The 57,671-nt window shown below is 58.3% G+C and carries 53 protein-coding genes (2 of these 53 cut by a window edge); 25 read left to right on the top strand and 28 right to left on the bottom strand.

Going from position 1 to position 57,671, the window contains the following annotated elements:
• Together GFER_RS07755 and GFER_RS07760 are read left to right on the top strand one after the other, a co-directional pair.
• On the top strand, positions 1-482 hold the end of the coding sequence (locus GFER_RS07755) for a cation:proton antiporter domain-containing protein (RefSeq protein WP_052446161.1). 1,675 nt of this gene lie to the left of the window's left edge; the window shows 482 of its 2,157 coding nt (coding positions 1,676-2,157); its start codon lies beyond the left edge, outside the window; it ends in the stop codon at positions 480-482.
• 47 nt (positions 483-529) lie between these two features.
• Positions 530-1,453: a L,D-transpeptidase gene (locus GFER_RS07760; protein ID WP_074669484.1), complete on the top strand. Its 924-nt coding sequence runs from the start codon at positions 530-532 to the stop codon at positions 1,451-1,453.
• Positions 1,454-1,463: 10 nt separating this feature from the next.
• Here the strand turns inward: GFER_RS07760 and GFER_RS07765 are convergent, their stop codons facing one another.
• From GFER_RS07765 to GFER_RS07815, 11 genes are all read right to left on the bottom strand, one after another.
• Positions 1,464-1,943: an SRPBCC family protein gene (locus GFER_RS07765; protein ID WP_040098132.1), complete on the bottom strand. Its 480-nt coding sequence runs from the start codon at positions 1,941-1,943 to the stop codon at positions 1,464-1,466.
• A 238-nt stretch (positions 1,944-2,181) separates the two neighbouring features.
• Complete coding sequence (locus tag GFER_RS07770) at positions 2,182-2,493, bottom strand: hypothetical protein (protein ID WP_052446162.1); 312 nt, start codon at positions 2,491-2,493, stop codon at positions 2,182-2,184.
• 262 nt (positions 2,494-2,755) lie between these two features.
• Positions 2,756-3,349: an XTP/dITP diphosphatase gene (locus tag GFER_RS07775; protein WP_279615511.1), complete on the bottom strand. Its 594-nt coding sequence runs from the start codon at positions 3,347-3,349 to the stop codon at positions 2,756-2,758.
• Positions 3,350-3,353: 4 nt separating this feature from the next.
• A complete protein-coding gene (gene rph / locus GFER_RS07780; protein WP_040098136.1) occupies positions 3,354-4,085 on the bottom strand; it encodes a ribonuclease PH in 732 nt (243 codons plus the stop codon).
• Complete coding sequence (locus GFER_RS07785) at positions 4,085-5,158, bottom strand: N-acetylmuramoyl-L-alanine amidase (protein ID WP_161807397.1); 1,074 nt, start codon at positions 5,156-5,158, stop codon at positions 4,085-4,087. Before GFER_RS07785 ends, rph begins: the two co-directional genes overlap by 1 nt.
• A gap of 97 nt (positions 5,159-5,255) precedes the next feature.
• The gene (locus GFER_RS07790; RefSeq protein ID WP_074669461.1) at positions 5,256-6,317 is read right to left on the bottom strand and encodes a DHH family phosphoesterase; all 1,062 of its coding nucleotides are present in this window, start codon (positions 6,315-6,317) and stop codon (positions 5,256-5,258) included.
• Between the two features lie 21 nt (positions 6,318-6,338).
• Positions 6,339-6,809 carry a TIGR00725 family protein gene (locus GFER_RS07795; protein WP_040098140.1) on the bottom strand — a complete coding sequence of 157 codons (471 nt, stop codon included), beginning with the start codon at positions 6,807-6,809 and terminating at the stop codon, positions 6,339-6,341.
• Positions 6,810-6,815: 6 nt separating this feature from the next.
• Positions 6,816-8,093: a tetratricopeptide repeat protein gene (locus GFER_RS17625; RefSeq protein ID WP_052446164.1), complete on the bottom strand. Its 1,278-nt coding sequence runs from the start codon at positions 8,091-8,093 to the stop codon at positions 6,816-6,818.
• 111 nt (positions 8,094-8,204) lie between these two features.
• Positions 8,205-8,447, bottom strand: a complete 243-nt coding sequence (locus tag GFER_RS07805; protein WP_139171956.1) for a hypothetical protein — start codon at positions 8,445-8,447, stop codon at positions 8,205-8,207.
• Positions 8,448-8,633: 186 nt separating this feature from the next.
• Positions 8,634-9,227 carry a superoxide dismutase gene (locus tag GFER_RS07810; protein ID WP_040098145.1) on the bottom strand — a complete coding sequence of 198 codons (594 nt, stop codon included), beginning with the start codon at positions 9,225-9,227 and terminating at the stop codon, positions 8,634-8,636.
• A 107-nt stretch (positions 9,228-9,334) separates the two neighbouring features.
• The gene (locus tag GFER_RS07815) at positions 9,335-9,742 is read right to left on the bottom strand and encodes a CoA-binding protein (RefSeq protein WP_040098147.1); all 408 of its coding nucleotides are present in this window, start codon (positions 9,740-9,742) and stop codon (positions 9,335-9,337) included.
• Between the two features lie 146 nt (positions 9,743-9,888).
• Between GFER_RS07815 and GFER_RS07820 the strand changes: the two genes are divergently transcribed.
• Positions 9,889-10,602 (top strand): UDP-2,3-diacylglucosamine diphosphatase, encoded by a 714-nt coding sequence (locus GFER_RS07820; protein WP_040098150.1) that lies wholly within the window; start codon positions 9,889-9,891, stop codon positions 10,600-10,602.
• Here the strand turns inward: GFER_RS07820 and GFER_RS07825 are convergent.
• The 13 genes from GFER_RS07825 to lon form a co-directional block, all read right to left on the bottom strand.
• Positions 10,589-11,938: a YihY/virulence factor BrkB family protein gene (locus GFER_RS07825; RefSeq protein ID WP_052446166.1), complete on the bottom strand. Its 1,350-nt coding sequence runs from the start codon at positions 11,936-11,938 to the stop codon at positions 10,589-10,591. The genes GFER_RS07820 and GFER_RS07825 overlap by 14 nt on opposite strands.
• Before the next feature lie 120 nt (positions 11,939-12,058).
• The gene (locus GFER_RS07830; RefSeq protein ID WP_040098152.1) at positions 12,059-12,376 is read right to left on the bottom strand and encodes a YtxH domain-containing protein; all 318 of its coding nucleotides are present in this window, start codon (positions 12,374-12,376) and stop codon (positions 12,059-12,061) included.
• Positions 12,377-12,380: 4 nt separating this feature from the next.
• Positions 12,381-12,761: a DUF948 domain-containing protein gene (locus GFER_RS07835; RefSeq protein WP_040098155.1), complete on the bottom strand. Its 381-nt coding sequence runs from the start codon at positions 12,759-12,761 to the stop codon at positions 12,381-12,383.
• 191 nt (positions 12,762-12,952) lie between these two features.
• Positions 12,953-13,513 carry a YkgJ family cysteine cluster protein gene (locus tag GFER_RS07840; protein ID WP_052446168.1) on the bottom strand — a complete coding sequence of 187 codons (561 nt, stop codon included), beginning with the start codon at positions 13,511-13,513 and terminating at the stop codon, positions 12,953-12,955.
• Between the two features lie 167 nt (positions 13,514-13,680).
• Positions 13,681-14,328 carry a hypothetical protein gene (locus tag GFER_RS17630; RefSeq protein WP_052446170.1) on the bottom strand — a complete coding sequence of 216 codons (648 nt, stop codon included), beginning with the start codon at positions 14,326-14,328 and terminating at the stop codon, positions 13,681-13,683.
• 93 nt (positions 14,329-14,421) lie between these two features.
• Complete coding sequence (locus tag GFER_RS07850; RefSeq protein WP_235264032.1) at positions 14,422-15,756, bottom strand: CDP-alcohol phosphatidyltransferase family protein; 1,335 nt, start codon at positions 15,754-15,756, stop codon at positions 14,422-14,424.
• A gap of 219 nt (positions 15,757-15,975) precedes the next feature.
• The gene (locus GFER_RS07855) at positions 15,976-16,221 is read right to left on the bottom strand and encodes a DUF3820 family protein (protein WP_052446171.1); all 246 of its coding nucleotides are present in this window, start codon (positions 16,219-16,221) and stop codon (positions 15,976-15,978) included.
• Between the two features lie 6 nt (positions 16,222-16,227).
• Complete coding sequence (gene recQ / locus GFER_RS07860; RefSeq protein ID WP_040098666.1) at positions 16,228-18,027, bottom strand: DNA helicase RecQ; 1,800 nt, start codon at positions 18,025-18,027, stop codon at positions 16,228-16,230.
• A 401-nt stretch (positions 18,028-18,428) separates the two neighbouring features.
• Positions 18,429-18,857 carry a hypothetical protein gene (locus GFER_RS07865; protein ID WP_040098157.1) on the bottom strand — a complete coding sequence of 143 codons (429 nt, stop codon included), beginning with the start codon at positions 18,855-18,857 and terminating at the stop codon, positions 18,429-18,431.
• A gap of 86 nt (positions 18,858-18,943) precedes the next feature.
• Entirely contained in the window at positions 18,944-20,164 is a 1,221-nt protein-coding gene (locus tag GFER_RS07870) for a mechanosensitive ion channel family protein (protein WP_040098159.1), read from the bottom strand.
• Positions 20,165-20,268: 104 nt separating this feature from the next.
• A complete protein-coding gene (locus GFER_RS07875) occupies positions 20,269-21,690 on the bottom strand; it encodes a M16 family metallopeptidase (protein ID WP_040098160.1) in 1,422 nt (473 codons plus the stop codon).
• Positions 21,687-23,186 (bottom strand): M16 family metallopeptidase, encoded by a 1,500-nt coding sequence (locus tag GFER_RS07880; RefSeq protein ID WP_082047967.1) that lies wholly within the window; start codon positions 23,184-23,186, stop codon positions 21,687-21,689. Before GFER_RS07880 ends, GFER_RS07875 begins: the two co-directional genes overlap by 4 nt.
• Before the next feature lie 90 nt (positions 23,187-23,276).
• A complete protein-coding gene (lon, locus tag GFER_RS07885; RefSeq protein WP_074669459.1) occupies positions 23,277-25,661 on the bottom strand; it encodes an endopeptidase La in 2,385 nt (794 codons plus the stop codon).
• A 314-nt stretch (positions 25,662-25,975) separates the two neighbouring features.
• Here lon and pfkA point away from each other — a divergent pair, with 314 nt between their 5' ends.
• The 4 genes from pfkA (at position 25,976) to GFER_RS07910 (ending at position 34,681) form a co-directional block, all read left to right on the top strand.
• Positions 25,976-26,938: a 6-phosphofructokinase gene (pfkA, locus tag GFER_RS07895; RefSeq protein WP_040098162.1), complete on the top strand. Its 963-nt coding sequence runs from the start codon at positions 25,976-25,978 to the stop codon at positions 26,936-26,938.
• A 138-nt stretch (positions 26,939-27,076) separates the two neighbouring features.
• Positions 27,077-32,656 (top strand): excinuclease ABC subunit UvrA, encoded by a 5,580-nt coding sequence (gene uvrA / locus GFER_RS19590; protein WP_040098163.1) that lies wholly within the window; start codon positions 27,077-27,079, stop codon positions 32,654-32,656.
• A gap of 102 nt (positions 32,657-32,758) precedes the next feature.
• The gene (locus GFER_RS07905; protein WP_040098164.1) at positions 32,759-34,078 is read left to right on the top strand and encodes a DUF3422 family protein; all 1,320 of its coding nucleotides are present in this window, start codon (positions 32,759-32,761) and stop codon (positions 34,076-34,078) included.
• 372 nt (positions 34,079-34,450) lie between these two features.
• Positions 34,451-34,681, top strand: a complete 231-nt coding sequence (locus tag GFER_RS07910; protein ID WP_040098165.1) for a hypothetical protein — start codon at positions 34,451-34,453, stop codon at positions 34,679-34,681.
• A 10-nt stretch (positions 34,682-34,691) separates the two neighbouring features.
• Here the strand turns inward: GFER_RS07910 and hypF are convergent, their stop codons facing one another.
• Positions 34,692-36,950, bottom strand: coding sequence for a carbamoyltransferase HypF (hypF, locus tag GFER_RS07915; RefSeq protein ID WP_040098167.1), 2,259 nt, complete (start codon positions 36,948-36,950; stop codon positions 34,692-34,694).
• A gap of 239 nt (positions 36,951-37,189) precedes the next feature.
• Here hypF and GFER_RS07920 point away from each other — a divergent pair, with 239 nt between their 5' ends.
• The 9 genes from GFER_RS07920 to GFER_RS07960 all read left to right on the top strand — a co-directional run bounded on the left by GFER_RS07920 (position 37,190) and on the right by GFER_RS07960 (position 44,962).
• On the top strand, positions 37,190-39,829 hold the full coding sequence (locus tag GFER_RS07920; protein WP_040098169.1) for a chemotaxis protein CheB: 2,640 nt from the start codon (positions 37,190-37,192) through the stop codon (positions 39,827-39,829).
• Positions 39,830-39,831: 2 nt separating this feature from the next.
• Positions 39,832-41,553 (top strand): sigma-54 interaction domain-containing protein, encoded by a 1,722-nt coding sequence (locus GFER_RS07925; RefSeq protein ID WP_040098171.1) that lies wholly within the window; start codon positions 39,832-39,834, stop codon positions 41,551-41,553.
• Between the two features lie 240 nt (positions 41,554-41,793).
• On the top strand, positions 41,794-42,036 hold the full coding sequence (locus GFER_RS07930) for a helix-hairpin-helix domain-containing protein (protein ID WP_052446175.1): 243 nt from the start codon (positions 41,794-41,796) through the stop codon (positions 42,034-42,036).
• Positions 42,037-42,128: 92 nt separating this feature from the next.
• A complete protein-coding gene (locus tag GFER_RS07935) occupies positions 42,129-42,506 on the top strand; it encodes an HPF/RaiA family ribosome-associated protein (protein ID WP_040098174.1) in 378 nt (125 codons plus the stop codon).
• Positions 42,507-42,824: 318 nt separating this feature from the next.
• A complete protein-coding gene (locus GFER_RS19595) occupies positions 42,825-43,106 on the top strand; it encodes a CsbD family protein (protein WP_279615510.1) in 282 nt (93 codons plus the stop codon).
• An 88-nt stretch (positions 43,107-43,194) separates the two neighbouring features.
• Entirely contained in the window at positions 43,195-44,034 is an 840-nt protein-coding gene (locus GFER_RS07945; protein ID WP_040098176.1) for a BON domain-containing protein, read from the top strand.
• Between the two features lie 140 nt (positions 44,035-44,174).
• Complete coding sequence (locus tag GFER_RS07950) at positions 44,175-44,396, top strand: hypothetical protein (protein WP_040098178.1); 222 nt, start codon at positions 44,175-44,177, stop codon at positions 44,394-44,396.
• 35 nt (positions 44,397-44,431) lie between these two features.
• A complete protein-coding gene (locus tag GFER_RS07955; protein ID WP_040098180.1) occupies positions 44,432-44,620 on the top strand; it encodes a Thivi_2564 family membrane protein in 189 nt (62 codons plus the stop codon).
• 30 nt (positions 44,621-44,650) lie between these two features.
• On the top strand, positions 44,651-44,962 hold the full coding sequence (locus tag GFER_RS07960) for a putative quinol monooxygenase (RefSeq protein WP_040098183.1): 312 nt from the start codon (positions 44,651-44,653) through the stop codon (positions 44,960-44,962).
• 17 nt (positions 44,963-44,979) lie between these two features.
• Here the strand turns inward: GFER_RS07960 and GFER_RS07965 are convergent, their stop codons facing one another.
• Entirely contained in the window at positions 44,980-46,413 is a 1,434-nt protein-coding gene (locus GFER_RS07965) for an AsmA family protein (protein WP_040098184.1), read from the bottom strand.
• A gap of 397 nt (positions 46,414-46,810) precedes the next feature.
• Here GFER_RS07965 and GFER_RS07970 point away from each other — a divergent pair, with 397 nt between their 5' ends.
• The 9 genes from GFER_RS07970 (at position 46,811) to GFER_RS08005 (ending at position 53,956) form a co-directional block, all read left to right on the top strand.
• Positions 46,811-46,990, top strand: a complete 180-nt coding sequence (locus GFER_RS07970) for a CsbD family protein (RefSeq protein ID WP_040098186.1) — start codon at positions 46,811-46,813, stop codon at positions 46,988-46,990.
• 92 nt (positions 46,991-47,082) lie between these two features.
• A complete protein-coding gene (locus GFER_RS18640) occupies positions 47,083-47,232 on the top strand; it encodes a lmo0937 family membrane protein (protein ID WP_139171954.1) in 150 nt (49 codons plus the stop codon).
• Positions 47,233-47,261: 29 nt separating this feature from the next.
• Entirely contained in the window at positions 47,262-47,417 is a 156-nt protein-coding gene (locus GFER_RS18210) for a DUF3309 family protein (protein WP_040098188.1), read from the top strand.
• A gap of 65 nt (positions 47,418-47,482) precedes the next feature.
• The gene (locus GFER_RS07980; RefSeq protein WP_082047991.1) at positions 47,483-47,878 is read left to right on the top strand and encodes a putative quinol monooxygenase; all 396 of its coding nucleotides are present in this window, start codon (positions 47,483-47,485) and stop codon (positions 47,876-47,878) included.
• A 63-nt stretch (positions 47,879-47,941) separates the two neighbouring features.
• Entirely contained in the window at positions 47,942-48,256 is a 315-nt protein-coding gene (locus GFER_RS07985) for a BON domain-containing protein (protein ID WP_040098190.1), read from the top strand.
• Positions 48,257-48,487: 231 nt separating this feature from the next.
• Positions 48,488-49,699 carry a cardiolipin synthase gene (cls, locus tag GFER_RS07990; protein ID WP_235264034.1) on the top strand — a complete coding sequence of 404 codons (1,212 nt, stop codon included), beginning with the start codon at positions 48,488-48,490 and terminating at the stop codon, positions 49,697-49,699.
• Between the two features lie 36 nt (positions 49,700-49,735).
• Positions 49,736-50,611, top strand: a complete 876-nt coding sequence (locus GFER_RS07995; protein WP_052446177.1) for a sensor histidine kinase — start codon at positions 49,736-49,738, stop codon at positions 50,609-50,611.
• A 34-nt stretch (positions 50,612-50,645) separates the two neighbouring features.
• On the top strand, positions 50,646-52,430 hold the full coding sequence (locus GFER_RS08000; protein WP_052446179.1) for an alpha-amylase family glycosyl hydrolase: 1,785 nt from the start codon (positions 50,646-50,648) through the stop codon (positions 52,428-52,430).
• Between the two features lie 29 nt (positions 52,431-52,459).
• Positions 52,460-53,956, top strand: coding sequence for a B12-binding domain-containing radical SAM protein (locus tag GFER_RS08005; protein ID WP_040098194.1), 1,497 nt, complete (start codon positions 52,460-52,462; stop codon positions 53,954-53,956).
• A gap of 132 nt (positions 53,957-54,088) precedes the next feature.
• Here the strand turns inward: GFER_RS08005 and GFER_RS08010 are convergent, their stop codons facing one another.
• Entirely contained in the window at positions 54,089-55,843 is a 1,755-nt protein-coding gene (locus GFER_RS08010) for an SLC13 family permease (RefSeq protein ID WP_040098196.1), read from the bottom strand.
• A gap of 493 nt (positions 55,844-56,336) precedes the next feature.
• Positions 56,337-57,671 carry the 3' portion of a sigma-54-dependent transcriptional regulator gene (locus tag GFER_RS08015; RefSeq protein WP_040098198.1) on the bottom strand. The gene runs 48 nt beyond the window's last position, so the window shows 1,335 of its 1,383 coding nt (coding positions 49-1,383); the start codon falls outside the window, past its right edge; the stop codon is at positions 56,337-56,339.

A 57,671-nucleotide genomic window follows, 5' to 3' on the forward strand; every position in this document is an offset into this window, starting at 1 on the left:
CCCTGGGCGAGGTGCGTCTGCGCCCGGGATCCCAGGCGGTCGGCAAACACATTCGCGACCTCGACCTGCGCGCCCGCACCGGAGTCAGCATCATCGCCGTAGATCGGGCCGGACAAAGCTACTTTGACCCGGGATCGGACTTTCTGCTCATGGCCGCCGATCGCCTGGTGCTGCTCGGATCGCATGAGAGCCTCGACAAAGCAGCGCGCATTCTCGAAGAAAGCAAGGCCCAGGATTCCAAGCGCAGCGGCAGCACCTTTCGCATTGAGGAAGTACCGCTCATCCCCGACTCTCCCTGGGAAGGCCGCTCCCTGGCGGAACTCGACCTGCGTGGCCGCTGCGGGATAACCGTCATCGGCATTCGTCGGGGCGATGAAAAAATCACCTCGCCCTCCCCTAATGAAACCCTGCGCACTGGAGACATCCTGGTCGTGGTCGGCAGTCTTGAAGCTATTGGGAATGCCTGTCGCCAACAACCGTGAACGAAATCCAGACAACCTTCGGCCAAATCATGAAGAAAGACCAGCACATGCCTTGGAGCAAATCCGTCAAGTTCCTGCCTTGCCTACTGCTGCTTCTAGCCCTTAGCTGGGCCTGCGAAGCTTACGCCTGGCAACCGCGTAATCGCGAGGAATCCCTCATCAGCCACCGGGAACCGGGTCCCGTAGTCGGCAGCCCCCGCACCTACATCCTCGGCCTCGATGAAGATCTAAACAACCTCGCTTGGCGCGCGGGGGTTGGTTACCGGGCGCTGGTGCGCGCCAACCCGGATATCGACCCCTGGTTGCCGCCGACCGGGGCACAGGTCGTGCTGCCGCAGGCGGCCGTGGTGCCTTTCTCGGCCCAGCCTGGCATCACCATCAATCTGGCCGAATTGCGCCTTTACCTGATCTGGCGGGAAGGCGCAGAAACCCTGGTACGGTTTTATCCCATCGGTATCGGTCGCGAAGGCCGCGAAACCCCTCTGGGCAAATTCAGCGTCGCCAATCGCGCCAAAAACCCCTCCTGGACTCCACCACCCTCGGTGCGCACGGAGCGCCCCTATCTACCCGGCACTGTAGTCCCCGGCCCGGACAACCCCCTGGGGGATTACTGGATAGGACTCAATGACCATCGCATCGGCCTTCACGGCACCAACCAACCCTACGGCGTCGGTCGCGAAGTAAGCAGCGGCTGCATCCGCCTGTACCCGGAGCACATCGGGGATCTTTTTTATCGCGTGGAGACCGGAACACCGGTCGCCATAATTTACCAACCGATCAAACTCGGACAACGCGATGAAAAACTCTATCTGGAAGTCCACCCCGACCAGCGCGGCATGATCGCCGACCCCATGGCCGAAGTATTACGCCAGAAAGCGCTCCTGGGGGGCGGCAGCCGACTCGATCTGGATCGCGTACGGCAGGCACTGGCCGACAAAAGCGGTCTGCCCGTCGCCGTTTCAGCCCAATGAGACAAGGCGTTCAGCCTTTTGTTTCTTCGGGCATAAAACCGAACCGTTGCTCCAGAACCGCGCGCCGATAGCTGAAAATATGCCGCAGTTGGCGCTCCACAAACAAGCGGTTCATGGCCCGTCCCAACCACCCCAGCGGCAGGGCATAGTGAACTTCGTCGTCCATCTCCACGCCTCCGGAAATCGCGCGGAAATGATGTTGATGATGCCAGAAGCGATAGGGTCCGAAACGCTGCTCGTCAACGAAAAAGAAAGGCTCGCGCACCTGGGTGATTTCTGTGATCCAGGTCAGGTCGAATGCGACCAGAGGACGGATACGGTAACAGATGATCATCCCGGCATACATGCGCGGTGGCAAACTTGAGGTGACGCGAAAATTCAGAGTCGGCGGGGTGATGTCCCGCAGGTTGGCGGGGTCGGAAAAAAATGCCCAGCATCGATCCGGATCAACGGGCAGACGCTGGCGAAAAAAAAGCCGATGGATTTGCATGCTTCTCTCCGCAGGCGAAGGTCTACAGCGGCTGGTCGAAACACAGGTCCGCGTCCCCGGCCTGGTGCCGACCCTGCAGCCGCCATCAAGAAGGCGCGGAATCACGCGCCCATCGGTCTAGCCCGCTCCGGGGACCAGAAGCGCGGCAGCATTTACCGCCCGCGGCTCCATCACGAAATATCCTCCAAGCAAGAAAAGCCCCGTTTCCGGGGCTTTTCTACTGCCAAGCAGAGGTGCTTTATTTCTGGAGCGTCATCTCGAAAGCCTTGGTCGCCTTCTGCGCTGCGCTATCAGCCTGAGCAGCGCTATTGGCCGCCGCCCTGGCAGAGCCATCCGCACGAGTGGCGGCGCTTTCGGCACGGGTTGCAGCAGCTTCGGCACGGGCCGCGGCATCATTCGCCTGCTGGTTGGCGGCCTTGGCTTCCTGAGCGGCCGCTATGGCCTGCCGCAGCAGGTTCTCATCATCCGTCTCAATGGCGAGATATTGGGAGCAGCCCCCAAGCCCGAAAAGAAACACACCAGCGACCAGAGCCATTCCGATTTTTTTCATAATATTCCTCCTGATCCAAGTTGTCGCATTTACGACGACCGCAAGACACCATGTCGTTGCAGAATCATCAATTCGAGTCCTTTATTCCTTGCCGCAGAGAGCCCTATTCCGCGAGCAAGGAGCCCCTCCAGACAAACTGAAAAATATCTGCGAAGGGTATGGATTCTCGCACTTTGTGCTAATTATTCCACAAATTTAGAATACTTCAACTGAAATTTAAAAAGTCGCGGCGGTCGCGAAGGCGGGGACGTGGAGAACCGCGCTAGGGCAGGCGCTCTTGCAGATAGGCAAGGAATTTACGCAGGGATTGGCCGCGGTGGCTGATGCGGTTTTTTACCTCGATGGGTAACTCGGCCAAGGTTTTTCCATACTCCGGCACGAGAAACAAAGGATCGTAACCGAAGCCTTCATTGCCGCGGGCCGCGCCAACGATCAGACCGGGCAAGCGTCCTTCAAACAACCGACAATCGCCCTGCGGGGAGCAGTAGGCCAGGACGCAGCGAAACGCCGCGTGGCGTTGATTCGCGGGCACTCCTGTCAGAGCGGCAAGCAGTTTACGGTTGTTTTCGGCATCGCTCGCGCCAAGGCCCGCATAGCGTGCGGAATATATCCCGGGGGCGCCTCCCAGAGCATCAACCTCGAGACCGGAATCGTCGGCCAGGGTCATGCGCCCGGTCAGTTGGGCAATGGTGCAGGCTTTTTTCTCGGCGTTGGCGGCAAAACTATTGCCATCCTCCTCGACTTCGGCAAGATCCGGAAAACTGTCCAATCCCAGCACCGCGACACCGGCTTCGCTGAGCAGACGGCGGATCTCGCGTAACTTTCCCGCATTGCGCGTAGCGACGACAAGTTCCATCAACTTACCTCTCCAGCACCTGTTGCTGCAGGCGGCTCAAATCCAGGCAGCCGGCCATAGCCAGGTCCCGCAGAGCATCCAGCTCGGCCTGGGTAAAGGGGTGCTCTTCTGCCGTTCCCTGCACTTCGACAAAGCGTCCGGAACTGGTGATCACAAAATTCATATCAACGGCGGCCCGAAAATCTTCCTCGTAGTTCAGATCAAGCAGGGCGTTGCCCTCGACCAACCCGACACTGACCGCCGCAACCCCTTCACGCAAAGGCGAGGCACTGATCAAACCACGGTCCCTAAGTCCGCAAACCGCATCGACCAGTGCAACGTAGGCACCGGTGACGGAGGCGGTGCGCGTGCCGCCGTCGGCCTGAAGCACATCGCAATCGATCTGGATGGTGCGCTCGCCCAGCGCGGCAAGATCAACCACGGCGCGCAGAGAACGACCGATAAGACGCTGGATCTCATGGGTGCGGCCACCGATTTTGCCACGGGTCGCTTCACGGGGACTGCGGCTTTGAGTGGCGCGGGGCAACATGCTGTATTCGGCCGTTACCCAGCCGCGCCCTTCACCACGCATGAACGAGGGGACTTTCTCCTCCACCGTGGCATTGCACAGGACCCGGGTTTCACCAAAGGAAACCAGCACCGAGCCCTCGGCGTAGCGGGTAAAATTGCGTTGAAAATCAATCGGTCGCAATTGATCGGCGCGGCGACCGTCGGGACGGGTAAACAGCGATGTCATCAGCGTGTCCTCTCACTTCGTTCGTCGGCAAAACTACTCAGGCCCGCGAACAGTGCCTGAGCCAAAGCCTCCTGGCCGGCGGGATCGGTCAACCGGGCCAGATTTTCGGGGTGGGATAGATAACCCAGCTCCACCAACACCGTCGGCAGGTTACCCCGCCCCAAAGGCAGCAGCGGCGCCTGGTAGATGCCGGACACTCTGAACCCGGCACTCTCCAGGCTACGGCCGAGATGCTGCGCCAGCTTCATGCTGCCACCCTGAGTCGCATCCAGGCTCAGTCCCTCATATTCCTCGCGTGGCCGTACCACCAGGGCAACTCCTTGAGGTTCGGCGCGAAAGGAGGATTGGGCGTGCAAGGAGATAAAAGCGTCCACCTCCGATTGGGCTGCCGGCTCCAGGCGTTGCTGGGGGGTGAGGGTGTAATCGCCCTCACGGCTCAAATAAACAGGAATGCCCAGACGCATTTTGAGTATGCGCTCCAGGTGGCGGGCCACATCGAGCGCCACCTCTTTTTCTCGCGTCCCGTCGGTGCTGATGCTGCCCATATCCTGGCCGCCATGACCGGGATCGATGGCCACGGCCCGCAACCCGCCCGCCTCCTGCGGGTTCTGTTTCTGCGTCAAGAAGGCAAATAGGCGATCGAGGGTGGTGTCCTCATCCACGGGCACGGGCGCGCGAGGCGTCAGGTTACGGTAATACACCGCCGTGTTGAGCAGGTCGGGCAACTGCTGGGTGATGAAATCTTCAGGAACCCGCAAGCGGTTGTCGATGAAGCGCGGGCGCTGACTCAAAGGCAGGAATCGACCACCAATCCGCAGGAAATGGCTACCGGGAGAGATGGTCGCCGTACCGCGCGGCGTGGAGAAGCTGTAAATATGCTCAACCGAATTCCAGCCGCCGCGCATATCCAAGGCCGCAAGAATATCGTCAATGGCGATAAAATAGGTCCCATCCTGCCAATAAACCTCGGATACCGTCACCGGCGGCTTTCCCCGCGGGGCGATTTCCACAGCGGCGGCGGCAGGCAGAGACAGCATCAGAAGAAAAACCAGGAGCACCCACAATCGGATCATTCCCACGCACCTCCAGCGAAGGCGATCCTTATAACTCAGCCTCTCTGCACCTGTCAATTTCACCTTTTCGAAAAACACCTTTCCAATGCGGGAAAAATCAGGCATCCGCGAGCCCTTCGGCGTCATCCGCCGACAAGCGGATGCCGTTAGCGGCCGAACGGCCCAGGCGAGCGAGCAACCTTTGCGTGAGCGTCAGCGCCAACTGCTCCTGCACCTGCTCTCCCGTTGCGATTCCCGCAATCTGCCCGCCGGCGATCATGCCATGCCCGCCAGCGGTGCCCAGGCCATCCACAACCGCCCGCATGACGTGCCCGGCCTTGATATCGTGAGACAGGGTGCGAAAGGATAGGACCTCGTCACCCTCGTAACAGCCCATGCCCATCACCACGTCGACCCCCTCGGCACGCAGTAAAAAATCGGCCATTTCAGCGACGATATCCGGATTGTGAATATCGAGAAGATTGAAAACCAGCACCCCGTCGTAAATCACGGCACTGCTGATGGCCTTTTTAAAAGCACGGAAGTATTCGAGGGGCACTTCAGATTGAATGATGTTGAACAGGATGTGGTTATTGACCAGGGGCAGAAGCTGAAGATAAGCTTCGCGGTCGGCGCGGCACCATTCGCGTCCCAGATCCTGAGTTTCGGATTTGATGGCATAAAACAAAATAGTGGCCAGTTTGGTGCTGATGCTTACTTTCTGGGCCACCAGGTATTCGTAAAGAATCGTCGCAGAGGCACCGTAATCTTCGCGGATATCGACCCAGCGGCAAGTCGCGCAGGTCTCGCGCGGCGGATGATGATCGATGACCAGATGCACGGGACGATCGGCGGGATAGGAATTGTTGCCGGTGCCCGGCTGGCTGTCGACCATGCACACAACATTGAACTGGTTGAGATCCAGAGCGTGGAGGGGAAAGGCCTTGATTTCCAGCTCCTTAACCATTTGCCGGTTTTCGACACGTCCGATGACCCCGCCGAAGGCCACCGTCGCCTCATTGCCGGTGGTCATCTGCAACAGGTGCCGCAGAGCGGTGGCGGAGGCCAGAGAATCGGGATCGGGGTTATCGTGAGCCATGATCAACACCCGCCCCTTGCCGCGAACCCAATCGATAATTTGATCGGAAAATTCTCGTGAGCGCTTCAAATCCATGGGCATGACAACAAAACTCCCTCCACCTTATTTTTCATTTTCGGCGAGCCGCTGAAAAACCAGATCGACCGCAGCCCGTGGTGAATCCACATAAAACACGCCGGGGATTCCCGGCCAGGCCCCCAGGGCGGCGACTGTACGGCCCAACTTCAAGGAAACGGCAATTTCCGAAAGCGTACCGTATTCACCGTCGACGGCAATGAGAGCTTGGGCCGTGTGGGCAATGATCACGTTACGCGCATGGCCCATGTTGGTCACAATCGGGTAAGTCACCCAAGGGTTCGCGGCCTGGGCTTCGCTGCCGGGCAGAATGCCCAGGGTTTCCCCGCCGGCCTCGGCACAGCCGCGACAGGCCGCGCGCATCACGCCATCAAGCCCGCCGCACACCAGCACGGCGCCGCGCTCGGCGATCAATCGCCCGATCTCGTAGGCCCACGCCTCTGCCTGGGGTGAGGCGCTGCCGGCACCGATAACGCCGATGATGGCTCGCACCTGCATCACGGATCAACCCCCGCTTTCCTGGCTCTGGCGCCGCAGCAGCAGTTTCTGAAAGGATGAGCGATGGCGAATGTTATCGAAATCCGAGTCTTCGGCCGCATCCTGGAGAAAATGCGGTTCCAGGCGCGAGGCCTGCGACAAGGCACGCACGGCATCCGCCGTTTTACCTTGCAGAGCAAAAATACAGGCGCGATTATAATGGGCCAGAGGATAGATGTCGGTGCGTTCAAGAATCGCCTCGAAGCAGCCCAGCGCCTCATCGAGGCGCCCCATGTCCATCAGCACACTGCCCTTGTTGTTGAGGGTATGGATGGAATCGGGATCGCGCGCGAGACTTTCCTCCAACGCCCCCAAAGCGCCCTCATGATCTCCTTCGCGCTCGCAGATCAAGGCCAGATAAAAAGGCGGCTCGGGGCTGGCGGGGTCGCGCTGTTCGGCTTCGAGAAGCAGCGTTCGTGCTTCTTCGAGGCGGCCAAGATCGGCCAGCACGTTGGCTTTTTCCATCAGCGCATCGAAAAAATCCGGATCCAGCGCCAGGACCGCGTCATAATCATTCAGTGCTTCTTCGAAACGTCCAAGCCGCATCAGGGACAGGCCGCGATTGAAGAAAAAATGGGGGTTTCCGCTGTCGCGGGCGATGGCGCGGCCATAGTGGCGCACCGCCTCCTCGTCGCGCCCCAGCCCCGCAAGCGCATACCCGGCACCGTTGAGGCAACTGGCATCATGCGGCTCCATGCGCAAGGCAGCGGAAAAGCACGCCAGGGCATCCTCAAAACGACCAAGGCGGTTGAGGGCATGCCCTTTATTAAAATATGCGTCGGTCGAATCCGGACGACGCTTTAGCGCCTCGTCGTACATGGCCAGCGCCTCATCCGTTTCACCCAACTCATCGAGAACATTGCCGAGATTGACGTAAGCCTCGGGAAAATCAGGCTGAAATTCCAAAGCCTTGCGCAGGTGAATCTGGGCCTCGCCGCGGCGCTCCAGACGGTCAAGGAGCACCCCGTAATTGTGATGAATGGCGCCGTTTTTCGGGTCCAGGCGTAACGCTTTCTGGTAGAGGGCCAGGGCCTTGATCTCATCATCCAGATTGGTGGCGGCCACGGCGCAGACATTGAGCGCCTCCACATCAAAGGGATGATCTTCCAGGTATTCCTCAACCAGATCCAGAGCCGTTTCACTCTCACCCCGGTCCAGAGCCATCTGGGCCAGTTCGAGACGCTCATCGTCCTCTTCATCTTCAAAATATTCGTAATCGTCAAAATCGTCGTATTCTTCTTCCATGCCAACTCCGACTGCCCGACTCCGAAGAGCGCGCGGGCGTATAAATACATGAGACTCACAAAAGGAAAACTATAGCAGAAGGCCCAAGGCAAAGGCCAGCCCAGGAATGCGTCAGCGGCGCGGCGGCACCAACCCGCTCACCATCAACACCAGTCCGACCAGAGCACCGGTGCTGCCGCCGGCCATCTCCGGTACGCCGGGCTGACTCCAGAAAGGGCGTGAAATTCCCAACCGTTCGCTAATGTAGCGCGACATGCGCGCGCTTTCGCCGGTGAAGTCGCGCCAGCCGAGAAATAAAACATACAGGCTTAAAGTCAGCAACAGCCATCCGCAGACCACCTGCACCAAGCGCATGGAAAAAAACCTCTGGGCCGGCCGGATTGACGAAACCCCAATGATGGCGCCGCTCCCATCACTTTGCCGAGGCATGATACCTGCGACGCCCTCTCTTGTCCACCTCGCAGCAGGCACGAAAAAACCCCCTGCGGTCGGTATCGACGGCAGGGGGCTCAGAGTGTCCCAAGGAAAAGAAAACGGCTCCTACCCGAGGTTGGCGTTGACGAAATCCCAGTTGACCAACTTGTCGATGAAAGTGGCGATATAATCAGGACGCCGGTTCTGGTAATCAAGATAGTAAGCATGTTCCCAGACATCCATGGTCAACAGAGGTGTCATGCCTTGTGTCAGGGGACATTCAGCGTTGGCGGTTTTGGTCACCTTGAGTTTGCCGCCGTCGAGTACCAGCCAGGCCCAACCGCTGCCGAACTGGGTGGCGCCTGCGGCCTTGAATTCTTCGACGAATTTGTCGAAGCCGCCGAAGTCGGCTTTGATCTTTTCAGCGATTTTTCCACTGGGCTGCCCTCCTCCACCGGGTTTCATGCACTTCCAGTAGAAGGCGTGGTTCCACACCTGCGCAACGTTGTTGAAGATGCCGGCCTTGGCGGAATCACCGGCCGTCTTTTTCATGATTTCTTCCATGGACAGACCCTTGAGATCACTGCCCTCCAGAAGTTTGTTGCCATTGTCGACATAGGCCTTGTGGTGCTTGCCGTGATGAAATTCAAAGGTCCGGGCGCTGATGTGGGGCTCCAGAGCATTGGGGGCAAAGGGCAGTTCGGGCAAAACGAGAGTCATGATAGGTCCTCCTTCACGGGTTGCGGTTGGAATACGGGGGCAAAATCGGGGGGGCAAAAATCGGGTCAAGATAAGACAACTTGCGCCCCGCGACAAATCGATACGGGTCAGTGACCGCTGAATCCCAGAACCACCAGGATGCAACTGCCGTCGGCAATGACGTTAAGCCCGGCCTTTTCGGCTTTAGCCACTGCAGGCGGGCTTTCCGCGCCGGGCTGCATCCAGATGTTTTCAACGCCGCGGGCAATTGCCGCATCCACCACCTTGTCCGTCACCTGGGGCGGCGTGATCACAGAGATGCTTTTTACCTCATCGGGCAATTCGCTCACATTCGCTACGCAGTCGATGCCCTCGATCTGCTTTTCCACCGGGTTGACCGGGATGACGTTGCGGCCGTTTTGCAGGTAGCAGCGCAGCACCTTGTTGCCGTATTTATAAGTTTTGGAAGAGGCCCCGACCACGCCGAATACGTCGGCTGCGAGAAACTGATCGATTTTTTGCGAAATGGTTTTCATGACAAATCCTGGCGTTGAGGTTTAAGATGGCCATGCCGTCAATTTGAGAGCATACCCGACCGCGACGATATCGCAAGCGCCGCCGCCACATTCACCACACTCAGCCGCCTTGACATTACAAAGGGCTCGATGGTCAAATGCCACCCATGAATCGCGACATTTTCCTTGCCGACGCCCACCTCTTGCACCCGCGAGACATCAACTATCAAAGGCTGCTCGCTTTTCTCGGCGAACAGCAGGGACGCCTGCGCACTCTTTACATCCTGGGTGACCTGTTTGAATTCTGGGTCGGCTATCGCCACATGGTGTTCGCCCCCTACGTGCCCCTGCTCAACGCTCTGGGCGAATTGCGCGCCGGCGGCACGAATATCGTCTACGTCGAAGGCAATCACGATTTTCACCTCGGCCCTTATTTTCACGAGACCCTCGGCTGCCGGGTGCTGCCTGACGGCGGCGACGTGGAAATCGATGGACGCAAGGTTCACCTCACCCACGGTGATCTGGTCAACAGCGCGGATCGCGGCTACCGGCTACTGCGCCGCTTTCTGCGCAGCAGGGTTCTCAAGGGGCTGATCGCTCTCGCCCCAGGCGATCTGACCTGGAGCATTTCGCGCTGGGCCAGCCGCCAGAGCCAAAAAGGCCATGCACCCAAAAACAACCGGCGCCTGCCGGAGGCATGCATCGACGCCTACGCACGGCAACGGCTGGCCGCAGGCAACGATATCGTCATCACCGGTCATTTTCACCAGCCCTTCACCCGTCGTATCGACCGGGGGCAGGTTTTCGGCCTTGGCGACTGGATCGAGCAGTATTCATACCTTGTTTATGAAGACGGATGCTTCGAACTCAAGACGTACTGAGCGGCTCGGATGGGGCTAAAGAATCCTCGGGATTTTCGGCTTTGAGCATTTGTGTGGCGAGGTCGTGCAGGGTCATGCCGGAAAAAGCTTCGCGACCCGCCCGCTCCATGCGCTCCTCCACCTTGCGCACCACCTCGCGCGCGTGAGTACTCTGCGCACCCCGCACATCCATGCCATCCCACCGCAGCCTTTCCAGAAAATCATGGACCTCTAGGTTCTGCAAGGCCTGCGCGGGCTGAAAGGCGTAATCGTTGGCGCCATCGGCATGAACTTCGCTGAGAACTCCAAGGCGGACCATTTGCTGCAAAATGCTGCCCGTCAGACGCGGCGGAAACTGCAGTTCTGCAGAAACTTTTTCCAGGGTCCAAGGACGCTCGCCACGATAAAACGCCTCGGCCAGCACTAAAAGCACGCTGAGAGCCATCATCTCGCGGCTGCCGTAATTGACCTCAGTGCTGCGCACCTCCTGCCTGACATTGCGCAGATTCTGCACCGCATGGGTAACTTCCAAACCAAACAACACAATCAGCCAACTGATGTAAATCCACATCATGAAAATCGGCAGCGCCGCCATGGTGCCGTAGATGGCATTGTACTTGGAAACCCCGACCTGAAAATACACATACCCCCACTGCGCCAACTGCCATAGTGTTCCGCCGAAAATTCCTCCGATGAGCGCCGCGCGCACGCTCACCCGGCTGTTGGGCATGAAAATATAAAGGGCTGTGAACGCGATCCACATTCCGACAAAGGGCAGAATCTTGAACAGTAAAACGATCAGATCGCCGAGCAGGGCTTTTTCTTGAAGGGCGTGGACCACCGCGTTGCTCTGCAGTGTGCTGGTCATGGAGACCGCCACCAGAACAAACACCGGCCCGATGGTCACAACCGAGAAATAATCGGCAAAGCGGCGAAACAAGGACCGGGTTTCCTCAACGCCCCATACGGCATTGAAGCTTTTCTCAATATTCGACAGCATGGCCAAAACCGTCACAAACAGGGTCAACAGGCCCACCACCCCGAGTCGCCCAACCTCGGTGTTATCGATGTAGCGTATGATTTCCCCGACGATTTCTTCGGACCCCACCGCCAACTGATCAAGAATGATGGGCTCCAGTTGATTCTGTACGCCCAACCCCTTGAGCAGCGCGAACATCAGGGCAAGCAGAGGGACAATTGCCAGCAAAGAGGCAAACGTCAGGGCGGAGGCCCGCAATAGACAACCATCTGCGATGAAATCATGTACCACCAGGGTCGCCACGCGTATCGGTTTCAGGAAGAATCCCTTGAGCCCCGTCTCGTCAGCCTGTTCAGCCTGCTGGTGTTGACCGTACATGAACAGCTTTCGCACCCTGGCTATTTTTTCGTTCAATCTCGACACAAACCTACCCTTTGCAATCAAATCAAAAAGAGGCCTGGGGTCCAGCGCCCCCAAGCCTCAAGCTCAATCCGCTTTTCAGGTGGATTTCGCATGCTTGCCACGCTCTTCTTCCATGGCTTTTTTGCCGGCCTCCACCGCCGCCTTGACCATCTCGCGTTTTTCCATCAAGGCCTCACGGCCCTCTTCAATGGCCTCGCGCACATGAGCCTCTGCCTCCTCGGTCATCTCATGCAGCTTCTCGCGGGTTTCATCCGCCAGGTCCGTCAGACGATGGCGCGTTTCCTCACCCGAGCGCGGGGCAGCCAACAGGGCAAGTCCACCCCCAACCGCGGCCCCCGCAATAAAGGCCAACAAAATTCCCCCCACGCCACTGCTACGGCATTCTTCACTCATGGTCTCATCTCCTTTCCTTGTGTTGTTTCTGCTCTGCCAGTGTTTTTCCAGCCGCTCGAAATCCGGCCCAGAACCCTGCCACGTTGCCCGCCAGGCGGCCGAGATCGTGTTTTACGAAGTGAGAAAACTGATTAATAGCCCCCGCCGATTCACCCAGGGCGGTGAGCAGGGCGCTGCCCTGCTCTGCGGCTTCGGTGGTGCGCTTGACATGCTCAGAGGCCTCACGCAACTCCTTGAGCATGGGAACGAGATCATGCTGAACATCACGCACCAAATCGTCGATACGCTGCACCGTGGTGCGCAACTGCAGCAGCACAGGGATAAGAAAAAGGGCCACGATAAATACGATGATCATCATGATCAAGGCAAAAACCTCAAGGGGCATGAGCGTCCTCCGCACAAGATGTCTGAGTATTTTAGTTTTGCGCCGGCAACACGAGTCACCATCAATTAGAGCACAGCCGAGCAGCTTTGCAATGTTGCAGGATACGACTTCGTGGAAAAAGTGCAAGGAAAGCGCGATGAAGGGCGGGATCGCCAAGGGCGACAGGCTTTGCGGTCAATGACTGTCAAGGGTCATAGATCGAGCAGAAGCGCCTCGGCGATGCTCAGGCGCTCTTGTTCGGGAGACCGGCCGTGAAAAACCTCGGAGACAAACAGGTTATTAATGGTCACCAGGCTGGCATTGAGCAGATTCAGATCAATCAGGGCGCGGGACGGAAGGACGGAGCGATCCCGAAAATTATTTTCACTGGAAACGACCTCCTCCCGGCCATCCACATTGGTCAAAAGCGGCATGCCATGGGTGCGGCAGACGATGGGGCGCGTAGCATAGAGCAAACAGGCGCCCTTGTCGAAAAGTGGGCAGGGATCTTGCGAAGCTGTTCGGCGGGCGCGATCGCGAATCCACTCGCCCTGTGCCTCGGGCAGATGCTCCAGAGCCAGGGCCAGGGTTACCGCTTCGACCCAGGACAGGGAGACATGTCGACCGCAGTTGGAGCAACCCCTCTGCCAGCTCACCTGGGTCGAAAATTCCTCCGTGGTGCGCAAACACAGCGCGTCGACCCGATCCAGCAGATCCCTGTAATTGCTCAAACTCTCCACCGCCGGGCTGAACACTTCTGTTGCTCGCTCCATCGCAAACCATCTCCCCCATCCGAAAAAGCCTTGCCCTTCCGCACCATCCAGATCCAATAAGATAACAAAATTTCGCGTCAAACCATAGTGTCTATATCACAAAATTTTTGGCGCGGAAAAATTCACAAAACACTCGGGATCTCAGACATGAAAGGTCTTCGGAATTTTCAAATCATGTTATCCCGGATCAACTCACGAACAAATTTCCGAGCGATCTCGTCCAACCGCTCCTCGATCCCGACAACGGTGGTTGTTTCACTGCGTGCCGACCAGAGAAGACCCTCTTCACCGGGCCGATAGAGACTTGCCTCCAACCGCAGAACGGTTGTTTCGCGGGTTAAAGTCGGAGCATAGGGATAATAATAACCATGGCCGTAATAGTTGTGCCAGGAGCGAAAATGAGAGCGCCGATGAAAAAAAGGATCATAGTAGGGATACGCAGAGTGGTAGCGCCCGGAATAGGTTTCTTCCACCGTCTCTTGGGCAAGGACGCGAACGATCAGAAAACCTTCCAGACCAAGGCCGGCAGCTTTTGCTTCAACCTCTTGCCGGTCCAACTCCGTGGCGTCGGCAAAGACGCGATAACTGGCAACCGCATTCACCCCGCGATCTTGCAGCGAAACGGCAAACCCATCTTCGGCGGTGCGCCGGACGAACTCCTCCTCGAACCTGGCAATGACCAGCATACTGGATACCGGTTGTGTGACCTCAGGATCTTTCCAGGAACCGGTCATCGTCGTCGTCGCGCAACCCGAAAGGATCATGAGCAATGCGACACCCATCCCCAGGAAGGCTTTGGGATTTAAAGCGCGCATAAGCCTGACCTCCTTTTTGGCAAAACGTACAATGTGTGTCCATTATAACGCAAAGAGGCACGACCAAGGCGGATCAAAGAAAAAAGTTTGCGCCTATTCAGGTGGGGTGGCTTTTTTGGGATGCCAGAACAAAGGCGAGGCCAGGTAGGTCAGAGCAGCGACAAAGGCGAAAAGCAAAGGGACGAGGTACTGGTCACGACGGACCCCCAACGCGAGCAGAAACAAAAATGCGCCGAGAACCAGAACACGCACGATTTTCGGCACTTTCGGCAGGATCGCGCGGCCGAAATGGGCATAGGGAATTCGCGAAATCATCAACAGAGACGTCAACACGACAAGACTTCCGACAATAAGCTCACTGGGAATCAGGACACAGGCGGTACCGACCAGCAGAGCACCCGCGGGAGACGGCAGTCCGGAAAAGGTCTCCACCCCGCCCAGAATGCCCTGCTTGCGCTTTTCGATGACAAAGCGCGCGAGTCGATACACGACCGCGCCCAAATAGAGCAGGCCAATCAGGATACCCACCCAGAGTTGCGAAAAAGCCGTGACGGCGATAAGCCCCACCGTCAGTCCGAAGCTCGTCCCGTCGGCCACATCGTCGAACAGTTCGCCCTGGGGCGTCGAGCCCCAGCGCTCGGCGGCACGCCCGTCGAAGAGATCGAGAAACTGCCCCAGAAACACCAACCCCAGAGCATAAACCGGAGGGTGACCGGCAAGGATGACCCAGCACCCGGCAAGACCACACACCAGGTTCAGAATGCTCAAAATGTTGGCGTACCAGTAGTTGGGAATCAGCTTGAAGGCCGTCGAGCAGAACGCCAGCCCCGCGCACACGACAAGCAGCGGGTGGATGGTGCGTCCGAGGGCGGGGATCGGCCCATAAATCATTTCCAACCCCACAACGATCAGCAACACGACGACCAGAAAGGTCTTCGCCTTGCCGAAAAGGTTTGCCGCCTTGATTTTGGTGAAGTGCCGGGATGCCTGTCCGGTAATATCGAAGAGCAGAAAAAATCCCACCACGAACGGATTGAGCCAACCGAGCCAGGACAGGTAGACCAGCATGGGGGAGTACATGAGCTTGTCGGAAAAGGGATCGATGGACTCGCCGTCCTTGGTGTGCAGATCGCACTTGCGGGCGATATCCCCGTCGGTGATATCAGTGATCATCCAGAACGTGAAAAAAAGAAAACAAAGCCGCGGATAGCCCAGGTGCAGCAGCAGGACAGCTATAAAACCCATGGGATAGCGCGCACGGCTTATGGCATTGGGATGCAGCCACCAGTGATTTTGCACCCAGGCCACCTGCCGTGGGGTTCGCAAAAACCGATATACGGCAAAACGCTCCGCGCCCAGCATGAGCAGCACGGGAAGGGCAATTTCAATAATAATCGATCCGTAAGGTGTCATAGCGCTTTGAAACATACCAAGATTTTTCTTAAAGTCTAGATTTTTTTGTAACTGTTCAGGATGCACCGCAAGGTACGGCGGCATCGCGTGCGGCAAAAACTCACCTACGGCTCAAACATTTGCCGCAGCACTCAACCGCCGCCCCCTGCGGTACTCTCGGACTTTACCGCTGAATAGTTACGATTTTTTCCCTTAGCCGACAGGCGTTCTGAAAAACCTGCGGCAAGGCGCCTGTCAGCGTAACCCACGCAGAGGCTCGAACAGGTACTCAAGTCCATTGACTTTGATTTCGTAGACCGCCTGCAACATTCGGCCGAGCTTGCCGGGCGGAAAACCCTGGCCGGCAAACCAAACCAGGTAGGGTTCGGGCAGATCGATGAGCACACGCCCGGCGTACTTGCCGAAGGGCATGGGAGTGTGGGCAAGGTCGAGAAGAAAGCCGGGATCGGGCACCGGCTGCCGGATTTGGTCTGCGGCCATGGCTGCTCAGTCCTTGAGATCGGAGTTGATCACGGCGAGAAACGGCTCGCCGTAGCGTTGCAGTTTCGCCTCACCGACCCCGTTGATGCTGAGCAACGCGGTACGATCAGCCGGTCGGTAGGCGGCCATTTCCGCCAGGGTGGCATCGCTGAAGACGACAAAGGGAGGCACCCCGGCGGCATCGGCCAGGCGCTTGCGCAGAACACGCAATTCTTCAAAGAGTTGCGTATCGTAATCAAGTTCTCCCACCTTTTTACGTGCCGGTTTTTTTACGGCCGCCACCTTGACCCGCGGCCGCGCGAGAATCAGACTCTGCTCGCCGCGCAGCAGAGGCCGGGCTTTTTCAGTCAGTTTCAGCACCGAATAGTTACCCATGTCCTGCTTGAGAAAGCCCAGGTGGATCAATTGGCGGATGAGACTGCTCCAGGCGTCCTGGCTCAGCTCGGCGCCGATACCATAGGTGCTCAGACGATCATGTCCCAAACGGCGCACGCGCTCGGTTGCGGCACCGCGCAGAACTTCGATGACCTGGCCCATGCCGAAACGCTGACCGACGCGATAGACGCAGGAAAGAGCCTTCTGGGCATCAACCGTGGCGTCGTAGCGCTCGGGCGGCACCAAACAGATGTCGCAGTTGCCGCAGTCTTCTTCCAAAGCCTCGCCGAAGTAACCGAGCAGCACCCGGCGCCGGCAGGTCTGCGCCTCGGCAAAACCCACCATGGCATTGAGCTTGTGCAACTCGATGCGCTTCTGTTCTGCGTTTTCACTTTTTTCGATAAGCCCGCGTGCCAGGGCGATATCACCATAACCGAACAGCAGCAAAGCCTCGGCAGGCAGGCCGTCGCGCCCGGCGCGGCCGGTCTCCTGATAATAGCTCTCGATGTTTTTCGGCAGGTCGTAATGAACGACGAAACGCACATTAGGCTTGTCGATACCCATTCCGAAGGCGACGGTGGCCACCACCACCTGCAGATCATCGCGCTGAAAGGCCTCCTGCACACGCGCGCGCTCGGCATCGGCGAGCCCGGCGTGATAAGGGTCGGCGGCAATGCCTTCGGCGCGCAAGCGTGCCGCCACCTCCTCCACCCGCTTGCGCGACAGGGCATAAACAATGCCCGGCTCGTTTGTACGACCGTGCAGAAAATGCAGAAGCTGAGCAAAAGGTTTGGCCTTTTGGGCCAGGGTGTAGCGGATATTGGGCCGGTCAAAGCCGGCCGTGAAACAGCGCGCCCCCTGCAGGCCGAGGCGCTCGCGAATGTCGTCGCGGGTCTGGGGATCGGCGGTGGCGGTCAGGGCAATCATGGGAACTGCGGGGAACCGTCGACGCAGAGTACCAAGTTGCACATACTCGGGACGAAAGTCATGCCCCCATTGGCTGACGCAATGCGCTTCATCAATGGCGAAAAGCGCAATGGGAATCTCGCCCAGGCGGGCCTGAAAAGAGTCGCTCAACAAACGCTCAGGGGCCACATAGAGAAGATCGAGGCGATTATTGTGCAGTTCGCCCAGAACCCGGCGGGATTCGGCGGCCCCCTGGGAAGAATTGTAGAAAGAGGCGCGTACGCCGTTGGCGCGCAGGGCGTCTACCTGGTCCTTCATCAGCGAGATGAGGGGCGAAACGACTATCGCAACGCCCTCGCGATGCAGGGCGGGAACCTGGTAGCAGAGGGACTTGCCGCCGCCGGTGGGCATGAGGACAAAAGCATCTTCGCCGCGAATCAGGGCTTCGACGATCTCTTGCTGGTAGGGGCGAAAATCCCGGAAGCCGAAAACGCGGTGCAGGGTCTGCTGAGCCGTGGTGTGCAAAACAATAGGTCCTTGATTGGATGGGATAAAGCAGGGATGATAACCGATTTTTTCCTGGGAGAACAGCAGGCTAAAAAACAAAAAAGTAACTGTTCAGCACGCACCGCAGGGTACGGCGGCATCGCGTGCGGCAAAAACTCACCTGCGGCTCAAACATTTGCCGCAGCACTCAACCGCCGCACCCTGCGGNGGTACGGCGGCATCGCGTGCGGCAAAAACTCACCTGCGGCTCAAACATTTGCCGCAGCACTCAACCGCCGCACCCTGCGGTACTGTCGGACGGCGCAGCTGAATAGTTAGACAAAAAAAAGCAGGATGCCTTCACACCCTGATCACAAATCTGGAAACCCTGTCTTTCCGCCGGCCAATTGCTTTCAATCAAGACACCGCAAAAGCGGCGCTCAGTGCAGAACTTTCTGAATCGTGTCGTGAACCTGCTTGCGAAAATCGTCCGAGGGGGTCACCACCAGCTCTTTATCGCCGACCTTTGCCGAAAAGCGCTCATCCTGCTGATTAGCCTCGTAGATCTCGCGCAGTTGCTCGGCAACCTGCGCCAGCCTGCGGGGTTCGACCCCGTTTTCCTCGACCAACGTTTTAAAGTTGTGCACCCGCCCGTCCTCGATCCAGGCAACGCCGAACTTCTTGGGCGGCTTGCCGATGAACACATAAGTGCTGTCTTCACCCGGGATGACCTCCAGCGGTTGTTTCGCCTCCTCCGCCAAAGTTTGCAACTGGTTGCGGATGTGCTGCAAGTGTCCCGCGGCAACACTGCCATCGTCGAGTCGCGGATAATCCGGTTTTCCACCCAAAAGCTTGTCTAAAAAACCCATAAACTGCTCCTTTCCGGCCGACAGAAAGGACACTAAAAAACCATTATATGGAGAATTTCTGTTTTTTCAAGAGCAGTTCCGTGATTTTAATCCGCAGCACGCGTTATGATCTGGCCGATCTCGCGGACGTCCCGGCCACTGGGGGACTGAAAAGCGCGCAGGCCGAACTCGGGCAGTACGGAAAGCAGGTGATCGAAGATGTCTGATTGCACCCCTTCATAATAGACCCAGCGGGTGTCGTTGACGAAAACATAGATTTCCAGGGGCAACCCCTCGGCGGTGGGTGCCAGTTGGCGCACCAGAAAAGTCAAATTTGGGTGAATGTGCGGATGATTGCGCAAATAGGCAACACAGTAGGCACGAAAGGTACCGATATTGGTCAGACGCCGGCCGTTGGCCAGCACACTGAACTCTGCATCGGTGACATGTTGCCGATTGTGTTCCTCGATCTCGCGCACTTTCTGCTCCAGGTAGGGACGCAGCAACCTGATGCCCATGAAGCGCTCAAGCAGTGTATCATCGACAAAACGCACCGTGTTGATGTCGAGGGAAATGGCGCGCTTGATGCGCCGCCCGCCGCTTTCACTCATGCCCCGCCAGTTTTTGAAGGATGAAGACACCAGCTCATAGGCGGGAATGGCGGTAATGGTCCGGTCCCAGTTCTGTACGCGCACGGTGGTCAGGGACACATCGATGACATCCCCGTCGGCGCCGTGCTTGGCCATCTCGATCCAATCGCCGGTGCGCACCAGATCCATGGTGGTGATCTGCACTCCGGCCACCAGCCCAAGCAGCGGATCCTTGAAAATGAAGAGCAGAATTGCCGTGATCGCACCAAGCCCCGAAATGAAATAAACCGGACTGCGATCGGCGATCTGCGAGAGTGCCAGGATCAGGCACAGCAGAAACACCACCAGCTTGATGGCCTGGGCCAACCCGCGGATGGGCAAGTGCTGGCGGGTGGGGCTGGTCAGGTAGATGTCCATGCCCACATTGAGCAGGGCCTCAAACACCCAATAACCGACGAACACGAAATAAACATTATTAAGACGCGTAATGAATCTGAAAATCTCGACACTTTCGTCGAGCACCAGGGGCAAGCCCAATGCCAGCACCACCGCCGGCGCCAGATGGGCGGCCCGGTCGAAAACCCGGCGCTGCGCGAGCAGATTGTCCCACTTGACGGGACTGCGCTCCACAAGTCTCTTGGCCAAGGGCACGAGAACCCAGCGTGCAATATAATAGGAAACAAGGATTGCACCCGTCAGTATGGCACCCGGAAGGTACTGCATGAGATCCTGGATCATGGAGAGTCTTTCACCTCAAGCACATCGGAAAAAACGCCGCCGCAAGGGTCGCGGCGGCGCCTGGGGTTTGGGAGCGGAAGCTCGGCGGATCGCATCAGGGCCCCTCAATACTCCAGGGAAAATTCCTTCACCCTCAGGCCCTGCGCGGCCAGCTCGGCGGCGACGGCTTCGACATCGCCCACCAGCACCAGCATCTGCCCTTCGGGATTGAGATAGCGGCGCGCGGCGCGTTGCACATCGGCGGCGCTCACCTGCGCCACTCGATCACGGTAGGCTTGCAGATAATCGGCGGGATAGTCGTAAAAATCCAGACGCATGGTCATGGCAACCACATCGTGCTTGTCGGTGAAGCCGAAGACGAAGCTGTTGATGAGGCTTTCCCGAGCCAGGGTCAGGTCCGCTTCGGACACCGGAAGCTCGCGCATCTGCGTCATGATCTCGCGCTTGATGCCGACCACCTCAAGCACGGCGTTGGTGCGGGTTTCGCTTCCGGCGATGAAGAGTCCGGGAAGATGCCGCCCCACCTGGTAAAAAGAATAAACCGAATAGGCCAGACCCCGATTGGAGCGGATTTCGCGCATCAGGCGCGAATTGAAGCCGCCGCCGCCCAACAGGTAGTTCATGACCCGCACCGCGTACTGATCGGGATTGTCCTTGTCGATGCCGATCTCGCCGAGCAGAATGGACGTCTGAGGCAGATTGCGCGGTACGACCCAGGTCTGGGGGGCGTCCACAGATTCCAGGGGGGGAATCGCCTGCGGATCAAGATCAGCCCTGGGCCAACCACCGAAATGTGCATCGAGCAGTGCGAGAAGGCGATCGCGGTCGAAGTCGCCGCTGATGCCGACCCAGAGGTTGTTGGGATGCACATGGGTGCGGTGAAAGGCCTTGAGATCCTCGCGCGCTATCGCGTTGACGGTGGCCACCGTGGCACTGCGTCCCAGGGGATGCTCGCCGTAGAGGCTGCGTGCCAGAACCCGGCGCGCCAGATTTCCTGGATCATCGTTCTGCCGGCGGATTCCCTCAAGAGCCTGGCGTCTGGCCACTTCCAGACGCGCAGGATCAAAGTGCGGCCGGCGCAGGACATCGGCAAGAAGTTCCAGGCCCTCCTCCAGATCATCAGAGCGCAGCGACATGCTCAGAGTCACGGCATAGGTGTCGGCCGCGGCACTGAGATTGGCCGCGCGCATGTCCAGAAATTCATCCAGGGCAGCGGGATCGCGTTCACCTGCTCCGCCACTGCGCAGCAGGGCGGCGTAAAGATCGGTACGCCCCACCAACTCCGGGGCATCACCGATGGAACCCGCGCCGATCATCACCGTCAACTCGACCAGGGGCAGTTCGTGATCTTCCTGGACGTAAAGGCGCAAGCCGTTGGCCAGGGTCAGGCGCTCCACCTCAGGTACGTGAAATTCCAGGGGCGCAAAGGTCAGTTCGCGCGGAGAGGACGGCACCTGGGGCGCAGCGCATCCCCAGGCGAAAAACACCAAGAAGACAAACATCCACAAGCGTGCCGGAAACATCATTGCTCCTGCGCCTCCCTTTCAAGTGTCACCAGGGTCCGGTTGCCGGCATGCAGCCAGCGCCGTGCCGTGTCCATCACATCCTGCGCGCCGATCTCGGCAATGATCTCGTCATAGGTCAGCACGTAGCGCCAGTCACCGGCAACGCTCTGGTAGAAGGTCAGCATCCGCGCCAGGCCCTCATTTCCGCGCAAAAAACGCAACCGATCAGTGCGCAGGCGATTGGTGGCCCGCTCCAACTCGGCCGCGCTGACCGGTTCACGACCCAGGCGTTCAAGTTCGGCATAGATGGCGGCTTCCACCTCTGCGGTGGTATGCGGATGTCGGGGCGTGGCGGTAATCACGAACAGGTTGGGATAACGCGAACCTGGAGCACTGAAGGTCTGCACCGCGGTGACAAGCTGCTGCTCCAGCACCAGGCTGCGGTACAGCCGCGAGCTGCGGCCCTGGCCCAGAACCTGATTGATGAGGTCGAACACGTAATCGTCATGTTCGGGCAGAGTCGGTTTGTGAAAGGCGATGGCCAGTTGCGGCTCGGCGTCGAAGGTGACCTGAATACGCTTTTCGCCGCGTTGCGGCGGTTCAACATCAGAAACCGCCGGCACCGGCAAACCGGACGGAATATCGCCGAAATACCGCGCGATCATCGCGATGGCCGCCGGTGGATCGATATCTCCGACCAGCGCAATCACGGTGTTGACCGGCCCGTAATAGCGATGGAGAAAATCGCGGGTCTGCTCCAGGGTGAGATTTTCGATGTCCGAGCGCCAGCCGATGATGGGGTTGCGATAGGGATGCAGAGTAAAGGCGTTGGCGAACAGATGCTCGAAGAGCATGCCGCGCGGATTGGTCTCGTAGGCGCGATAACGTTCCTCCATGACCACATCGCGCTCGGTGTAGAATTCGCGCAGCACGGGATTTTTCATGCGGTCGGATTCGATAGCCGCCCAAAGTTCGAGCTTGTTGGCCGGCAGGTTGATGAGGTAGGTGGTCAGGTCGCGGCTGGTGAAGGCATTGTAGCCCACCCCGCCGTGCTCGGCGTAGATGCGGGCGAACTCATCCTTGACCACGAATTGCTGGTGCTCCTGCTGCAGATCGGCCAATTCTTTTTCCAGGGCGGCGATTTCCTCGGGATCGGCATCGCGGCGAGCGCGCAGGGCATCCAGGCGACTGCCGACCTCTTCGATGCGCTCGAGCAGGGGTTTTTCCTTGGCATAGTCCGTCGTGCCGATTGTTTTGGTGCCCTTGAACAGCATGTGTTCCAGCATATGCGCCATGCCGCGATGTTCGCTGGTTTCATGGACCGATCCCACGCCAAGGGTGATGTAGGCGGTAAAAGTGGGCGCCTCGGGACGCGGCACCATGAGTAATTTAAGCCCATTGGCGAACTCATGCTCGACGACCCGGTCTTCCAGGGTGGCCGCCGAGATCGGTGTCACCCAGAACAGCAGACAGAAAAAAACGGCCAGGGGCCGTCGGGAAACAAAGAAAAATCTCACGGTCAACTCCTACGGAAATAAAAGAAACAGAAGGGCCGAGGAAAAGCTTAACTTTTTCGCCCGCCGGGAGCAAGCCCTCTATGGTGATTCTCAGGCGTGGGGACCGGCCGCCGGAGGATACGAATCGCTCAAATCACCGCGACGGAAACGCACGGACGCGGGCAACAGAGCGGTTTCGACGACTTCCTCCATGGACGAGACAAAACGCAACGCCATCTCCTTGCGCACCTGCTCGCTCAACTCCTCGACATGGGCACGATTGCGCTCGGGCAGCAGCACGATGCGCGCGCCGGCGCGGTGCGCCGCAAGCACCTTTTCCTTGACGCCGCCGATGGGCAGAATACGCCCCGTCAGGGTCAGCTCCCCGGTCAGAGCCACTTGGCGGCGGGCTGGACGCCCGGTGAGCAGCGAGATGACGGCCAGGGCGATGGTGACCCCGGCCGAGGGTCCATCCTTGGGGATCGACCCGGCAGGCACATGGATATGCAGATCGCAGGTTTCAAACACGCCGGAGTCGATGCCGAACTCCCGCGCATGAGCGCGCACGAAAGACAAGGCAGTCCGCGCCGACTCCTGCATGACCTCACCGAGGCTTCCGGTCAGGGTCAGCTCTTTTTTGCCCGGCATCTGCGAGGCTTCAACAAACAGGATATCGCCACCGGTCTCCGTCCAGGCGAGGCCGGTGGCGACTCCGACCCGGTCCTGCTCGCCGGCCACTTCCGCAAAAAACTTGCGCGGACCGAGCAACTCAGCGACCAGATCGGCGTTTACGCGCACGCGCGGAGTCCGTCCCTGGGTGATTTCGCGCGCCAACTTGCGACACACTGCGGCGATCTGCCGCTCAAGATGACGGACCCCGGCCTCGCGTGTGTAATCGCCGATAATGCGCTGCACGGCTTGCGCTTCGAAATCGACGGGATAATCGATCAGCCCGTTCTCTTCGATCTGCTTGGGAATCAGGTAGCGAAACGCGATCTGCTCCTTTTCTTCCTCGCTGTAGCCCGGCAGCCGGATCGTCTCCATGCGGTCGCGCAGAGCGCTGGGGACGGGATCCAGAATGTTGGCGGTGGTGATGAACATGACCTTGGAGAGATCGAAGGCGACGTCGAGGTAATGGTCGTTGAAGGAATTATTCTGCTCAGGGTCGAGCACCTCCAGCAAAGCGGAGGCCGGATCTCCGCGAAAGTCCTGACCGATCTTGTCGACCTCGTCGAGCATGAAGACCGGATTGTTCGCCTCGGCACGACAGATTTCCTGAATGATGCGCCCCGGCAGCGCACCGATATAGGTGCGCCGGTGGCCGCGGATTTCCGCCTCGTCCTTCATGCCGCCTAGGGCAATGCGGATAAATTTGCGCCCCAGGGCCCGGGCGATGGAGCGTCCCAGGGAGGTCTTGCCGACCCCCGGCGGCCCGACGAAGCACAGAATCGGCCCCTTGCTCTGCTTGCGCAGGGAGCGCACCGCCAGGTATTCGAGAATCCGGTCCTTGACGTCCTTGAGATCGAAATGATCCTCGTCGAGAATCTCCTGGGCACGGTTGATGTCGAGCTGATCCTCGGTGCCGTGGCTCCAGGGAACCGCGCACAGATATTCGATATAGGTGCGCGACACCGTATATTCAGGGCTGGCGGCATTGATACGCTCCAGGCGCTGCAACTCTTTTTCGGCGATCTTGCGGATCGGCTCGGGCATGCCGGCTTTTTCGATGCGCCGGCGGAATTCGCCCAGTTCTCCTTGACGCGGGTCATCGTCGCCGAGTTCTTCCTGAATCTGCTTCATCTGCTCACGCAGCAGAAATTCCTTCTGCGTCTTGCCGATGCGCTTACTGACTTCAGTCTGAATTTCGCCACGGACCTGCTGCTTCTGCACTTCGCTGGAAAGCAGCAGATAAACATCCTTGAGGCGCTCCAGGGGATGCAAAGCCTCAAGCACCCGCTGCTGCACGGCGGGCGGCACGCTCAGGTAAACGGTGATGAGATCGGCAAGGCGACCGGGGTCCTCGATGCGATCCACCATCTGCATGACATCGCCCGGCAAGGGGCGCCCGTGGGACAGGGCGATTTTGAGCATGGCGTTGACGCTCTGCACCAGAGCTTCGGAGACCAGGCTGCGCTCGACGGTCTCCTCCAGAGGCTCGACCTGCGCGATGACGAAGGGAACCCGCTGCACGGCGCGACCCAGGCGCACCCGCTTAAGACCCTCGACCATGACCTTGGCGCCGCCTTCCGGCAGGCGGAACACCTGGGTGATGCGACAGGCGGTACCCACCGGGGCGAGGTTCTCCAAGCGGCACGTTTCTCCGCCCCGCGCACAATAAAAAAGACCGATGACCTGGTTGCCACCCATGGCTTCTTCCACCACGGGCATGGCTTCGATGCCGACAAACAGAGGGAAAACCATATAGGGGAAAACAACCTGGTCGCGCAGGGGAAAAATGGGAACGATCTCCGGAAAGTCGTCGTCGCGAGCAATCATTGCCAACCCCCTGTTTACGGAACCGGTTCATTAGGAAGGAATTGAGGAATATCAGTCTCTTAGTCACTCAAATCATAGCAGCGCCCCCAGGGGTGTCAAGCGATGCGCAAAGGGCTTTGACAAATGCGGTGCGCAATGATTTACTCAACACGTTCATTTGCGCGCAAGGGCCTGGGACGCGCACTTCCGGGATGGTCGCAGATTTGGATTCTACCTTTTCCTTGTGCGCCTTGATCCCGATTTTTCCGTGTTCATTTGCGCAACCCAAACCTCGGGTTATGCAATAAATCGTCAAATCAATCAGGAGTCTTTTCATGAAACGTATTGCCGTATTGACCAGCGGGGGCGATTGCTCGGGGATGAACGCCACCATTCGCGCCGTGGTGCGCTCGGGACTCTGCGCCGGGCTCGACGTGGTGGGCATCAAAAAAGGCTACCGCGGACTTATCGACCGTGATTATTTTATGATGAACACCAAGTCGGTGAGCAACACTCTGCAACGCGGCGGCACCTTTCTGCAGAGCGCGCGCTGCAAGGAAATGATGGAAACGGCCGGCCAGGATGTGGCGGCGAACAACCTCAAGGGCATGGGCGTCGAGGGTCTGGTGGTCATCGGCGGCGACGGCAGCATGCGCGGCGCCAAAACCCTCATGGACCGGGGCATCAAGGTCATCGGTATCCCCGCCTCCATCGACAACGACATTCCCTTTACCGACATGTCCCTGGGAGTCGACACGGCCCTCAACAACATCATTTATGCCGTCGACTGTCTGAAGGACACCGCTTCGAGCCACGACCGCGCCTTCATCGTCGAGGTCATGGGGCGCAACTGCGGGTATCTGACCCTGGTCGCTTCCATCGCCTGCGGCGCCGAACACGCCCTGATTCCCGAAGTCCCTTACAACATCGGTGACATCTGCGAAAATCTGCGCAAGCGTTATCGCGAAGGGCGCGACAATTCGATCATCATGGTCGCCGAAGGGGTGGCGAGTGCTCAGGAAATCTCCGAGCAGATCAAGCACCACATCCGCTTCGAATCGCGCATCATGGTTCTCGGCCATTACCAGCGTGGCGGCTCGCCCACGTCCTTCGACCGCCTGCTCGGCTCGCGCTTCGGCCAAGGGTCTGTGGAAGCTTTGTTGAACGGCGAAAGCGGCAAAATGGTCGGTCTTTCCGGCAATCACCTGCAATTCACCGAATTCGACAAGATCTTTAACGCCCCCATGCGCCCCCTCAATGAGAACATGGTGAAACTGGCGCACAAATTGGATATTTAGAGGTTGTCCATTGTCTTTGATCCTGTCCTCCTTGCCGGCAGCGTTTCTTCGCCGCCGGCAAGGAGCCTTTCCCCATTTCCTCTTCTTGCCGTATAATTGATTCCTTTGTCCGTCATCATTTCGCAAAGGATCCTCTGTATGTCTGCCAATCAGATCCGCGTCGTCGGCGCCTGCCAGAATAACCTCAAGAATCTCAACCTGGATTTACCCCTCGGCGAGTTGATCGTGATCACCGGGGTATCGGGTTCGGGCAAATCGTCTCTGGCCTTCGATACCATTTACGCCGAGGGGCAACGCCGCTACGTCGAAACCTTTTCCCCCTACGCCCGCCAGTTTCTCGACCGCATGGACAAACCGCGCGTCGAACGCATCGAGGGCATCCCACCGGCCATCGCCATTGATCAGACCAATCCGGTGCGCACCTCGCGTTCGACGGTGGGCACCATGACCGAACTGACCGACCATCTCAAGCTGCTCTTTGCGCGGGGCGCGCGCCTGTTCTGCCGCGGCTGCGGCCGCCCGGTGGTGCGCGACACCCCGGAGAGTGCGGCCACGGCTCTGCTCGGCGAGAGCGAGAACCGCCGCGCCCTGATCACCTTCGGCGTCACTGTGCCGCGCAATTTCACCGTCGCCGAGATCAGGCAGCACCTCGCGGCGCAGGGATATACCCGCTTTCACAGCGAGGAAGAATCGTCTCTGGAAGTGATCCAGGACCGCGTAACCCTCAGCCCGGAGCGACGCGGGCGACTGGCGGAGAGCCTGGAGGCGGCGTTCAAGGCCGGCCACGGCCGGCTCAATGTGGTTCTGCTCGACGCGGACGGCACCCCCGCGGCGGTGCGGCGTTTCTCCACCGAACTGCACTGCGCGGAGTGCGACCTCGCCTATCACGCCCCCCAGCCCAACCTGTTCAGTTTCAATTCGCCCATGGGCGCTTGTGACACCTGCCGCGGCTTCGGCCGCACCCTCGGCATCGATTACGCCCTGGTGATTCCCGATGCCGACAAGTCCCTCGCCGAGGGCGCCGTCAAACCCTTTCAGACCCAGAGCAACCGTGAATGCCAGGATGATCTGCTGCGCTTTGCGCGTCAGGCGCAAATCCCCGTGGATGTGCCCTGGCGAGAGCTCAACGAAAGGCAACGCGCCTGGGTCATCGACGGCGAAGGCCGCTGGGAAGATGGATTGTGGTACGGAGTGAGCGGCTTTTTCGACTGGCTTGAATCCAAGAGCTACAAGATGCATATCCGCGTGCTGCTCTCCAAGTACCGCTCCTATGATCGCTGCCCGGACTGCCGGGGCGCGCGTCTCAAGCCCGACGCCCTGCTCTGGCGCCTGGGCGGCAAGAGCGCAGCCGACCGGGTCTTGCCGCCGCAACAGCGCTTTCGCCCGGCAGGCGCGGACCTGGCGCCGGAGGTTCTGGCCGGATTACCGGGTCTGTGCCTGCATGACCTGATGTTGCTGCCGATTGAGCGCTGCCTGGAGTTTTTCAGCCACTTGCAGCTTCCCGCCCCCCTGGACGAGGCGGCCGATCTGCTGCTGGGTGAAATCCGCACGCGCCTCGCCTATCTGGTCGAGGTGGGGCTGCCGTACCTGAGTCTTGACCGCCAGTCACGCACCCTCTCCGGTGGCGAGGTGCAGCGCATCAATCTCACCACCGCGCTGGGCACATCTTTGGTCAACACCCTGTTTGTCCTCGACGAACCCTCCATCGGTCTGCATCCGCGCGATATGGGACGCGTCATCGGCGTGCTGCAGCGCCTGCGCGACGCGGGCAACTCTCTGCTGGTGGTGGAGCACGACCCCCAGGTCATGCTCACCGCCGACCGGGTGCTCGACATCGGCCCGGGACCGGGTCACAAGGGCGGTGAGGTTGTGTTTTTCGGCACCCCGGAAGAACTGCTGCGCGATTCGCGCTCACTGACCGCCCAGTATCTGAACGGCAGAAAAAGCGTCGCCGCGCCCTCGCGCCAGAACGCCGCGGCAACCTCGCCCCCTGCCCTGCTGCAAATCCGCGGCGCCGCCGCTCACAACCTCAAGGGCGTCGACGTCGACATTCCCCTCGGCCGGCTGGTGGTGGTGACGGGGGTGTCCGGCTCGGGCAAATCGACCCTGGTGCAGGACGTGCTCTACCAGGCCCTGTGCAAACTCAAGGGCAAGCCCGTGGAGGCGCCCGGCGCCCATGAGGCGATTATCGGTCACGAACAGATCAGCGACGTGGTGCTCGTCGATCAGTCCTCCATCGGCCGCACGACCCGCTCCAATCCGGCCAGCTACGTCGGCGCCTTCGATGCCATTCGCAAGGCTTTCGCCGCCGAGCTGCCGGCCAGGGAGCGCGGCTACACGGCCGGCACCTTCAGCTTCAACTCCGGACAGGGCCGCTGCCCCACCTGCGGCGGCAACGGCTTCGAGCACGTGGAGATGCAATTTCTCTCCGACGTCTATCTGCGCTGTCCGGACTGCAACGGCCGCCGCTATCGCGCCGAAATCCTCGAGATCAAACTGCATCCGGCCCGCGGCGGGCCAGGCCGGTCCATCGCCGAGGTGCTCGAATTGACGGTGGCCGAGGCCCTGGACTTTTTCGCCGACCGGCCCGACGTCCTGCGCGGTCTTGAACCTCTGCGGGCGGTGGGTCTCGATTACCTGAGCCTCGGTCAGCCGGTGCCGACCCTCAGTGGCGGCGAGGCGCAGCGCCTCAAACTTGCCGGGCACCTCGCCGCCCACCGCGGCGGCAAAAAGAAGGTCCAATCCAGCACCCTGTTTCTCTTTGACGAACCCACGACCGGGCTGCACTTCGACGACATCGCCCGGCTGCTCGGCGCTCTGCGTCAGTTGCAGGACGAAGGCCATTCACTGCTGGTCATCGAGCATAACCTCGACGTCATCGCCGCCGCCGACTGGCTCATCGACCTGGGGCCCGAAGGCGGCGAGGGCGGCGGGCGCCTGGTGTGTGCCGGCCCGCCCGAAGAGGTCAAGAACTGCCCGACAAGCCACACCGGCACGGCCTTGCGCCTTTACCTTGAGCAATTGCGACAAACCCGCAACCAGGAGGTCAGAGCCCTGCCGCAGCACAGCGCACCCACCGGGCCCGAGGAACGCCTTGCACCAGGACAGCATGAGGGGCGCATCTGCATTCACGGTGCCCGCGAGCACAACCTCAAGAATATCGACATCTGCCTGCCCCGCGACCAGTTCACGGTCATTACCGGCATGTCCGGCTCAGGCAAGAGCACCCTGGCCTTCGACATCCTCTTCGCCGAGGGGCAACGACGCTACCTCGAATCCCTCAACGCCTACGCCCGGCAGTTCGTGCAGCCCGCGGCGCGTCCCGACATGGACGCGCTGTTCGGCATTCCACCGACGGTGGCCATCGAGCAGCGCACCAGTCGCGGCGGACGCAAGAGCACCGTGGCGACCCTCACCGAAATCTACCATTTCCTGCGGCTGCTGTTCGTCAAACTCGGCGTGCAGCATTGCCCCACCTGCGAAGTTGCCATCGAACCCCAGTCGCGCGAGGCGATCGTCGCGCGGTTGCTGCGCGGGCGGCGCGGCCGGCGCGTCAGCCTGCTTGCGCCCCTGGTCACGGCGCGCAAGGGCTATTACACAGATCTCGCCAAATGGGCTGCGGGCAAGGGTTTCTCCCATCTGCGCGTGGACGGGGTGGATACTCCCACGGACAACTGGCCGCGTCTGGATCGCTTCCGCGAGCACAATATCGAACTGCCTGCCGGCGACATGGTCCTGGCACCGGAGCACGAAGAGGAACTGCGCGCCCTTCTTGACCTGGCCCTGGATTACGGCAAGGGCGTGGTGCAGGTGCTGGATGAAGATGGTGGGCCGCCTGCGATATTTTCGACGCGCCGCGCCTGTCCCGGTTGCGGGCGCAGCTTCGAGGAACCCGACCCGCGCCTGTTTTCCTTCAATTCCAAGCACGGCTGGTGCGAGAGTTGCTTCGGCACCGGCCTGCTGCTGCCGGGGTTTGATGCCGAGCAGAGCGGTGAGGAAATCTGGTGGAATGCCTGGTGGGAAGGCGTTGAGCAACCCTGCCCGAGCTGTGACGGTCGCCGCCTGCGTCCCGAGGCCCTGGCGGTTCGATTCCACGGCCGCGACATCGCCGAGTTGAGCGCCCTATCCATCGCCGCGGCGGAGGAATTCTTCCGCACTCTGGAGCTGGCCGGGCGCGAGGCGGACATCGCCCGCGACATCCTGCCCGAGCTCAGGGCACGTTTTGCCTTTTTGCGCGAGGTGGGGCTGTCCTACCTGTCCCTCGACCGCGCCGCCCCCACCCTCTCGGGCGGCGAGGCGCAGCGCATCCGCCTGGCTGCGCAACTGGGCTCCAACCTGCGCGGAGTCTGCTACATCCTCGACGAGCCGACCATCGGTCTGCACCCCCGCGACAACCTCATGCTCCTCGACACCCTGGAAAAGCTCGGCGCCAAGGGCAACACCGTGGTGGTGGTGGAACATGACGACGAAACCATCCGCCGCGCGCGCCACCTCATCGATCTGGGCCCCGGCGCCGGCATCAATGGCGGCCGCGTGGTCGCACAGGGCAGCCTCGCCGACCTGATGGCCGCGCCCGAATCGATCACCGGACGCTTTCTCGCCAAACCCCTCTACCACCCTCTGGTCAAACGCCGCGCCACGACCCGCCGCACCCCGGGAGTGGAAATCGTCGGTGCGCACCTGCACAACCTCCAGCAGGTCAGCGTCAGCCTGCCCCTGGAGCGGCTGGTGGCGGTCACCGGAGTCTCCGGCTCAGGCAAGAGCACCCTGGTGCGATCGGTGCTGCACGACAATCTGCGCCGCCTGCTCGCAGAGCGCGGGACAACGCCCGGGAAACTGCGCGGTTGCGGGGAGTTGCGCGGCTGGGAAAAAATCGAGCGCATTCTCGAAGTCGACCAGACGCCCATCGGCAAGACGCCGCGCTCCTGCCCCGCCACCTACGTAGGCTTCTGGGATGAAGTGCGCAAGCTGTTTGCCGCGGTCCCCGAAGCAAAGATCCGCGGCTGGGGTCCGGGACGCTTTTCCTTCAACACCAAAGAGGGTCGTTGCGCCGCTTGCGAGGGTCAGGGCGTGCAGAAAATCGAAATGAGTTTTTTGCCCAACGTGCAGGTGCCCTGCGAGCAGTGCGCCGGACTGCGCTTCACCGCCGAAACCCTGGCTGTCACCTACAAGGACAAAAATATCGGCGAAGTGCTGGGCCTCACCGTCAATCAGGCCGCCGAATTCTTTGCCGCCCACAGCAAAATCCACCATGCCCTGTGTCTGTTGCAGGACGTGGGACTGGGCTACCTGACTCTGGGGCAGCCGAGTCCCACCCTCTCGGGCGGCGAGGCGCAGCGCATCAAACTGGTCACCGAGTTGGCCAAGGCGCCTCTAGGCGACGCAGGCGACATCCCCCGCCCCCGCATCCGGCGCGGCAGCCATACCCTTTATCTGCTCGACGAGCCGACCATCGGCCTGCACATGGCCGATGTGGAAAAGCTCATTCGCGTACTGCACCGTCTGGTGGCCGCCGGAAACACCCTGGTCGTCATCGAGCACAATCTCGACATCATCGCCGAAGCCGACTGGCTCATTGATCTCGGTCCCGAAGGCGGCGAGGGTGGTGGGCGCATCGTCGCCGCGGGCACCCCCGAGCAGGTCGCGCGGGTGCGCAAGGGCTCGCATACCGCGCCTATTCTGAAAAAATTTCTCAAGGAGCGCGCCCTGCCCAAATGATTTTCTGACAGAAGATGTTTACCTTTTCATTGGCGGACAGGAGCGCTATTGTTTCGTTCGCCAGGGTTCGTATCGTTTTCTGTCCGGAGGATCAATCGCGTCATGTCCGAATACTTTTGTCTGCCCTTCTCCACCCACCCGCTGCGCAATTCCCTGTATGACGAGTTGCACGCGCGCCCCTTTCAACTCATCGGCACGCCGCAGCAGATCTCGCATTTGGCCTTTGCCGCGGAACCGCGAGAAATCGATGAGGCATTCGGTTTGGTGTGCGATCTGTGCCGGCGCTACAGCGTTAATCAACCCAATGCCGAAACCGTTTCCTATTTTCAGGATTTCGGTGAATTCGCCGTGCGCTGGGAGCGGCACATGGAATTTTATTCCTTGACCTTCATGCGCGGCGCCGGTCCCGAGGGCGAACCTTTTGAACACCCGGTCATTCGCATGTTGCCCGGCGACTGGATGGCCATGCTGCCCGGGCAGGCCATTGCCGCTTTCCATGTCGTCGTTGCGGGCGAGGAAATTTCCATGGAGCGCGATCCCGTGCACCGCTGGTTCGAGGGTCAGCGGTTGATCATGAGCCGCCCCGCCCAGGGCAAGGCGGTGGTCTGTACCGCCTTTCGCCTGCACAGCGACGGCTTCGGCAGATTTGTCGTTCAAAACCAGGGGGTTACCGATTACCAGATGGGACGCCTGGTGCAGCGCGTCATCGAAATGGAGACCTACCGCCTGCTCGCGCAACTCTCCCTGCCCCTGGCCAAACGCATCGCGCCGGAGTTGGCGGAAGTGGACAAGGCGCTGGCCGAGATGTTGGCCAAAGTACCGAAAAACGGCAACAGCGAGGGTAACCGCAACCTGCTGCAACAGCTCTCGCTCCTCTCGGCACGGCTGGAAACATGGCGCGCGGAAACCAATCACCGCTTTTCCGCCACCCGCGCCTACCACGAACTGGTGCTCACGCGCCTGACCAACATCAGGGAAGAGCCTATGGGCGGCTACATGACCTTCGCCGAGTTCATGAGCCGCCGCCTCAATCCCGGCCTACGCACCTGCGAAGCGGTGCAGGGCTGGATGGAAGACCTGTCGCGCCGCATTGAACGCGCCGGCGACATGATGCGCACCAGCGTCAACCTGACCCTCCAGGATCAGAACAAAAGCCTGCTGGCCTCCATGAACCGTCGCGGACGCCTGCAATTTCGCCTGCAGGAAACCGTCGAGGGCCTGTCCGTGGCGGCCATCAGTTACTACCTGGTCGGCCTTCTCGGTTATCTCCTCGACGGTCTGCCGCTGGACGCCCTGGGGATGGAAAAGAAAACCGCCGTGGCGATTCTGGTGTTGCCGGTGATATTTCTGGTGTGGTGGCTGATCCGGCGCATCAAGCACCGGCTGATCAAAGAGCCGCTGTGTGAAAAAGAGCAGGAATGAAGAACTGAAAAAGCGCAGAATCAAAGCCGCAGTCGGAATTTCTGACGAAAAAACATCAACTTGTCGGATTTTCTTACAAACCAAGCCTGCCACGCAAGTTGGAATCTCCGCAGAATTTTCCACAAGTAGCCGTCAGCGTTGCAGAAAACGATATTCCTTGAGGTCTTGGCGTCACTCTTGCTTTAATGAACCGCAACTATTCAACTGCAACGTCCGACAGTGCCGCAGGGCGCGGCGATTGAGTGCTGCGGCAAATGTCTGAGCCGCAGGCGCGTTTTTGCCGCACGCGATGCCGCCACGGCCTGCGGCGCGCATGCTGAACAGTTACGGACACCAAGAGTTTTGAATTTCGTTCTGAAAGGATGTGCAATTTTGAAATTGATACCCCTGCGCACCACACGAAAACCGCAGGGCAGAAGTAAGGAACGCTCAAACCACTTTTCCGAGCGACGCAAGCGCCTGCTCCATCTTCTGCTGCGCGACCTGATTCCGACCATCCTGATCCTGCTATTCGTCGGCTGGCTTAGCCTGCAAGCCGCCGCGCTGATCAACAAGGTCAAACCTGAAAATCACCTGCAGCCACAAAACACCAGCCGCCCCTGATCCCCTCTTTCTACGCCTGCCGTCCGGCAATGACCGCCTGCCCCAAGGCCAGGCCGCCGTCATTGGGCGGCACCAGGGAATGCGTGACGACGGTAAAACCATCCTCTTCAAGAAGTGCAAGGGTTTTCTCTGTCAGGTAGCGGTTCTGAAAAACCCCACCGGACAAGGCCGCCAGAGTCAACCCGCTGGCCGTACGCAGCCTGCGACAAACAGCGCGCACCATGACAGCCAGAGTGTTGTGAAACCTGGCGCTCAGGATACCGATGGGCACCCTGCCCTCCAGATCAAGAACCAACGCGCGAATCAGCGGAGCGGGATCCAGCACCAGGGATTCTTCCCCCTGCTGCAAAGCAAAGGGGTAGACAGCCTCCTCCCCCGCACTGATGACCTGCTCCAACTCCAACGCCGCCTGCCCTTCGTAACTGACCTTTTGCCGCAGACCGATGAGAGCGGCCACCGCGTCGAACAGCCGCCCACAACTCGAGGTGAGGGGACAGTTGATGCCGCGCGCGATCATCTGCTGCAACAGGCGCACATCCCTGGCGTCCATGGCGGCGAGAAACGGCAGAGGCGGAAACTCCGCGCCATACGCGTGGGTCAGGGCGCTCACCGCCATGCGCCAGGGTTCGCGGGTGGCCGCGTCGCCACCGGGCATGGGCAGATAGGCGAAATGCGCGCCGCGGCGAAAGCCTTCGGCATTCCCCATCAAGAATTCTCCTCCCCAGATGTGCCCGTCGCTGCCGTAGCCGATGCCGTCGAAAATCACGCCGATGGCCGGCTCATCGCGGCCGTTTTCGGCAAGACAGCTGACCAGGTGGGCATGATGGTGCTGCACGGCGATGCGCCGCACTCCGGGCAATTCCTCGGCAAAGCGGGTGGAGAGATAGTCGGGATGCAGGTCGTGCGCGACCACCCGCGGCTGCACACTGAGAATGTCTTGCAGATGCGTCACCGTATGCTCCAGACCGCGCAGCACCTCGAGATTTTTCAGATCACCGATGTGCTGACTGAGAAAAGCGCGGTTCTCCTGGGTGATGCACACGGTGTTCTTGAGTTCGGCGCCCAGGGCCAGCACCGGCGGCTGCTCCTGGGGCAAAAAAATACCGCGCGGCACATAGCCGCGCGAACGGCGCATGAGCACCGCCCTGCCTGCCATGACGCGGGCGATGGAATCATCGGTACGGGTATGGATGCGCCGGTTGTGCAGCAGGTAGGCATCGGCGATGCCGCCCAAGCGCGCAAAAGCCTCGGCATCCTCAAAAACGATGGGTTCGTCGCTGAGGTTGGCGCTGGTCATGACCAGGGCGGTGAAGTGTTCATCCAGCAACAGGTAATGCAGAGGCGTGTAGGGCAGCATCACGCCGAAAAAACGGTTGCGCGGCGCCACCCGGGGCGACAAGGGGTGGTCGTCGCGGCGGCGCACCAGCACGATGGGCCGCTCCACCCCGGCAAGCAGGCGCTGCTCGGCCTCATTGACTCGCGCATACAGGCCCACCTGGTCGAGATCGCGCGACATGAGGGCAAAGGGCTTTTCGTCGCGCGCCTTGCGTCTGCGCAATTCGGCCACCGCCTCGTCGTTGGAGGCATCCGCCACCAGGTGATAGCCGCCCAGACCCTTGACGGCGAGGATACGGCCTTGGCGCAAAAGTTCGACGGCGTGCCGCGCGGGGTCGGCCACCTCCAGCTTGCGACCTTGCCGATCGTGGAACGAGAGGCGCGGCCCGCACGCCGCACAGGCGTTGGGCTGGGCGTGAAAGCGCCGCGAAGACGGATCTTCGTATTCGGCGCGGCAGTCCTCGCACAGGGGAAAATCGCGCATGGTGGTGTGCGGCCGATCGTAAGGCACGCCGGTGACGATGGTATAGCGCGGCCCGCAGTTGGTGCAGTTGATAAACGGATAGCGAAAGCGCCGGTCGGCGGGGTCGAACAACTCGCGCAGGCAATCGTCGCAAACAAAGGTATCGGGGGATATCTGGGCTTTGCGCTCGCGGTCGCGGACGCTCGCGCGGATGACGAACGCCTCCTCAACCTCTACAGGGCAGTCCCGAACGTCAAAGCGGGTGATCACAGCCAGGGGTGGTGCCTGGGTGCGCACCTGCCCTGCAAACGCCGCCAGGTTGGGCGCCGCACCCTGTGCCTCGATGCTCACCCCGCGACTGTCGTTGAGCACCCAACCCGTCAGATTCCAGCGTCGGGCAAGCTGATAAACGAAGGGACGAAACCCCACGCCCTGCACGATGCCCTCGATGTCAATGCGGTTACGTTTCATTTTTTGTATCTATCCACCTGGTGTAGGGGGTCGCAACTCCCATGGCGAGGGTGTCCGGCGACCATGGACGGCGCATTCATGATGACACAAAAAAGGCCGGATTTGAAAGGCGCAAAGCCTTCGCCCCTGTCCGTCACATCCAGCGCAGCTGTCATATCTGACGGAATAAGCGAAAAACAGACGACATATTTATTAAATGAGATCTGGCTGTTTTAAAAATGGCTGCTAAAATATGACACATGAAAAACCAACCCAAACCAGACAGGCCGGATCAAGTATCCGAAAAAACGGCCCCGCGCGCTGAGTCCTCCACGCAGGACGATCCGCGCTTTGCCATTGTCGGTATCGGCGCGTCCGCCGGCGGACTCGAAGCGCTGGAGAAGTTCCTGCGCCAGGTCCCTCAAAACAGCGGCTTGGCCTTTGTGATTATCCAGCACCTGGACCCAACCCACAAATGCATGATGCCTGAATTGCTGCAGCGCGAGACTGCGATGAAAGTGTTTGAGGTCCGGGATCGCATGCGCGTTAAACCAAACTGCGTCTATGTGATTCCACCCAATAAGGACATGTCCATTCTGCACGGCGTGCTGCATCTGTTCGAACCGACAACCGCCCGCGGACTGCGCCTGCCCATCGATTTCTTTCTGCGCTCCCTGGCTGAAGACCTGCAGGAAGGCAGCATCGGCGTCATCCTTTCGGGCATGGGCTCCGACGGCACCCTGGGCCTGAAAGCCATCAAGGAAAAGGCCGGAGTGGTCCTGGTGCAGGAGCCTGCCTCGGCCAAGTTCGACAGCATGCCGCGCAGCGCTATTGCCGCAGGCCTGGCCGACCTGGTGGCTCCGGCGGAAGAGTTGCCCGCAAAAATTCTCGAATATCTGCACCTTGACCAGGTTCTCGCCAGGAGCGAGACCCCCCTGGAAGAGAAAGACCAGAGCGCCCTCGAGAAAGTCGTGATCCTGCTGCGGACCAAGACCGGCCAGGATTTCTCCCTGTACAAAAAGAGCACCGTCTATCGGCGCATCGAACGGCGCATGATCATTCACCAGATCAGCAAGATCGCCGATTATGTCCGCTACCTGGAGAAAAACCCCCAGGAAGTAAAACTGCTCTTCAAAGAGCTGCTGATCGGGGTCACCAACTTTTTTCGCGACCCGCCGGCCTGGGAGCTTTTACAGTCCAAGGCGATCCCCGCGCTGCTCAAGGAACACCCGGCCGGTGGGACGCTGAGAGCCTGGTCGGTGGGCTGTTCCAGCGGCGAAGAGGCTTATAGCCTGGCCATCGCTTTCACCGAGGCCATCGAGCAGCTCAAACCTGAGGCCGACTACACCCTGCAGATCTTTGCCACCGATCTCGACCAGGACGCCATCGACAAGGCACGTCTGGGGTATTACCCAAACAACATCGCCGCGGACCTGTCCGACGAGCGCCTGCGCCGGTTTTTCATTCAGGAAGAAAATGGCTACCGCATCGGCAAGAAAATCCGCGCGATGGTCACCTTCGCGACCCAGAACGTCATCATGGATCCCCCCTTTACCAAACTCGACATTCTGACCTGCCGCAACCTTTTGATCTATCTGATGCCGGAGTTGCAGAAAAAGATCCTGCCGCTCTTTCACTACAGCCTCAAACCGGGCGGGCTGCTGTTTCTGGGCAATGCGGAAACGGTGAGCGCCTGCCCAGAACTTTTTACCCCCCTGAACCTCAAATTTCGGCTGTTTCAGCGCCGCGAATCGGTCCTGCCGCTGGGACAGATCTACTTTCCCGCCTCATCCGTACCCTCTGCCCCGGAAAATGCCAAGGAGTCCACCAAGGTGAAACCAGCCTCCAATCTTCAAGCGCTTGCAGACGAGCTGCTTCTGCAACACTTCTCTCCGCCGGCCGTGCTTGTCAACAACAAAGGCGACATCCTCTATATCAGCGGGCGCACGGGCAAGTATCTGGAACCTGCGGCCGGCAAGGCCAACTGGAATATTTTTGCCATGGCCCGTGAAGGGCTGCGTTTTGAGCTGGGCATCTCGTTCCATAAAGTCCTGCGGCAAAAAGAGGCGATCATCCTCAAAAATATCAAGGTCGGTACCAACGGTGGCAGCCAGACCCTGGACGTTACTCTCAAGACCATCGAGGAACCCGAAGCGCTGCAGGGAATGGTGATGATCGTCTTTCACGACGTGCCGGAGCCGCCATCGAAAAAATTGCGCGGCCGCGCTGCAGGCCCTGCGGCCGCCAACGCTCGGGTCGTGGAACTGGAGCAGGAAACCCAGAAACTGCGCGAAGAGTTGCATACCACGCGCGAGGAAATGCATTCTTCGCAAGAGGAACTCAAGTCGACCAACGAGGAATTGCAGTCCACCAACGAGGAATTGCAGTCCACCAACGAGGAGCTGACCACGTCCAAGGAAGAAATGCAGTCCATGAACGAAGAATTGCAGACGGTCAACGCCGAGCAGCAGTCCAAAATGGACGAGCTGACCCGGACCGAAGACGATCTGCGCAACCTGCTCAACAGCACCGAAATCATCACCGTGTTTCTGGACAAGGAGCTTCATGTGCGACGCTTCACCGAAGGGGCTAAAAAAATCTTCAAGCTGCTTCCCGGCGACGTGGGGCGTCCCCTCTCCGACATCACCAGCGATCTGCTCTATTCCGAAATGTCTGAAGATGCCCAGGAGGTCCTGCGTAGCCTGTCTGTTTCAGAAAAACAGATTGAAACAACGGATGGTCGCTGGTTTCTGGTGCGCATCATGCCCTACCGCACCATGGATGACGTCATCGGCGGGGTGGTGATCACCTACACGAATATCACCGAGGCAAAAACGACCGAAAAGAAACTTCGTGAGGAGATTGAACAACTTAAGCACCGTCTTGAGGGAGGCTCCTAGCCTTGGCAAAGAACAAAGAACGAAGACCTTTAACGCCGGCCGAAGATTTGCGGCGCCTGGCCGAAGAGCGGGCACGCCTCAAAATGGCCGCAATAACGCCGTCGCCGAGTCTGGCTGATGCACAACGGCTCGTCCATGAACTTGAGGTTCACCAGATCGAGCTGGAAATGCAGAACGCCGAGTTGCTCAACACCCGCGACGAACTTGAAATCTCGCGCAATAAATATTCGGAACTTTTCGACTTTGCCCCCATAGGCTACTTTGTCCTCGACGCCCAGACGCGCATCCGGGAAATCAATCAGGCCGGCGCGCAAATGCTGGAAATCGAGCGAAGCCTGCTGACCGACAAACCATTCAGCCGGTTTATCGCCGATGATGAAGAGCGGCGGAAGTTCACGGATCATTTAAAATCGGTACGGCGGGAACAAGGGGTTCATCGCTGTGAGATCCGCATCAGGAAAAACGACGGTACCCTGTTCCATGGCCTGTTGCAGAGCGACGCCGTAACCAACAGCGACTGTCAAGAAGGGTGCATCCTGATTTCCATTATGGATGTCACGGACAAATGGCAGCTACGCATGGAACTGCAGAAGGCCCATGATGAGCTGGAGTCGGCGGTACGGGAGCGCACCGCTGAGTTGATCCGCAGCAACGCGCAGCTCTCTCTGGAAATTGAAGAGCACAAGAATGCACGCGCGTCTCTCAAAGGTGCCTATACGCAGATCAAGCAGCTCTCTGAAAAGCTCCAGGAAGAGAATATCCAGTTGCAGATGGATTTGTCACGGGAAAGCAATTTTGGTGAGATCATCGGCCACAGCAATGCCATGCAATATGTCTTTTTCCGCATTGAACAAGTCGCCCCCCAGGATGCCACCGTGTTGCTGCTGGGCGAGACCGGCACCGGCAAGGGTCTGGTGGCGCGCGCCATACATAATCGCAGCGCCCGCAAGACCAGGCCCATGATCACGGTCAACTGCACGGCGCTGCCGGGCAATCTGATCGAAAGCGAACTCTTCGGGCGCGAAAAAGGGGCATTCACCGGAGCGAGCGCCCGGCAGATGGGGCGTTTTGAATTGGCCAACGGCGGCACCATCTTTCTGGATGAAATCGGCGAGATGCCCCAGGATCTGCAATGTAAACTGCTGCGGGTGATTCAGGACGGCGAGTTTGAGCGCCTGGGCAGTCCCCACACCATCAAGGTCGATGTGCGCATCATCGCCGCCAGCAACCGCAACCTGGAAGAGGAAATTCGCGCCGGTCGTTTTCGCGAGGATTTGTTCTACCGCCTCAATGTTTTTCCCATCACCATTCCCCCGCTGCGCCAGCGCAAGGAAGACATCCCGCTGCTGGTCAATTATTTTGTTGCCAAATACAACAAAAAAATCGGCAAGAAAATCGCTGATGTTTCAAAAGAAACCCTCAACACCCTTGCGCAATATCATTGGCCGGGCAACGTGCGTGAGTTGGAAAGCGTCATCGAACGGGCGATCATTACCAGCCAGGGAACCACACTGCGGATCCAGGATCGTCTCACAGGCCTGAAGAAACCCGAAGGAGAGATCGACATCAAAGCCCTCGCCGACCTGGAACGCGACCACATCCTCAAGGTGCTGCAGAAAACCAACTGGCGCATCGAAGGGGAAAAAGGGGCGGCGATTCTTCTGGGGCTCAACGCCAGCACCCTGCGCGCCCGCATGCGCAAATTCGGCCTGCGCCGCAATTAAACGATCCGCGCCGGCCCCAATCCTTCACATATGACAGTTATGTCTCATGTGACGGATGTCAACGCCAGCCCTCCCTCCACGCCACCGCCCCACCTTTCTACTTTTCCCTTCTCAATCAACAACATAGGACATTTCTTTCCGCAGACTACCTTGGCTTGCATCTTGCGATTTACCTACTCAGCACGGACCGGAGAATTCCTGCCTGTTCGCGAGAATTGAACAATCAGCGGAGAGAATGCCATGGAAAAACAGATGAAAGAGCTGCAAAAACTCAAAGGAATCGGAAAAGTCCTGGCGCGCCGCCTGGTCGAATCCAGCTATGACACGATTGGTAAAGTTGCCTCGGCTCAAGAGAAAAGTCTTGAGAGAATTGAGGGCATGCATCAGCAAAAAATCCGCAGCATCGTCGCCCAGGCCAGGAATATGACGGGCGAAACCGAGAAGAGTGACCACACCTGGACGCAAGAGCGGCGCGAAGCGTAAAGACCTCCTTCCGGCCGAGAAGATGCCTGTACAAACGGGATTGGCCGCCATTTACCGCTATTGAACCAATCGCGACGACCAAGGAGAACACCATGCAAATTCAGGTCAACACAGGTCACAACATCGAAATGCAGAAGGACAGGGCCGCTGAGATAAGTGGCGTTGTGGAAAGTTCTCTGAGTCACTACAGCGATCACATCACGCGCGTGGAGATCCACTTGAGTGACGAGAACAGCGACAAGAAGGAGGGCTATGAGGACATGCGCTGCATGCTGGAGGCCCGCCTCAAAGGAAGTCAGCCGATCGCGGTCAAACACCAGGCTGAGAGCCTGGATCTGGCCATCAGCGGCGCCGCAGACAAGTTGGTCCGATTACTCGAAAGCACCATCGGACGACGGCGCGAGCAGCAGAGGCGCAGGGCCGATCCCGACCCTTCGGAACCTGATCAGGAACTTGCGAAGGAGCTATGAGCAGGGCGCCATAGGGAGTATTTAGCCATGCAATGTACCGATGCAATGCTTGCTCCAACATATTCGGTCATATTTGGCAGCTATGTTAAATGTGACGGATTCAGTTGGCGGCTTCTCACCTCCCCGTTCTTCGACTAAAGCTTTTTCACCACAAATTCAACAACTTACCCACGCTCAACGGGCAGACATTTCTGGTACGCTCGTTGCGATAGAGTAAACGACAGCGCAGAGGAGTCAGATGATTGCTCTGAACGAATCTTTCAAGACTGAAATGAACCGGTTTCTTTGGGATTTTTCCAATCCCTGAAAGGTGTGAACATGTCGCAAAGCGCAATCAACGAGTTCAACGAACGGGGACAGGTTCTCTTCAAGGACTTTTGCTGGGAAGCCGCCCCCCCCTACCAACAAGCGGAGGATCTCATGAAGTCAGGCAACCAGGACAAAGCGGAAGGAAAACTGCACGAAGCCAAAGGAAAAACAAAGGAGGTCGCGGGAAAGATCGCCGGAAATCGCAAACTCGAGGGCGAAGGCAAAGCTGAGAAAGTCGCCGGCAAGGCTCAGGGAAAGACCGGTGATGTCAAGAAGGTTTTCGAGGACTGACCGTCACGGTTAGTACGTAACCAAGGCTCCAGGGCATCTGGCCTGCGGGGCAAAGACAACAAAAACCACGTTATAAGGAGCACGTCGCATGAAAACATTTCAATACCTGGCTCTTATCATGGCATCGGCAGCAGTGCTGGTGTTCAGCTCTCCGGTCCAGGCCTCGGATCTGGACAACCGCATCGAAAAGTCAGCCAAAGAGTCCCATGTGTTTAAAACCTTCCTCAAGGATGCGGATATCGAAGTCAAGTCCAGAGACGGCGTCGTCACCCTGACGGGAACCGTCACCGAGGAATCTCACAAGGCCTTGGCCACCGAAACAGTGGCGAACATTTCCGGGGTCAAGAGTGTGGACAACAAGCTGGAACTCAAAGGGGAGCGCCCCGCTGAGATGTCGGACACGTGGATCATGATGAAAGTCAAATCCACTCTTCTGTACCATCGCAGCGTGAGCGGCCTCAAAACCGAGGTTGACGTCCAAGACGGCATCGTCACGTTGCAGGGCGAAGCGGACAATCAAGCACAAATTGACCTGACGACTGAATATGCCAGAGATATTGAAGGGGTCAAAAAGGTTATCAACAAGATGACCGTGGCCAGGGACGCAAAAAAAGAAGACGACAGGAAAGCTGACAAGACCGCAGCGAAAGATGCCCGCAAGGACGACAAACAGAGTGACAAAACCGCCGCGAAGGATGCCCGCACTGTCGGCGACAAAATTGATGACGCCTCCATCACCGCCATGGTCAAGGCGACGTTGGCGACTCACCGCTCAACCAGTGCCCTCAGAACCAAGGTCGAGACGAAAGACGGCGTCGTTACCTTGAGTGGCAAAGCAAACAATGCGGCTGAATTGTATCTGGCCACCAAACTCGCCCAGGATGTAAACGGCGTGCAAGAAGTAAACAACCAGATGACCGTCGACTAGATATCAGGTGAAAAATAGAAAGTTGCCGGCGGTTGCAGCAATGCAATAGCCGGCAACTCCGGCACATCCCACGCGTGAAGCGACGGATATTCACAATCATCACCTTGACTAAACAACACAGGGCAATCGGGAGAATTCACATGAAACCACTTACGATAACCGGCATCATCCTCATTGTCATAGCTGTTATGGCGTTTGCTTACCAGGGCATTAATTACACATCGAGAGAAAAGGTCGTCGATCTCGGCCCACTGCAAGTGACCGCAGATCGCCAGAGAACACTGCCGCTTCCGCCTATTGTCGGCGCCATTGCGCTTGTAGGCGGTATCGTTCTGCTCGTCGTAGGGGCCAAAAAATCTTAAATCAACGCAATTGAGAAAAAAGGGGTAACCAACTCATGCCGTTAGTTGAAGTCATCATTGTTCTGATCGTGGTCGGCGTTCTTCTCTGGCTGGTCAACCGCTTCATCCCCATGGCTGGGTCCATAAAAATGATTTTGAATGCCGTGGTGGTGATTGCCGTCGTTATATGGCTTCTGAAGGTTTTTGGACTGCTAGATTCTCTCTCCAACATCACCGTGGGGTAGCGACATGTCCCAGTCTGCCGGATGAATGCCATGATCGACGTCTCGATCACGTTGAAGGTGCCGCCGGAAAAGCGCAAGGAGATCCTGCAAACCCTCAGGGCCGTACTTGGCCCGATTCGGCAGGAGAGGGGCTGCGTGAGTTGCCATTGCTACATAGATATTGAAGCGGATAACCGGATTTTCTTCAGGGAAGAATGGAAAATCAGTGAGGACCTGGATACCCACCTGCAATTCGGCCATTTCGGCGTGCTGCTCGGCGCCATGAAACTTCTCCCCCAGGAACCGGAGATCCGCGTCAATACCGTTTCTTCTACCGCCGGAGCGGAGACGCCAACGCGCTAGTGTTTGTGTGGTTCCTATCAATTCGGCGCCGCCACGGAGCCTGTGTAAAACACTTCGCACTCTCCTCCCGGAAAAAGGCTGCGGGCTTTCTCGAACAATTCGATAGCCGGCCCGGCAAGGGTTTTGAGGAAACTCGGCTGGTCCACCACCGGCTCGCGAAAGCTGCCATGGATTCTCTGTTGCACCATGGCGCAACCCTGGCCGTCGATCAGTGCGATGATGACATCATTGAACTGATTGTTGACGAAATCGAGCTCTCCCTGTAGGGCAACGCGGTTCTCGTTGGTCGCCATGGCGACATCAGCGGCATTTGCGACCCCGCCTTGGATCTGCCACTCAGAGATCACCGTTTGAATGTCTGTGCGGCCACCCGATCCCTGAAAAATTTTTGCAAAATTATATCCCTTGGTGACAGCCAAGCCCAAGGGCCCGGCAAAGAAGAACGCGCCGACGTCGATGAGATTGAAGTTCTGGCTGGACTCAAAACGCGAGAACACCCCATCAAGATCGATGCCGGTCAGCGTCAGGTTTTCTCCCTCCAGTAAAATTTTTCCTTCGGCGGTTTGCTTTAACTGCGGCAACGTATTTCCCTGCATGGACAAATTCGCGGAGAAATCCAGTAAGCCCTCCGCGGCCTGTTCCGCCGAGAGTGTTTTGAAGAACTCCTCGATCTGAAACTGCGGCAGGGAATACCGAACCGAATAGAGCGGATCCTCACCTGCAAAGTCGCCATGAAGGCTCCCCGAGCCTTGCGCTCCGAAAAGATCCATCCTGATCGGATCAACGTCGAAGATTCCATCCTGCCCTTGGACCGAAAGCGTCAAGTCAGTCGCCGTGACATCGTTGGCGCTGAATTCCCCGCAGGCGAGTTCTGCCGTGAGGGAAAGATTCTTCAAGAGATCAGCGCGCTGTCCGGTTGCACGCCGCAGGTGATCAAGCTCAAGGCTGCAATCTTTCGCTGCGAATTCCAGCCCTGAGTGTCTGTCTGTGAAGTGAAGACTGGCATTGGCAAGAGACACATTCGAGAATTCCAGAACCTGCTCTATGCGGTCGGGCTTATCGGTTTTCGTTTTTTCGAAATTGAAAACTCCGTCAACATCCCGCTCGATGTGAATCCGCGGTTGTATGAGAGCAACCTTTCTGAGCCGAACTTCGTTTTTAAGCAAAGGGAGAATCTCAATCCCGGCCCTGACCTCAGCAATGGCGGCAACCTCGGAATCCCGGTTGACCACGCGCACGTTTTCGAGAGTGAAATTCAAGCCCTTAAAAAGGCCCATGTCCACCTGCCCTTCGACGTGGACGTCCATCCCTAGAGCCCTTGATCCGATTGCTTCCAACTGGGGCTTGTAGGCGCCTGCGTCAACAAAAAGAAACAACGCCAGGGTAGCGACGACAAGTAGAGCGATCAGTCCGCCGAAGACCCCGAGAATGATTTTAAGTGTCTTTGCCATGGCATGATTTCCCTTGGATTCGCTGGGGGTGATGCGCGATGTTCCAACCTCGGCGAAGAGACGCTAGCGCAGTTTGAACTCGCCTCTGCGCCCCCTTGATGACTATCAAGTATAGTCGAAAATGCGCACCTGTCCGTCCTTGAAAAACATACGTGCCATTGCGGCCACAATCCATTCCGCCACATATGGCGGCTTTGTCAAATATGGCGGAAACTCCCCGGGGACAAACTCTTCACCTGAACCACAAAAAACTCAATTTCTTTAATGAAACAAAGTGCCTGCGCGGATTCACCAAAATCCAGACATGTGGCATGTTCGTTGCGGTATACATAATGAGAATGAAACGCGTACCCACATTAATCCAACGGATTTTCCGGCTGGAGGAAAGGAGCAAAGCATGAATTCAAGCATTAAGGACAAAACGCAGGGAACGTTCCACGAAGTGAAGGGAAAGGTGAAGGAAGTCGCAGGAAAGCTCAGTAAAAACAAAGAACTGGAAGCCAAAGGCAAAGCAGAAATAGCTGCCGGGAAAACACAGAAAAAAGTTGGTGAAGTCAAGGATGCTTTCGACGAGTAGCCATAAAAACCAAGCGACTGGATCATCACTATCGGGGGTTATACTTCTTCATTGATCGATGGTGAGGATAATCAGTCAGAGAGGAGTACATCATGGTGTGGACAATCGCAATTGTACTGGTCGTTCTGTGGGCGCTGGGTTTGGTGAGCGGCTATACGTTGGGTGCATTTATTCACCTGCTGCTCGTCATTGCCTTGATCCTTGTGGTGGTGGGCTTTGTTTCAGGCCGAAAGGCTCATTAAAGGTCTGAGCAGGTGAAAGGAGTTTCCCTATGATCGGGACAATCGTGCTCATCATCGTGATCTTGCTGCTTCTGGGCGCGTTGCCGACCTGGCCCCACAGCAGAAGCTGGGGATATTTCCCCAGTGGGGGACTGGGCTTAATACTTCTGATTCTCCTTCTCTTGATGCTTACCGGCAGACTTTAGAAGACTGAAAATCAGAGCCATCAGGAAACTCGGTCATGCCGTTGGCTGGGGCTAAGGGGTATTTCATGATTGAAGCCAACATAAGGATTAACGTACCACCCAGTAAGCGTTTGGACTTTCTACAAACCTTGCAAGCGGCGCTTGAGGTCGTTCGACAGGAACCGGGGTGTTTAAGTTGCAACTGTTTCACCGATGTGGAGGAGGAAAACGCATTTGTCTTCAAGGAGGTGTGGGATACGCGTGAAGATCTCGAAACTCACATGCAGTCCGTTATATTCAACGCATTGATCGGCGCCTTGAGCCAGCTTGAAAATAAGCCGGAAATCCGATTCAATACCATTTCCTCCTCGGTTGGGTTGGAATCATTTGATTCTGAACGCTCGTCCACGCTCCCTGGGCACAAAGAGTTACTTCCTTCACTCAGTTCGATATTGAACGGTGACAGTCCAGCGAGACACTAATCTAACGAGAGTATCGCTGGTAACCGACGGTTACTAAATCACAAACACATAGGAGAAAACCTCATGTTATACTTTCAAAAAATTTTTAAATTCATGGTCTGTCTGTTCGTTGTCGCTGCATTTATTGGATGTGCATCGACTGACAAAAGATCAGGCACCGGAGAGAAATTTGACGATACGGTCATTACAACCAAAGTAAAATCTGCAATTTTTGCGGAGCCGGATCTGAAAGTTCTTCAGATTAGTGTTGAAACATTCAAGGGTGTCGTTCAGTTAAGTGGATTTGTTGATTCGGCGCAGAGTGTCAGAAAAGCAGGCGAAGTTGCCCGCGCTGTCGAGGGAGTCGAATCGGTAAAAAACAATTTGATTGTCCGATAGCCCAGGCGGATAGAAGGACAAAAGCTTCCCCTCTCATGCGGGAGGGCCATAAGGATGGTTTTTAAATACGTCTGTTCATGGATTTTCCTGATATTGGTTTTGAACTCTGGCAGCGGGTGTCAGGCATTGCCAAACGTCACTGAAGTGATGGATGACGCATCGACGTCACAGAGTGACTTTCGAATTTATTCACTCAAAGGCCTGCTCTCTGCCAAGGAAAGCAGAACAATCATGGAGCGACTGGAAAAATCGGTCGCTCCAACGGATGTTCTAGCGCGACACACGGTGGTGGTCGAGTCGGTGAGCGATAGCCCGCTGACCAAAGGCAACCAGGTCCGTTTGCTCACCGATGGGCAGGAAACCTATGACGCCATGTTCGAGGCGATTGAGAGCAGTACGCACCATATCCACCTTGAAAGTTACATCGTTGAGGATGATGAGACTGGCAGGCAGTTTGCCGACCTGCTTTTGCAGAAGCAGGCGCAAGGTGTTCAGGTCAACCTTATTTACGACAGCCTGGGAAGCATAAACACGCCCTCGGCTTTTTTCCAGCGTCTGCGCGACGGCGGCATTCAGGTGGTCGAGTTTAACCCGATCAACCCCATGAAGGCGCAGAGGAAATGGGGGCTGACCCATCGCAACCACCGCAAGATGCTGATCGTCGACGGCAAGGTAGCGATCGTCGGCGGCATCAACATCAGCAAGGTGTATTCGAGCGGCCCTTTTCACCGCAAGAAGAATCAGGTCGCGCCCATTCACTGGCGCGACACCGACATTGAAATCAAGGGTCCGGCCGTTGCTGAATTTCAAAAACTCTTTCTGGACACCTGGCAGAATCAGCAGGGGCCGGAACTCGCCGAGGACAACCAGTTTCCCGACCTGAAGGAAAGAGGCCCGGTGCTGGTGCGCGTCCTCGGCAGTGCACCGGGGCAAACCAACCGCGCCCCTTTTGTCATGTATGTGTCGGCCATCACTTTTGCGCGACATTCGGTCTATCTGACCCATGCGTACTTCGTCCCTGACAGGCAGATCGTGAAGGCCCTTTGCGCGGCGGCCGAACGCGATGTTGACGTCAGGATCATTCTTCCCGGAATCACCGATTCCCAATTAGCACTTCTCGCGCAGAGGCATCACTATGCACCCCTTCTGAAGGCGGGAGTCAAGGTGTATGAGCACGGCACGTCCCTGCTGCATGCGAAAACCGCGGTGATTGACGGGGTCTGGTCCACCGTGGGCTCAACCAATATGGATTCTCTGAGCATGTTGCACAACGACGAAGTCAATGCGGTTATTTTGAGCGTCGAATTTGCCGAGGAGATGGAAAAAATGTTTGCCGCAGATCTCGCCAACTCCATGCAAATTCACTGGGATCAGTGGCAAACACGCCCCTTTCTGCCCAGAATTAAGGGATGGTTTGTCAATTTATTCAGCCGGTGGCTGTAATCCAGGGTCATTAATGGACGTATTGGAGGAGGGTGCATGGCTGGTCCGAGATTAAATAAAGGCATTCAGGATGCCGCTGACCTACGCCGTCTGGCGGAGGAAAAGTTGCGTTTAGCCAAAGGGGGATTTCAGAAACCACCCCCAGACCAGGATGCGCGCAGGCTTGTCCACGAACTCCAGGTTCACCAGATCGAACTGCAAATGCAGAATAACGAGCTGCGCCAGTCCCGCGACGAACTGGAAGCGGCCAACATCGAACTGGACGCCTTCAATCACACCCTTGCCCACGACCTGCGCCAACATCTGATGACCATCAACGGCTATTGTCAGGTCATCCAGAGCCTGGACAGCACGGAGCGCGCCGAAAAAACCACGGAATATCTTGAGGAAATCTACCAGGGCAGCCTGGCCATGAGCCGACTCATCGACACCCTGCTCGATTTTTCCAGCGTCGCCAACGGCGAGGTGCACCGGCAATCCGTCGACCTGAGCGCCATCGCCAAATCCCTGGTGAAGGAACAGATCCTGGCGGCCGATGCTTGCCGCTGCACCTTCCACGTCACCCCGGGAATCCGGGCCGACGCTGATCCGGATCTGCTGCGGGTGGTACTGAACAACCTCATTGGCAATGCCTACAAGTACGCCGGCAACCGCGCGGGCGTGGTGATTGAATTCGGCGTAACCTCTGTTGACGGAAAGCGAGCCTGCTTTGTGCGGGATAATGGACCGGGCTTCGACATGGCGTATGCCGATCGGCTGTTTCTTCCTTTCCAGCGTCTCCCCGGCACGGCCCTTGAGGGTCACGGCATCGGGCTGGCCACCGTGGAGAGGATTGTCAGGCGCCACGGCGGCAGGGTGTGGGCCGAAAGCGAAAAGGGCCAAGGCGCAACCTTCTTTTTCACCCTCGACTAAGGTCGCTGCGCTGCAACGCGAAAGGCACTTTTTTATGAGCAATACAGAGAAAATCACGGGGATGGGGGCCATCCCTCACGCGGGGGGCGTGGCCTTTCGCGTTTGGGCGCCGCATGCACGGCAAGTTGCGGTGGTCGGCTCTTTCAACGCATGGGACGGCACCAGCCATCCCATGCACGCCGAAGAGAACGGCTATTGGTATGCGGATGTGGCGCAGGCGAAAATTGGCGATGAATACAAGTTCCTGCTGACCACCGAGCAGGGCGCGCTGTCACGCATTGATCCCTATGCCCGAGAGGTCACCAGCTCGGTCGGCAACGCCATCGTGCATGACGCGCAGTTTGACTGGGAGGGGGATGACTTTCGCGTTGCGTCGTGGAACGAGCTGGTCATCTACGAACTGCACATCGGCACCTTCAACGATGAGCAAAAGCTCAACCTGCCGGCCCACTTTTCCTCGGTTTCAGCGCGCCTTGGGCATTTGAAAAAGCTCGGCGTCAATGCCATCCAGATCATGCCGGTGGGCGAGTTCGCGGGGGATCGCTCCTGGGGCTACAACCCCTCTCACATTTTCTCGGTGGAAATAGCCTACGGCGGCCCGACGGCCTTTAAACAGTTCGTTAAACGCGCCCACCAGGAGGGCATCGCGGTGATCCTCGACGTGGTGTACAACCACCTGGGCCCCAGCGATCTCGACCTCTGGCAATTCGACGGCTGGAGCGAGAACGGTCGCGGCGGCATCTATTTCTACAACGACGAGCGGGCGCACACGCCCTGGGGAGAAACCCGGCCCGACTACGGTCGCGGCGAAGTGCGACAATATCTGCGCGACAACGTCCTGATGTGGCTGGAAGAATACCACGTGGACGGCCTGCGTTTTGACTGCACCCAGTTCATCCGCACCGTCAATGGGACCGACCACGAGCTTCCCGAAGGCTGGAACCTGCTGCAATGGATCAACGACGAGGTGGCGCGGAAATTTCCCGGCCGCATCACCATCGCAGAGGATCTGATGAACAACCGCTGGCTCACCAAGGACGTCGGCGCCGGAGGTGCCGGCTTCGCCTCGCAGTGGGACGCCATGTTCGTCCACCCGATTCGTTTGGCGGTGGTCACTCCTGCCGATGAGCAGCGCTCTCTCGCTGCAATCCGCGATGCCCTCTGCTACCGCTACAACGATGACGCCTTCGACCGGGTCATCTACAGCGAATCCCACGACGAGGTGGCCAACGGCCTGCAGCGCGTTCCCCAGGAGATCAATCCCGACGATCCCAAGGGCTGGCATGCGCGCAAACGCTCAACCCTGGCTGCCGCCATGGTCTTTACCGCCCCCGGCATCCCCATGATCTTTCAGGGCCAGGAATTTCTCGAAGGCGGCTGGTTTCGCGACACGGTGCCCGTCGATTGGGACCAGTGCGAGGAATTCCGCGGCATCGTGCGGCTCTACCGCGACCTGATCCGGCTGCGGCTCAATCACAACGGCTTTACCCGCGGCCTGTGCGGCCAGTTCACCCAAGTCACGCATCTGCACGAAGAGCGCAAGGTCATCGCCTTTCACCGCTGGGACAAGGGCGGGCCGGGGGATGATGTGGTGGTGGTTGCCAACTTTTATCGCGAGGCGCAGGAAAACTACGTCATCGGCTTTCCGACGCAAGGCACCTGGACGCTGCGCTTCAACAGCGACTGGCAAGGCTACAACGACGATTTCCGCAATCATCCAAGCACCGACGTCGGTGCCGAACCGGGAGAGACAGACGGCCTGCCCTGCTACGCCAGGTTGTCCATCGGTCCCTATAGCGTGGTGATTTTTTCGCAATGATCGGCAGCGCGTGATTCTGGAGTGTGCTCATGAAGATTCTTCTCGTTTATCCTCACTACCCCGCGACCTTCTGGAGTTTTCGCTACGCCATGAAATTCATCGGGCGCAAGGCGAGCTTTCCGCCCCTGGGCCTTATGACGGTGGCGGCGATGCTGCCCGAAACCTGGGAAAAAAGGCTTGTCGACATGAACGTGCGCCCTCTCGACGACGCGGACCTGCAATGGGCCGATTACGTCTTCATCAGTGCCATGAGCATCCAGCGCCCCTCGGCCTGCGAAATCATTGAACGCTGCCACCGCCTGGGGGTGAAAACCGTCGCCGGCGGTCCCCTGTTCACCTCCTGCCATGGGGATTTCCCTGAGGTCGACCATCTGGTGCTGGGCGAAGGGGAAATCACCCTGCCCCTGTTTCTGGAGGATCTGCACCAGGGCACGCCCCGGCGTATCTACACCGCCGATGGCTGGGCAAAGCTCAGGCAGACACCTATTCCCCTCTGGGATCTGGTGAATATGCGCGACTACGCCGCCATGAATATTCAGTTCGGACGCGGTTGCCCCTTTGACTGTGAATTCTGCGACATTACCGCCCTGTTCGGGCGCAGACCGCGCAGCAAGAGTCCGACCCAGATCCTGGCCGAGTTGGAAAGCCTCTATGTACGCGGTTGGCGTGGCGCGGTTTTTTTCGTCGACGACAATTTTATCGGCGACAAACCCAGGCTCAAGCGTGAGGTCTTGCCTCCCCTCATCGACTGGATGGCGGCGAGAGATTATCCCTTCTATTTTTACACGGAAGCGTCTATCGATCTTGCCGATGATCCACAACTGATGGACCTGATGGTCCGGGCCGGCTTTGAAGAAGTGTTTATCGGGATCGAATCGCCCGATGAGGCGGGGCTTGCCGAAAGCGGAAAAACGCAGAACTGCAACCGTGATCTACTGGCGTCCGTCAAACGCATCCAGCACGCCGGACTTCAGGTGCATGGCGGCTTCATCGTCGGATTTGACAGCGATTCGCCGGACATTTTTGAAAGCCAGATCAAATTCATTCAGGAAAGCGGCATCGTCACCGCCATGGTCGGAGTGCTCTCAGCCATGCGCGGCACCAAACTCCACCAGCGCCTTGAGCACGAAGGTCGGCTGCTCAAAGACTCTTCCGGAGACAACACCGCGACCGACCTCAATTTTGTCCCGCGCATGCAGCCCGCAGCCCTCCTCGCCGGCTATCAGACAATCCTCGACACCATCTATGACCCCAAGCAGTACTATCAGCGGGTCATTAAGCTCTTTGGGGAATATCAGCCGCGCGCCCTCGGGAAGTTTCATCTGCAGCAGGGGCATCTGGGCGCACTGTTTAAGTCAATTCTGTTGCTGGGCATTATCGGCAAGGAGCGACTTCATTTCTGGAAACTCTTCTTCTGGTCGCTCTTCAGAAAACCGCGGCTGTTTCCGCTGGCTATCACTTATGCCGTGTACGGCTTCCATTTTCGCAAGGTTTCGGAGAGGATCAGGGAAAACAGTTCATTTTAACCTGAAACCGTGAGATCCGGGCTTAAGAGGAGCTTGAATCGGCAAAAAAACACCCCGCTTTCGGAGGAGGATGAAAGCGGGGCGACAACCCGGAGGGGGCCGGGTTTTTCATGGAAAAGGATCGTCGGAAATTTACGGGGCGCCGTTCAACGCCCAAACGGGGATCTCGCCGATCACCACGCCGAAGATCGGCACCACCAGCAGGTAGGTGGCCGCCACGGCGAGGAGGATGCTGAGAATGTTGAGACCGAAGCCGCTTTTCGCCATCTGTGGGATGGTCACGTAGCCCGAGCCGAACACGATGGCGTTGGGCGGGGTGGCCACCGGCAGCATGAAGGCACAACTTGCGGCGATGGCCGCGGGCACCAGCAGCAACAGGGGATTCTGCCCCAGGCCGATGGCAACCGCCGCGAGGATCGGCATGGACATAGCCGCCGTCGCCGTGTTGGAGGTCAGCTCGGTAAGGAAAATAATCAAGGCGGCGACGGCGATGACCAGAATGAGAACCGGCGCGTTTTCCAGCAAGGTCACCTGCAGGCCAATCCACTCGGCCAGTTGGGTCACCTTGAAACCTTCCGCCAGAGCCAGACCGCCACCAAACAGAATCAGCACGCCCCAGGGCATCTTGCTCGCCCAGTGCCAGTCCATGTCCATGACGAAGATGTTCTTTTTCATGTCGATGGGAATCAGGAACAGCACCAAGGCACCGATCATGGCGATGGTGGCATCGGTGATCATGCCGGGGTCAGGGAAGAGGAAGCCGAGTTGCTTGCGGAAAATCCAGGAGAGGGCGGTCAGAGCGAACACCAGGGCCGTCCAGCGCTCACCGGTGTTCATCTTGCCCATCATGCGCAGCTCTTCGTCGATAAGGTCACGACCGCCGGGGACCTTCTTGAGTTTCATGGGATTGGCGATCCGCGTCAGCCACAACCAGCACAAAGGCAGCATGATCAGCACCAGCGGCACGCCGACCATCATCCAGGTGGCGAAGGTGATCTCATAGCCGTGGGTTTTGCTCAGATAACCCGCCAATACCGTATTGGGCGGGGTACCGATGAGCGTCGCCATCCCGCCGATGGAGGCGGCATAGGCGATACCCAGCATCAGATTAAGACCGAAGGCGAACTGCTCGGGAGAGAAATCGATATGCTTGTCGAGGCCCTCCTTCTTCCCCTCGGTAACGACATGGGTGATGATCGCCAGACCGATGGGCATCATCATAACCGTGGTCGCGGTGTTGGAGACAAAGGCCGACAAAACGGCGGTCGCCGCCATAAAACCGAAGATCAGGCGCGGCGGCGAAAAGCCCACCACCTTGACGATATTCATGGCGATGCGCCGATGCAGGTTCCAGCGCTGCATGGCCAGGGCGATGATGAAGCCGCCCATGAATAGAAAAATCAGATGGCTCGCATAGGGGGCGGTGGCGCGCCCCGTAGCCATGACGCCCATCCAGGGGAACAGGGCGATGGGCAGAAGGCTGGTGGCGGGGATGGGAATCGACTCGCACATCCACCAGGTCGCCATGAGCAGAGCAATAGCTGCCATGCGCTGGGCCTCAGGCTCCATGCCGGCAGGCGTGGGCACAATCAGCATGAGCACGAACAGAACCGGGCCGAGAATCAAGCCGAGTTTCTGACGGCGGGTGTATTCGCGAGGCTCCCCCTCATCAACCCCGCCGGGACCTGACTTGAGACGTCGGACGTGCTCGGCGGGCGCCTCTTCCATTTCATCGGCCAGATCGATGTCGTGCTCATCTTTCTTGCTGTTGCTGAAATGCAGATGGTCACGACGGAAACGCTTGAGCATGGCCTTGGGACTGTAAAGAAACAAGGCCTTGGTTTCGTCGTGCATTTGCCAGAGGCGGTTCCAGACTGTTGCGATCATAGAGCTTCTCTCCTTCGCAAAAAATGATAAAGGCCAAACACTGAATATGATGACCTCGCAAGACGACTTCTCATTTTTAGCAATGGGGGTGCCAAGCCTTACAGATCTTGGGCGAAAAATCCCCGCAAAACCTTCAACATTCTGCTTTTAAACAGAAAAACTTTTTTCTTCAGAACAGTGTTTTTAGAATATCGTTATAATAATGTGTATTCGCTATCCCGAACCGCCTCAAAAGACTGGCTGATTTTGGCCAGGGAAATATGAGTAGCATCCCCGTTATCGTCCACATAGGTTCCCCTGCGACGAAGAAAAGCCCCTGGCTAAATTTGGCCACAAAAAAACGACGGATCGAAATCCGTCGTTTTTAACACGCACAAGTAAGATGAAGGTCACTTTTCAACCTGCACCGCAGGCTGCGTCGCAATTGGCCATCGCGACGCAAAGTGCAAAATAAGTTCTACGGGAAAGCCCCTGATCACGTCAGGGGCGCCCGTCACTCATCGCCGGACAGATCATACTTTTCCAGCTTGTAACGCAGGGTGCCGCGCGGGACATTCAACAGCCGCGAGGTCTTGGCCACATTGCCGCCGGTAATCTGCAAAGCCTTGGCGATCAGCTCCTTTTCCACCTCGTTGACCATCTCCTCCAGCAAAATCCCCTCGGGAGGAATCTCAAAGGAGAAAGGCGCGTCACGGCGGGGAGCATCACCCCAGATTTCTCCCGGCAGCATCTCCGGAGTTATGATCTCGCTATTGTGCATGATGCAGATCCGCTCGACGACGTTGCGCAACTCGCGCACGTTGCCCGGCCAGTGGTAGCGCATTAAAAGATCCAGGGCCGGACGCGAGACGTCGCGCATTTTCTTGTTGAACTCACGACTGAAACGTTTGAGGAAAAAATCCAGAAGATGCGCGATATCCTCGCGGCGGTCACGTAATGGCGGCACATGGATGGGGAAAACATTGAGGCGATAGAAGAGGTCCTCGCGGAAGACCTTTTCCTCGATTGCCTGCTTGAGGTCACGATTGGTCGCGGCGATCACGCGCACGTCGATATCAAGATTGCGCACCCCGCCAAGGCGCCGGATTTTGCGATCCTCGAGCACACGCAGCAGCTTGACTTGCAGATTGAGGTCCATCTCGCCGATCTCGTCGAGAAACACCGTGCCGCCGTTGGATTCTTCAATAAGGCCGATCTTGCGCGTCTTGGCGTCGGTAAAAGCGCCCCGCTCATGACCGAACAATTCGGTTTCCAACAGGTTGAAGGGCAAGGAACCACAGTTGATTTCCACAAAAGGGCGATCCTTGCGCGGCGAAAGATTGTGGATGGCGCGCGCCACCAGTTCTTTGCCCGTGCCGCTTTCGCCGGTAATGAGCACCGTGGCGTTTTCGTGTTTGGCCACTTCCTGAAGCTGCCGAAATACCTGCAGCAACTGCGGACTCGAGCCGATCATCTCGTTGGAAGCAAGCTGTCCGCCGCCTTCACGCTTGAGGTGGCGCACCTCGCGCCGCAGGTTCTGGGTTTCCAGGGCCAGACGCACGATGAGGTGAATGGCATCGGCCTTGAAGGGTTTCTTGATATAGTCGTAAGCACCAAGTTTGAGGGCCTCGACGGCACTTTCCACGGTGCCGTAGCCGGTGATGATGATCACCAGGACCTCGGGATCAACTTCCCTGAGTTCGCGCAGCACATCAAGCCCGCTGCGGGCGCCGAGATTGAGATCGAGCAGCACCAGATCTATTTCCTCTTCGCCGACCAGACGCACCGCTTCCTCGCTGCTGCCGGTGGAAAAGGGCCGAAATCCATCCTCGGCCAGAATTCGCTCCAG

The sequence above is a fragment of the Geoalkalibacter ferrihydriticus DSM 17813 genome (assembly GCF_000820505.1).
GTDB lineage: Bacteria > Desulfobacterota > Desulfuromonadia > Desulfuromonadales > Geoalkalibacteraceae > Geoalkalibacter > Geoalkalibacter ferrihydriticus.

Excerpts from the sequence above, each read along its gene's own strand:
- GFER_RS17625 (WP_052446164.1), bottom strand. The coding sequence starts at position 8,093 with ATGGAAGAAGAATACGACGATTTTGACGATTACGAATATTTTGAAGAT.
- GFER_RS19595 (WP_279615510.1), top strand. The coding sequence starts at position 42,825 with ATGTCGCAAAGCGCAATCAACGAGTTCAACGAACGGGGACAGGTTCTC.
- pfkA (WP_040098162.1), top strand. The coding sequence starts at position 25,976 with ATGAAACGTATTGCCGTATTGACCAGCGGGGGCGATTGCTCGGGGATG.
- GFER_RS07855 (WP_052446171.1), bottom strand. The coding sequence starts at position 16,221 with ATGGCCGCAGACCAAATCCGGCAGCCGGTGCCCGATCCCGGCTTTCTT.
- uvrA (WP_040098163.1), top strand. The coding sequence starts at position 27,077 with ATGTCTGCCAATCAGATCCGCGTCGTCGGCGCCTGCCAGAATAACCTC.
- GFER_RS07840 (WP_052446168.1), bottom strand. The coding sequence starts at position 13,513 with ATGGAGCGAGCAACAGAAGTGTTCAGCCCGGCGGTGGAGAGTTTGAGC.
- GFER_RS07945 (WP_040098176.1), top strand. The coding sequence starts at position 43,195 with ATGAAAACATTTCAATACCTGGCTCTTATCATGGCATCGGCAGCAGTG.
- GFER_RS07955 (WP_040098180.1), top strand. The coding sequence starts at position 44,432 with ATGCCGTTAGTTGAAGTCATCATTGTTCTGATCGTGGTCGGCGTTCTT.
- GFER_RS07795 (WP_040098140.1), bottom strand. The coding sequence starts at position 6,809 with ATGCAGGTGCGAGCCATCATCGGCGTTATCGGTGCCGGCAGCGCCTCA.
- GFER_RS07970 (WP_040098186.1), top strand. The coding sequence starts at position 46,811 with ATGAATTCAAGCATTAAGGACAAAACGCAGGGAACGTTCCACGAAGTG.
- GFER_RS07820 (WP_040098150.1), top strand. The coding sequence starts at position 9,889 with ATGAATCGCGACATTTTCCTTGCCGACGCCCACCTCTTGCACCCGCGA.
- GFER_RS18210 (WP_040098188.1), top strand. The coding sequence starts at position 47,262 with ATGATCGGGACAATCGTGCTCATCATCGTGATCTTGCTGCTTCTGGGC.
- GFER_RS08010 (WP_040098196.1), bottom strand. The coding sequence starts at position 55,843 with ATGATCGCAACAGTCTGGAACCGCCTCTGGCAAATGCACGACGAAACC.
- GFER_RS07785 (WP_161807397.1), bottom strand. The coding sequence starts at position 5,158 with ATGATCCGATTGTGGGTGCTCCTGGTTTTTCTTCTGATGCTGTCTCTG.
- GFER_RS07865 (WP_040098157.1), bottom strand. The coding sequence starts at position 18,857 with ATGGGTTTTTTAGACAAGCTTTTGGGTGGAAAACCGGATTATCCGCGA.
- GFER_RS07805 (WP_139171956.1), bottom strand. The coding sequence starts at position 8,447 with ATGCGCTTGGTGCAGGTGGTCTGCGGATGGCTGTTGCTGACTTTAAGC.
- GFER_RS07980 (WP_082047991.1), top strand. The coding sequence starts at position 47,483 with ATGATTGAAGCCAACATAAGGATTAACGTACCACCCAGTAAGCGTTTG.
- GFER_RS07965 (WP_040098184.1), bottom strand. The coding sequence starts at position 46,413 with ATGGCAAAGACACTTAAAATCATTCTCGGGGTCTTCGGCGGACTGATC.
- GFER_RS07790 (WP_074669461.1), bottom strand. The coding sequence starts at position 6,317 with ATGCCCATGGATTTGAAGCGCTCACGAGAATTTTCCGATCAAATTATC.
- GFER_RS07815 (WP_040098147.1), bottom strand. The coding sequence starts at position 9,742 with ATGAAAACCATTTCGCAAAAAATCGATCAGTTTCTCGCAGCCGACGTA.
- cls (WP_235264034.1), top strand. The coding sequence starts at position 48,488 with ATGGAGCGACTGGAAAAATCGGTCGCTCCAACGGATGTTCTAGCGCGA.
- GFER_RS08000 (WP_052446179.1), top strand. The coding sequence starts at position 50,646 with ATGAGCAATACAGAGAAAATCACGGGGATGGGGGCCATCCCTCACGCG.
- GFER_RS07930 (WP_052446175.1), top strand. The coding sequence starts at position 41,794 with ATGGAAAAACAGATGAAAGAGCTGCAAAAACTCAAAGGAATCGGAAAA.
- GFER_RS07810 (WP_040098145.1), bottom strand. The coding sequence starts at position 9,227 with ATGACTCTCGTTTTGCCCGAACTGCCCTTTGCCCCCAATGCTCTGGAG.
- GFER_RS07920 (WP_040098169.1), top strand. The coding sequence starts at position 37,190 with ATGAAAAACCAACCCAAACCAGACAGGCCGGATCAAGTATCCGAAAAA.
- GFER_RS07830 (WP_040098152.1), bottom strand. The coding sequence starts at position 12,376 with ATGAGTGAAGAATGCCGTAGCAGTGGCGTGGGGGGAATTTTGTTGGCC.
- GFER_RS07775 (WP_279615511.1), bottom strand. The coding sequence starts at position 3,349 with ATGGAACTTGTCGTCGCTACGCGCAATGCGGGAAAGTTACGCGAGATC.
- GFER_RS07995 (WP_052446177.1), top strand. The coding sequence starts at position 49,736 with ATGGCTGGTCCGAGATTAAATAAAGGCATTCAGGATGCCGCTGACCTA.
- GFER_RS07850 (WP_235264032.1), bottom strand. The coding sequence starts at position 15,756 with ATGTTTCAAAGCGCTATGACACCTTACGGATCGATTATTATTGAAATT.
- rph (WP_040098136.1), bottom strand. The coding sequence starts at position 4,085 with ATGACATCGCTGTTTACCCGTCCCGACGGTCGCCGCGCCGATCAATTG.
- GFER_RS07770 (WP_052446162.1), bottom strand. The coding sequence starts at position 2,493 with ATGAAAAAAATCGGAATGGCTCTGGTCGCTGGTGTGTTTCTTTTCGGG.
- GFER_RS07765 (WP_040098132.1), bottom strand. The coding sequence starts at position 1,943 with ATGCAAATCCATCGGCTTTTTTTTCGCCAGCGTCTGCCCGTTGATCCG.
- GFER_RS07870 (WP_040098159.1), bottom strand. The coding sequence starts at position 20,164 with ATGATCCAGGATCTCATGCAGTACCTTCCGGGTGCCATACTGACGGGT.
- GFER_RS07835 (WP_040098155.1), bottom strand. The coding sequence starts at position 12,761 with ATGCCCCTTGAGGTTTTTGCCTTGATCATGATGATCATCGTATTTATC.
- GFER_RS07875 (WP_040098160.1), bottom strand. The coding sequence starts at position 21,690 with ATGATGTTTCCGGCACGCTTGTGGATGTTTGTCTTCTTGGTGTTTTTC.
- GFER_RS17630 (WP_052446170.1), bottom strand. The coding sequence starts at position 14,328 with ATGCGCGCTTTAAATCCCAAAGCCTTCCTGGGGATGGGTGTCGCATTG.
- GFER_RS07825 (WP_052446166.1), bottom strand. The coding sequence starts at position 11,938 with ATGTACGGTCAACACCAGCAGGCTGAACAGGCTGACGAGACGGGGCTC.
- GFER_RS07905 (WP_040098164.1), top strand. The coding sequence starts at position 32,759 with ATGTCCGAATACTTTTGTCTGCCCTTCTCCACCCACCCGCTGCGCAAT.
- GFER_RS18640 (WP_139171954.1), top strand. The coding sequence starts at position 47,083 with ATGGTGTGGACAATCGCAATTGTACTGGTCGTTCTGTGGGCGCTGGGT.
- hypF (WP_040098167.1), bottom strand. The coding sequence starts at position 36,950 with ATGAAACGTAACCGCATTGACATCGAGGGCATCGTGCAGGGCGTGGGG.
- GFER_RS07760 (WP_074669484.1), top strand. The coding sequence starts at position 530 with ATGCCTTGGAGCAAATCCGTCAAGTTCCTGCCTTGCCTACTGCTGCTT.
- GFER_RS07935 (WP_040098174.1), top strand. The coding sequence starts at position 42,129 with ATGCAAATTCAGGTCAACACAGGTCACAACATCGAAATGCAGAAGGAC.
- GFER_RS08005 (WP_040098194.1), top strand. The coding sequence starts at position 52,460 with ATGAAGATTCTTCTCGTTTATCCTCACTACCCCGCGACCTTCTGGAGT.
- GFER_RS07960 (WP_040098183.1), top strand. The coding sequence starts at position 44,651 with ATGATCGACGTCTCGATCACGTTGAAGGTGCCGCCGGAAAAGCGCAAG.
- GFER_RS07950 (WP_040098178.1), top strand. The coding sequence starts at position 44,175 with ATGAAACCACTTACGATAACCGGCATCATCCTCATTGTCATAGCTGTT.
- GFER_RS07985 (WP_040098190.1), top strand. The coding sequence starts at position 47,942 with ATGTTATACTTTCAAAAAATTTTTAAATTCATGGTCTGTCTGTTCGTT.
- lon (WP_074669459.1), bottom strand. The coding sequence starts at position 25,661 with ATGATTGCTCGCGACGACGACTTTCCGGAGATCGTTCCCATTTTTCCC.